Origin of the sequence: Streptomyces sp. NPDC044984, assembly GCF_040646935.1 — a bacterium.
Taxonomy (GTDB): Bacteria; Actinomycetota; Actinomycetes; order Streptomycetales; family Streptomycetaceae; genus Streptomyces.
Genome location: NZ_JBEZBE010000010.1, coordinates 1 through 57,671, shown reverse-complemented (window position 1 = coordinate 57,671; position 57,671 = coordinate 1). Strand labels below are relative to the sequence as shown.

At 73.6% G+C, this 57,671-nt stretch carries 30 protein-coding genes and 2 pseudogenes (1 of these 32 running past the window's edge); 18 read left to right on the top strand and 14 right to left on the bottom strand.

The features are described 5' to 3' along the window. From AB0A94_RS13345 to AB0A94_RS13330, 4 genes are all read right to left on the bottom strand, one after another. Window positions 1-1,225 carry the 5' portion of a membrane-associated oxidoreductase gene (locus AB0A94_RS13345; protein WP_361743332.1) on the bottom strand. The gene continues 242 nt to the left of window position 1, outside the view, so only the first 1,225 of its 1,467 coding nucleotides appear in the window; it begins with the start codon at window positions 1,223-1,225; the stop codon falls past the left edge of the window. A 796-nt stretch (window positions 1,226-2,021) separates the two neighbouring features. After that, window positions 2,022-2,270 carry an acyl-CoA dehydrogenase family protein gene (locus tag AB0A94_RS13340; protein WP_361743329.1) on the bottom strand — a complete coding sequence of 83 codons (249 nt, stop codon included), beginning with the start codon at window positions 2,268-2,270 and terminating at the stop codon, window positions 2,022-2,024. Beyond that, window positions 2,267-2,887, bottom strand: coding sequence for a helix-turn-helix domain-containing protein (locus AB0A94_RS13335; RefSeq protein ID WP_361743326.1), 621 nt, complete (start codon window positions 2,885-2,887; stop codon window positions 2,267-2,269). The genes AB0A94_RS13340 and AB0A94_RS13335 overlap by 4 nt, the downstream gene beginning before the upstream one ends. 35 nt (window positions 2,888-2,922) lie before the next feature. Beyond that, window positions 2,923-4,743, bottom strand: a complete 1,821-nt coding sequence (locus AB0A94_RS13330) for an AMP-dependent synthetase/ligase (protein ID WP_361743323.1) — start codon at window positions 4,741-4,743, stop codon at window positions 2,923-2,925. Window positions 4,744-5,370: 627 nt separating this feature from the next. Between AB0A94_RS13330 and AB0A94_RS13325 the strand changes: the two genes are divergently transcribed. The 5 genes from AB0A94_RS13325 to AB0A94_RS13305 all read left to right on the top strand — a co-directional run bounded on the left by AB0A94_RS13325 (window position 5,371) and on the right by AB0A94_RS13305 (window position 12,099). Further along, window positions 5,371-6,600, top strand: coding sequence for an oxygenase MpaB family protein (locus AB0A94_RS13325; protein ID WP_361743320.1), 1,230 nt, complete (start codon window positions 5,371-5,373; stop codon window positions 6,598-6,600). Window positions 6,601-6,740: 140 nt separating this feature from the next. Further along, complete coding sequence (locus AB0A94_RS13320; RefSeq protein WP_361743317.1) at window positions 6,741-7,970, top strand: oxygenase MpaB family protein; 1,230 nt, start codon at window positions 6,741-6,743, stop codon at window positions 7,968-7,970. A gap of 231 nt (window positions 7,971-8,201) precedes the next feature. After that, entirely contained in the window at window positions 8,202-10,541 is a 2,340-nt protein-coding gene (locus AB0A94_RS13315) for a molybdopterin cofactor-binding domain-containing protein (protein WP_361743314.1), read from the top strand. Between the two features lie 15 nt (window positions 10,542-10,556). Continuing rightward, window positions 10,557-11,033: a (2Fe-2S)-binding protein gene (locus AB0A94_RS13310; RefSeq protein WP_361743311.1), complete on the top strand. Its 477-nt coding sequence runs from the start codon at window positions 10,557-10,559 to the stop codon at window positions 11,031-11,033. Window positions 11,034-11,058: 25 nt separating this feature from the next. Beyond that, entirely contained in the window at window positions 11,059-12,099 is a 1,041-nt protein-coding gene (locus AB0A94_RS13305; protein WP_361743308.1) for a porin PorA family protein, read from the top strand. A 73-nt stretch (window positions 12,100-12,172) separates the two neighbouring features. Here the strand turns inward: AB0A94_RS13305 and AB0A94_RS13300 are convergent, their stop codons facing one another. The 4 genes from AB0A94_RS13300 to AB0A94_RS13285 form a co-directional block, all read right to left on the bottom strand. Continuing rightward, window positions 12,173-13,696 (bottom strand): aldehyde dehydrogenase family protein, encoded by a 1,524-nt coding sequence (locus AB0A94_RS13300; RefSeq protein WP_361743305.1) that lies wholly within the window; start codon window positions 13,694-13,696, stop codon window positions 12,173-12,175. Window positions 13,697-13,798: 102 nt separating this feature from the next. Continuing rightward, window positions 13,799-15,076 (bottom strand): GAF domain-containing protein, encoded by a 1,278-nt coding sequence (locus tag AB0A94_RS13295; RefSeq protein ID WP_361743701.1) that lies wholly within the window; start codon window positions 15,074-15,076, stop codon window positions 13,799-13,801. A 781-nt stretch (window positions 15,077-15,857) separates the two neighbouring features. Next, on the bottom strand, window positions 15,858-17,333 hold the full coding sequence (locus tag AB0A94_RS13290) for a HAMP domain-containing sensor histidine kinase (protein ID WP_361743302.1): 1,476 nt from the start codon (window positions 17,331-17,333) through the stop codon (window positions 15,858-15,860). Beyond that, window positions 17,320-18,000 (bottom strand): response regulator transcription factor, encoded by a 681-nt coding sequence (locus AB0A94_RS13285; protein WP_361743299.1) that lies wholly within the window; start codon window positions 17,998-18,000, stop codon window positions 17,320-17,322. Before AB0A94_RS13285 ends, AB0A94_RS13290 begins: the two co-directional genes overlap by 14 nt. A 128-nt stretch (window positions 18,001-18,128) precedes the next feature. Between AB0A94_RS13285 and AB0A94_RS13280 the strand changes: the two genes are divergently transcribed. The 5 genes and pseudogenes from AB0A94_RS13280 to AB0A94_RS13260 all read left to right on the top strand — a co-directional run. Further along, window positions 18,129-19,676, top strand: coding sequence for a glycosyltransferase family 39 protein (locus AB0A94_RS13280; protein ID WP_361743296.1), 1,548 nt, complete (start codon window positions 18,129-18,131; stop codon window positions 19,674-19,676). Window positions 19,677-19,765: 89 nt separating this feature from the next. Beyond that, a pseudogene (locus tag AB0A94_RS13275) lies at window positions 19,766-19,912 on the top strand (IS1380 family transposase); the annotation flags it as partial. Between the two features lie 122 nt (window positions 19,913-20,034). Then, window positions 20,035-20,643: a TetR/AcrR family transcriptional regulator gene (locus AB0A94_RS13270; RefSeq protein WP_361743293.1), complete on the top strand. Its 609-nt coding sequence runs from the start codon at window positions 20,035-20,037 to the stop codon at window positions 20,641-20,643. Further along, on the top strand, window positions 20,640-21,641 hold the full coding sequence (locus AB0A94_RS13265; protein WP_361743291.1) for a DMT family transporter: 1,002 nt from the start codon (window positions 20,640-20,642) through the stop codon (window positions 21,639-21,641). The genes AB0A94_RS13270 and AB0A94_RS13265 overlap by 4 nt, the downstream gene beginning before the upstream one ends. 189 nt (window positions 21,642-21,830) lie before the next feature. Continuing rightward, window positions 21,831-21,932, top strand: a pseudogene (locus tag AB0A94_RS13260) (LysE family translocator); the annotation flags it as partial. 74 nt (window positions 21,933-22,006) lie between these two features. Here the strand turns inward: AB0A94_RS13260 and AB0A94_RS13255 are convergent. After that, on the bottom strand, window positions 22,007-22,942 hold the full coding sequence (locus AB0A94_RS13255; protein WP_361743288.1) for a LysR family transcriptional regulator: 936 nt from the start codon (window positions 22,940-22,942) through the stop codon (window positions 22,007-22,009). 133 nt (window positions 22,943-23,075) lie between these two features. On the opposite strand from AB0A94_RS13255, the gene AB0A94_RS13250 reads away from it, so the two are divergent. Further along, complete coding sequence (locus tag AB0A94_RS13250; RefSeq protein ID WP_361743285.1) at window positions 23,076-24,344, top strand: MFS transporter; 1,269 nt, start codon at window positions 23,076-23,078, stop codon at window positions 24,342-24,344. A 258-nt stretch (window positions 24,345-24,602) separates the two neighbouring features. On the opposite strand, the gene AB0A94_RS13245 is transcribed toward AB0A94_RS13250, so the two are convergent. Continuing rightward, window positions 24,603-25,484, bottom strand: coding sequence for an alpha/beta fold hydrolase (locus tag AB0A94_RS13245; RefSeq protein ID WP_361743282.1), 882 nt, complete (start codon window positions 25,482-25,484; stop codon window positions 24,603-24,605). Window positions 25,485-25,640: 156 nt separating this feature from the next. Here AB0A94_RS13245 and AB0A94_RS13240 point away from each other — a divergent pair, with 156 nt between their 5' ends. Together AB0A94_RS13240 and AB0A94_RS13235 are read left to right on the top strand one after the other, a co-directional pair. Continuing rightward, window positions 25,641-27,746, top strand: coding sequence for an AfsR/SARP family transcriptional regulator (locus AB0A94_RS13240; protein ID WP_361743279.1), 2,106 nt, complete (start codon window positions 25,641-25,643; stop codon window positions 27,744-27,746). A gap of 148 nt (window positions 27,747-27,894) precedes the next feature. Then, window positions 27,895-28,200, top strand: a complete 306-nt coding sequence (locus tag AB0A94_RS13235) for a hypothetical protein (protein ID WP_361743276.1) — start codon at window positions 27,895-27,897, stop codon at window positions 28,198-28,200. A 641-nt stretch (window positions 28,201-28,841) separates the two neighbouring features. On the opposite strand, the gene AB0A94_RS13230 is transcribed toward AB0A94_RS13235, so the two are convergent. Then, the gene (locus tag AB0A94_RS13230) at window positions 28,842-29,090 is read right to left on the bottom strand and encodes a hypothetical protein (protein WP_361743273.1); all 249 of its coding nucleotides are present in this window, start codon (window positions 29,088-29,090) and stop codon (window positions 28,842-28,844) included. After that, window positions 29,087-30,421, bottom strand: coding sequence for a S8 family serine peptidase (locus AB0A94_RS13225; RefSeq protein ID WP_361743270.1), 1,335 nt, complete (start codon window positions 30,419-30,421; stop codon window positions 29,087-29,089). The genes AB0A94_RS13230 and AB0A94_RS13225 overlap by 4 nt, the downstream gene beginning before the upstream one ends. A 561-nt stretch (window positions 30,422-30,982) precedes the next feature. On the opposite strand from AB0A94_RS13225, the gene AB0A94_RS13220 reads away from it, so the two are divergent. Together AB0A94_RS13220 and AB0A94_RS13215 are read left to right on the top strand one after the other, a co-directional pair. After that, window positions 30,983-31,696, top strand: coding sequence for a VOC family protein (locus AB0A94_RS13220; protein WP_361743267.1), 714 nt, complete (start codon window positions 30,983-30,985; stop codon window positions 31,694-31,696). Window positions 31,697-32,037: 341 nt separating this feature from the next. Then, window positions 32,038-32,646, top strand: coding sequence for a dihydrofolate reductase family protein (locus AB0A94_RS13215; RefSeq protein ID WP_361743264.1), 609 nt, complete (start codon window positions 32,038-32,040; stop codon window positions 32,644-32,646). A gap of 213 nt (window positions 32,647-32,859) precedes the next feature. Here AB0A94_RS13215 and AB0A94_RS13210 read toward each other — a convergent pair whose 3' ends face one another. Then, on the bottom strand, window positions 32,860-35,031 hold the full coding sequence (locus AB0A94_RS13210) for a hypothetical protein (RefSeq protein WP_361743261.1): 2,172 nt from the start codon (window positions 35,029-35,031) through the stop codon (window positions 32,860-32,862). A 364-nt stretch (window positions 35,032-35,395) separates the two neighbouring features. Between AB0A94_RS13210 and AB0A94_RS13205 the strand changes: the two genes are divergently transcribed. Together AB0A94_RS13205 and AB0A94_RS13200 are read left to right on the top strand one after the other, a co-directional pair. Next, window positions 35,396-35,944 carry a TetR family transcriptional regulator gene (locus AB0A94_RS13205; RefSeq protein WP_361743258.1) on the top strand — a complete coding sequence of 183 codons (549 nt, stop codon included), beginning with the start codon at window positions 35,396-35,398 and terminating at the stop codon, window positions 35,942-35,944. Window positions 35,945-35,969: 25 nt separating this feature from the next. Beyond that, on the top strand, window positions 35,970-38,138 hold the full coding sequence (locus AB0A94_RS13200) for an MMPL family transporter (protein WP_361743255.1): 2,169 nt from the start codon (window positions 35,970-35,972) through the stop codon (window positions 38,136-38,138). 216 nt (window positions 38,139-38,354) lie between these two features. On the opposite strand, the gene AB0A94_RS13195 is transcribed toward AB0A94_RS13200, so the two are convergent. After that, window positions 38,355-39,908: an MFS transporter gene (locus AB0A94_RS13195; RefSeq protein WP_361743252.1), complete on the bottom strand. Its 1,554-nt coding sequence runs from the start codon at window positions 39,906-39,908 to the stop codon at window positions 38,355-38,357. Window positions 39,909-40,430: 522 nt separating this feature from the next. Here AB0A94_RS13195 and AB0A94_RS13190 point away from each other — a divergent pair. Next, window positions 40,431-57,671: amino acid adenylation domain-containing protein (locus AB0A94_RS13190; RefSeq protein ID WP_361743249.1), on the top strand; the 17,241-nt coding region annotated here is incomplete at its 3' end.

Below are 57,671 nucleotides of genomic sequence, written 5' to 3'. Positions count from 1 at the left end.
TCATGAGGGACAGCAGCCAGACGGCCGCGCGCAAGGGGCGGAAGCCGTAGCCGACGGTGACGTCCTGAACGTACCCCCACAGCCGTCCGTACCAGGTGAGCGTGGTGCGCCGGCGGCGTTGCCTGGCGAGTTGGACGAGCCGGGCCGCGTCGTCGTCACCGACGTGGCGGTAGGCCGCCGTCAACTGCTCGTAGCTGTACGGCTCGTACCGGTCGTCGTCCCGCTCCAGCATCGGAAGGCGGCGCTCGGCGGGCTCGTGCGGGGCGAGTACGGTGTACGTGAGGTTGCTGAGATGCACCCGGTCCGGCAGCATCTCCGGTTCGAGGGTCAGGATCTCTATCTGAGAGCGCCGCAGGTTCAGGGCTCCCTCGATGCGATCGCCACCGCGCAGCCAGAGCTCACCGATGACACAACTGCTCGCCCGCAGGGCGGTGTCTCCCGGGTGCGACAGGCGGGCGTGGAGCAGGTCGAGACGGCCCGGTATGCGCGAGCCCCGGAGCTCGATCCGGCCCCGCGCGCGTACGCACCGCGCCCGTACATGGGCTTCCACGCTGAGGTTCTGCGCGTCCAGCGCGGTGCCGCCGGGCTTGTCGAACTCGGCGTCCTGAACGTTGATCCGTCCGGCGACGGAGGCGCCCGTAAGCCGTACCTGTCCGTGCGCGCGCATCTCCGGCGCCCACAAGTCACCTCCGATCACGGCCTGGTTGAGCTGCAGCACCGGCTCGGAGTCGTCCGGTGCCGTGAACTGCGCCCGTTCCATGAACAGTGCCCTGGAGATCTGCGCTCCGCCGAGTCGCACCGGCCCCAGCATCCGACAGTCCGTCAACCACAGCACCCCCTCGACCCGCAAGGACGCCGAGGTCAGGCCCGGCAGAACGGAGTTGCTCAGATTGAGTTGGCGCAGCTGGGCACCGTACAGGTCGGGAACGTCGTCGAAGCGGCAGTGGCTCAACCGGATGGCGGCGTCGATCGTGGCGTACTTCAGGTCCAGTACGCCGGTGATCCGCGCCCCCGAGATCCTGAGCGCGGCGATCTCCCCTTCCTCCTGCGGAGCCTTGAGCAGCAGCGTCCGAAGCACACTCGCCCGTACGGTCCGCTCGGCGCCCCAGGCGTCGCCGAGCGCCGGATCCTCGTTCTCGGCGGCGCGGAAGTCCACGGACTCGCCTCGCGGAAAGGCGCGCCATACACGCACCTCGGTCGGCGTCAGATCGTTGATCTCGTTCACGCCGGGACTTTGACGTGCTGCATTGGCGCTGTCAACTGTCATACCGGCATGCCGAGCTGCCCGGCATCCTCCCGCCCCGCCCTTGCCCCTCTCCCGTCTCGGGTCCTCGCCGAGCACGGCTCCCTTCGAATCCGTGAAGTGGCACAAGGCGCCGGACCGAAGGCGGAGCATGGCTGTCGTGAGGCCGAGATCCGGGGCCGGACGGGGCCAAGACGACGCGGGTGCTTTCGAGTGTGCGTTCCGGAGCGCGTCGTCGACGTCCTTCCGACGTCCTTCCGATGTCCTTCCGACGTCCTCGCGGACGTCTCCGCGCCCTGCCACAACGTCCGGACCCTCCGTGACGGCCCGCCCCGCGCGGACGTCGTGCCGAGTCATGTGCCGTCCCCCGGTGCGAGGACATCGGCTAGTTCTTCCGCCGGCATGCAGGGGCATTCGACCGCGCGAAGAGTTGCCCACGGCCGGAGGGAGCCCGGTGCGCCGGACACCGCTCCGGGCAGGCGGCCACCCCTCCAGAGGGCCCAGCCGATAACGGGCCACCAAGCCGCCGTGGAGTGGGCCGGCACCACGATCCGCCCCGCCCGTTCCGGCACGCTCAGATCCTTGAGCCGCTCACGGACGTCGCCGGCCAGCAGCCTCGCGGCATGCGCGACTCCGAGACGGAAGCCGTACGGGAACAGAACCACGAGCGTCCGCGTGCGGCCGGTGTCCGGAGCGCGCAGCCGGGCCGCGGGCATGGGCGGCTCGCGGCCCCCCGGCGTCAAGCTCGCCGTCGCACTCGGGGCCGGGGCCACCGTCCTCACCGCACCACCGGCATGGCGACGGCCTCGATCCGCCCGTCCGCGACACCCTGGAGGACGACGCGCTTCCGCTCCCCGGTGCCGGACTTCTCGCAGGCGGCGGCCGCGACGACGGTGGTGCCGAAACCGCTGATCGACGCCGGCCCGTAGGAAGTCTCCTGCGGGAACAGGCAGCGGTCGGTCATCCCCTGACCGGCGCCGCCGTACGCCTCCGGGATCGCGCTGCCGAGCCGGCCCGGCGCCGTCATTCGTCCCGCAGCGCGGGGAAGACCGTGTCGACCAGGTGCAGTACGGTGCGGGTGAGCATCACGTGCAGGTCGCTGCGGCTGAGGGTGCCGCGCACCAGCCACTCGCGGGAGGCGGCCTTGAGCATGCTGCCGTGCGCGCGGATCATGGCCCGGAGCTTCTCCCGGCCCTCGCTCACGTCGGCCATCATGGCGGCCTCGAGGACGCGGTCGGTCGCGATCTCGTCGGCCTCCAGCATGATCCGGTCGATCTCCGGGTCGTTGCCCAGGGCCTCCAGACCGATCGCGGAGAGCCACATCTCCCGGTTGCGTTCCACGACTTCGAGCCAGCGGTCGACGCAGATCGACACACGCTCCTCGGCGGTGGTCGGGGGAAGCCGCTGGGAGACGGACGCCGGGACGACCATCATCTGCCGGACCACTTCCAGGTAGAGCTGCCGCTTCCCGCCGAAGTAGTGACTGACCAGGGCGCGGGCCACACCGGCCTCGGCCGCGATGTCCGCGATCGACACCGTGCTGTAGCTCTTCGCCCCGAACAGCGCGCGGGCGACACCGAGGATCTCGGCCCGCCGGGCGTCCGGCTCCATCCTGCGGCGCGGGGCCTGGCGCTGAACGCCCATGTACTGGTGTCCCTTCGTGGTCGCGATACGACGACCTATGTGTACATCGACTCGATCGTGGCGGCGTGCAGTTCGTCGATGGCGCGACGGCGCAGGCTCAGCTCCGGCGTCAGCTCGCCGGTCTCCGCGGTCCAGGGGCCCGCCAGGACACGGTGCTTCTTCACCTGCTCCGCGCGCGAGAGCACCCCGTTCGCCTCGGCGACGGCCCGGTCGAGAGCTTCGAGAACCGTCGGATGACGGGCCAGCGCGTCGAGGTCGGACGCGTCGGCGACGCCGTTGGCCCGCGCCCACAGCGGGGCCGTCTCGTCGTCCAGTACCAGCAACGCGGTGACGTAGCGCCGGCGGTCCCCGACGGCTACGGCGTGGCCGACCAGCGGGTGCGCACGCAACAGGGACTCGATCCGGGTGGGGGAGACGTTCGTTCCACTGCCGGTGACGATGAGCTCCTTCTTGCGGTCGGTGACGGTGACGAGGCCTCGCGAGTCGACGGTCCCGACATCGCCGGTGGCCAGCCAGCCCTCCGCGTCGGTCGCGGACTCGATGCGACCGTCGGACCGGAGGTAGCCGGCGAACACGACCGGTCCCCTGACGAGGAGCTCACCGTCCTCGGCCTCCTTGACCTCGATGCCGGGCCCCGGCCGCCCGACCGAGCCGAGCGCGAACGCCCCGGGGGTGCTGACGGTCGCCGCCCCGGTGGTCTCGCTCAGACCCCACACCTCGTACACCGGCAGGCCCACACTCGCCAGGAACTCCAGCACCGCGGCCGGGACCGGCGCCGCGCCGCTGAAGGCCCTGACGCACTCGTCGAGCCCGATGGCGGCCCGGACCGGCCGCATCACCTGCGTGTCGAGCTGTTCCAGCGGGTCGTTCAGGTCCTCCGGGACGTCCTTGCCGTCGGAGCGGAGGCGGTACACCTCGAGGGCGGTCTTCCGGGCCTGCTCCACGGCCGTGCCGGCGTCTCCGGGCAGCGCGTCGAGGGTCGCCCGGAGGACGGCGGCCAGCTTCTCCCACACCCGGGGCACTCCGAAGAAGCCGTGCGGGCGCACCGCGACGAGGGTGGGCAGCAGCTGCTCGGGCTCCGCGCAGATCGTGACGTGCCCGGCGTTGCAGACGGGCATGTAGATCCCGAGCACCCGCCCGGCGACGTGTGCCAACGGCAGGTGGGCGACCGACCGCGGGTGGCCGGGCACGGGAAAGAGCTCCTCCTGCATCAGCGACTCGTGGATCACGTTGCGATGGGAGAGCACCACGCCCTTGGGGTCACCGGTCGTGCCGGAGGTGTAGGCGAGGGTGAGCGGCCGGTCGCTGGTGACCGCGTCGGTGAGCATCTCGAACGCGTCGTCGTCGGGAGGTACCGCACCGCGCACGGCCGGGTAGCCGACGAAGCGCTGATCGCCGGCGGGGGCGGCCTCCCGGTCGAGGACGACGACGGCGCGCAGGCTCGGCAGGTCGTCGAGGACGGGCTGCCAGCGCCGCATCTGCTCCCGGCCCTCCAGGACGAGGACGGTGGCCGCGCTGTGCCGTGCCACGGCGCCGATCTGCTCGGTGCTCAGCGTGTCGTACGTGCTGCAGGGCAGGGCGCCGACGTGTACCGCGGCCAGTTCGGTGATCCAGTGCTCCGCCCGCCGGGACATCGCGATGAGCATGCGGTCGTCCTGCTCCAGGCCGAGGGCCGACAGGCCGCGGGTGAGGGCGGCGACCTCGGCGCGCAGCTGCGACCAGGACAGGGTTCCGGCGTCCGGACCGATGCCGGTGGTCAGCGCCGGACGCTCAGGGTACTGCTGGGCGTTGCGGCGCAGTAATGCGGTGATCGTCAGCCCTTCGACCGATTCGTGCAGCTGCTCTGCTGTGGCCACGACGGGCTCCCTCCCTCGCGAACCGTGAGTGGATTCCTGAGCGGGTCCCCACCATGAACCGCTCTTGGCTGCGAGTCAATAGAGTCGTGCCCGATGCTCCGGACCGGATCGGCGTTGCTCCGAGAAATCCCCGACAAGCACGTCCGGAAGGGGATTTGGTGTTGAGTGCATTTATTGACGGACGGCCAATAAGGTCTCTTGCCGGTCTCCGTCGCAGGCGCCGTGGGCTCCCCGTGTGTCCGGATCGGCGGGACTCGCCCACCGGTGGAGAGGGAGCGCGACAACCGCGTCGAACCGGTGTCGCCGGTGACGGGCCTGGCGGGGGAGGCGGACCGTCGTCTCGGCCGCCAGGTTGACGTCCGCGTCGTCGGCGACATGCCCCGCGAGCCGCTCCTGCCGCAGTCGCGACGCGACGAACTGCCGTACCACGGCCGGAGCGCGGCCACCGTCACCGGTCGTCGACGGCGCGACGGCGTCCGGTCCGACGATCCTGAGCTCCCCGATCCTGTCGGGCCTCTGGCGTTCACGGCGCGTATGTGCTCCCCTGATGCAACAACGACGCACTATGTGTTTCATCGTATCAACCCGAACGTCGGTCCCACAGAACTCGAGGAGGAGTTCGAAGCGATGGACGAACTCAGCAGGCGCAGGATGTTGTCCGCGAGCGGCGCTCTGGGAGCCTTCGGGGTGCTGAGCCTCGCGTCGCCGGCCCGCGCGCGGTCCCTGTGGACGTGGGCGCCGAGCGGTTCCGTGGCCGGCCGGGGAGCGGGACTGGACCCGGAGTGGGTCTGGGACGAGGAGGCCGACCGGCTGGTCGCCGCCGTGATCGACCGCGGTGACGTGCCCGGGGTCAACGAGGCGCTGCGGAAGTGGACGCGCAACGACCAGCCGTTGCCGTCCGGACTGCCGGCGGACCTGCGCGACTTCATGGAGAAGGCGCGGCGGCTGCCGTCCTGGGCGGACCGGGCCGAGCTCGAGACGGCGGCCGGGTTCAACAAGTCGAGGGGGCTCTACCTCAATCTGCTCAACGGGGTGGGCGGCGGCATGCTGAGCACCGCCATCCCGCGCGAGGCGCGCTCCGTCTACTACTCCAAGGGCGGCGCCGACATGGAGGACCGGGTCGCCAAGACGAGCCTGCTCGGGTTCGCCGTCGGCGATCTGAACGCCTACCGGCCCGACGGCGACGTCATCGTGCAGGCCGTGAAGACCCGGCTGGTGCACGCGGCGGTACGGCATCTGCTGCCGCGGTCTCCCGGCTGGTCCCGCACCAGCGGCGGCCAGACGATCCCCATCAGCCAGCAGGACATGCTGGTGACCTGGCACAGCCTTCCCACCTACGCCATGCGGAAGATGCTGGAGTGGAAGGTGCCCATCACGCCGGCGGAATCATCGGCCTACCTGCACCTCTGGCAGGTCACGGCACACCTGCTGGGCATCCGCGACGAGTACATCCCCGCCACCTGGGACGCGGCCGAGGCGCAGTCCGAGCAGGTCCTCGACCCGGTCCTCGCCTCGACCCGCGAGGGCGTCGAACTGACCGACATCCTGCTGCGGCAGCTCGCCGAGCAGACCAGCCCCGGTGGGATCGACCGCCCCCTCGTCAACGCGCTCGCCCGGTACCTCGTCGGGGACCAGGTCGCCGACTGGGACGGCATCCCCCGCGAGCCGTTCTGGGAGAAGGCGATCGCGACCGCCTGGCCGAAGCTGGTCGCCTTCCGCGAGAAGCTGATCCCGCTGCCGCTGGTACCGCCCCTGGCCTGGACGATCGACGAGGCCGCACGCCAGTACATCCTGTTCTACCTCACCAAGGGACGGGGCACTCACATCGAGATCCCCGAGACCAACCGCCCCACCTGACTCCGGATCCGGCGGAGGACCCGTGGGGCGACCCGGCGAAGACCGGTCCGCCCCGTGCGTGTGCCCCGCAGCGGGGAGACGCGCCGCGGTCCTCCCGCACCACAGTGAGCGTCAGCAGACTCGAGGAGGAGTTCGAAGCGATGGACGATCTCAGCAGGCGCAAGATGCTGATCATGGGAGGAGCGCTCGGAGCGCTCGGGGCGGTGGGAGCCGCCTCGCCGGCCCAGGCGCGGTCCTTATGGACGTGGGCGCCCAGCGGCTCGGTCGCGGGCAAGGGCGCGGGGGGCGACCCCGACTGGGTCTGGGACGAGGAGGCCGACCCCGTTCTCGCCGCCGTGATCGACCGCGGTGACGTGCCCCGGGTCAACGAGGCGCTGCGGAAGTGGACGCGCAACGACCAGCCGTTGCCGTCCGGACTGCCCGCGGACCTGCGCGACTTCATGGAGAAGGCGCGGCAGCTGCCGTCCTGGACCGACCCGCGCAAGCTCGCCGCCGCGGCGCAGTTCACGAAGAAGAAGGGGATCTACACCGGCGCCCTGTACGGGCTGGGCAGTGGGCTGATGAGCACGGCCATCCCGCGGGAGGCCCGGGCCGTCTACTACTCCAAGGGCGGTGCGGACATGAAGGACCGCATCGCGAAGACGGCCCAGCTCGGCTACGACGTAGGGGACCTGGACGCCTACCAGCCGCAGGGCGGGATGATCGTCACCGCCGTGAAGACCCGGCTGGTGCACGCGGCGGTGCGGCATCTGCTGCCGCAGTCTCCCGGCTGGTCCCGCACCAGCGGCGGCCAGACGATCCCCATCAGCCAGGCCGACATCATGGTCACCTGGCACAGCCTCTCCACGTTTGTCATGCGCAAGCTAAAGGAGTGGCGGGTGCCGGTCAGCTCCGCGGAGTCGGACGGCTTCCTGCACGTGTGGCAGGTCACCGCGCACATGCTCGGCGTCCTCGACGAGTACATCCCCTCGTCCTGGGACGAGGCCGACGCCCAGTCCCGGCAGGTGCTGGACCCGATCCTGGCCTCCACACCGGAGGGGATCGAGCTGACCGACGTGCTCCTCGACATCGTCGCCGAACTCGACGCCGGCCTCACCCGGCCCCTGATCAACGCCTTCTCCCGGTACACGCTGGGCGACCGGACCGGAGACCTGATCGGGCTGGACCGGGAGCCGTTCTGGCAGCCGCTGATCAGCGCCGCCTGGCCGCTGCTCGTGGCCTTCCGTGAGGGGCTCATCCCGCTGCCCCTGGTCCCGCAGGCGGCCTGGACCGTGGAGGAGGCGATCCGCAGGTTCGTCCTGCTCTTCCTCTCCGAGGGGCGGGGCATCCACCTCGAGATCCCCGACACCAACCGGCCTTCCCGACCGTGACCACCGGAGCGCGGGGTACGTCGTCGCGACGTACCCCGCGCTCCACCGCACAGGTTCTCCTCCGAGTCCGCCGCCACCGGTCGCGCCACCCGGTCCGGCGCGTGACTCCCCGACCACACATCCGGGGTTGATGACGATGACGACACCGCGCACCACCCGAACGAGCCGGTCGCGCCCCGCTCAAGGCGCCGGGCAGGCACCGCCGTCGACGCGACGTGCGGGAGGCCGCCGGTGACGGACGCCGACCGCTCGCCGCGACAGGAACCCGCGGCACAGCCGTTCGCCAGACGGCGCTTCCTCGGATACGTGCTGGCCGCCCCCACGCTGACGACCGCGGCCCAGCTCGTCCCCGCCCCCCGCGCCCGGGCGGCGGACGCCCCCGCGCCGGCGGCCTCCTCCCCGGGGATCCCCTCACCCGAGATCACGGAACTGATCGACCTCAACGACGTGATGACGGCGGCCGCCCTGCCGACGTCCGGCCTGATCACCGTCGAGGTGAACCCGGACAGCACCGTCTCCTTCGCGCTGCCGCGGACCGAGGTGGGGCAGGGCATCACCACGTCGACGGCCATGCTGATCGCCGAGGAACTGGGCGTACCGCTCGAGCAGGTGCGCATCACCCTGGCCGACGCGCGACCGGAACTGCTGTTCAACCAGCTCACCGGCGGATCCAACACCACGTTCTCGACCTACACCCCCATCCGGGTCGCCGCCGCCATCGCGAGGAACCGGCTGCTCCAGGCGGCGGCCACCGAATGGGGCACCTCCGCGGCCCGGTTGACCCTGAAGGCCGGGGTCGTCACCGGCCCCGGCAACCGGAGCGCCGACCTCGGGACCCTGTCCCGGAAGGCCGCCGGACCGCGGACCGAGCAGGTCGCCGTGGCCCTGAAGCCCCGCGACATGTTCACGATCATCGGAAAACCGCACAGCCGCCTCGACGCTCTCGCGGCCGTCACCGGACGCAAGTCGTTCACGCTGGACCTGGACGTCCCGGACGCCCTGCCGACCATGGTGTGCCGGCCCCCGACGATCAACGGCAGGGTCGGTTCGGTCTCCAACCTGCAAGAGGTCCGGGCCATGCCCGGCGTCACCGACGTCGTCGTGATCCCGACCGGGGTCGCGGTGCGCGCGGCCACCTTCGGCCGGTGCATCGACGCCGTACGCGCCCTGCGGGTGACCTGGAGACCCGGCACCGCCGAAGGCAAGTCCGACGCGTCGGTGCTCAAGGAGCTGGAGCGGGCCGAACTGCCGCTCGGACTTCCTCCGCCGACACCGAGCGTGGAGGAGCGGTTCACCTTCCACTTCCGCAGCAACAGCGCGCTGGAACCGAACGCCGCGATAGCCGACGTCCGGTCCGACCGGGCCGAGATCTGGTCGAGCCTGAAGGCACCGATCGTCGCGAAGCAGGCGATCGCCGCCCGGCTCGGCCTGCCGCCGGGCGCGGTGAAGGTGCACGTCACCGAGGGAGGTGGCTCCTTCGGCCGCAAGCTCTTCTTCGACGCCGCCCTGGAGGCCGCCGAGGTCTCGCAGAAGATCCGCAAGCCGGTGAAGCTCATGTGGCACCGCGCGGACGACTCCCGCCAGGGACGGACCCACCCCATGGCCACCTCCCGGGTGCGCATCGCCTACCTCGGCGACACCGTGCTCGGCTACAAGCAGCGGCACACCAGCGTCTCCACCGACCTCAGCCACGGCCTCGGGGAGATCTTCACCGCCATGGCCGCGAAACTGCCGGTGGGCGACATCGGCTTCTCCGAGACCTTCTTCCAGCTCTCGCAGTCGATGCCCTACGACTTCGGTGCCAACAGCCGGCTGCTGAGCGAGACCGACAAGGGCTTCAACACCGGCAGCATGCGCAACGTCTACTCCCCGGACGTCACCTGCGCCCGCGAACTCCTCGTCGACCGGCTCGCCGGCAGGATGGGCAAGGACCCCTACCGCTTCCGGCACGACTTCCTGCGGGACGACGCCGCCCGTGCCGTACTGGACAAGGCCGCCGAGGCCGGGAACTGGGGCCGGGGCATGCCGGCCGGAACAGCGCAGGGCATGGCCTTCCACGCCGAGTACCACTCCGCCAGCGCCGTGCTGGTGGAGATCGACTGCCGCCCCGAGACGGTCGGCCGGCCCGTCCGCGACGGTGTCACCGGCCCCCGGGTCACCAAGGCGGTCATCGCGGTGGACGTCGGTCTGGCCGTCAACCCCCGCGGCCTGGAGGCCCAGATGACGGGCTGCCTCATGGACGGGATCGCGCTGGCCCTGACCTCCAGCCTGCACCTGCGCGACGGCACCTTCCTGGAGGCCAGCTGGGACAACTACTTCTACACCCGGCAGTGGAACACGCCCCCCGAGGTGGAGGTCATCGTGATGCCGGCCACCGGCGACAGGCCGGGCGGCGCCGGCGAGCTCGGCGTGGCCGCCTCGATGGCCGCGGTCGCCTGCGCGTACGGCCGCGCCACCGGAACGATGCCGAGGGTGTTCCCCATCAACCACGGCACCCTCTCCTTCGAACCCAAACCCACCGTCCCGCCCGTCCCGGCCTCACCCACCGACGGCCTGGACCACGTCCGCTGACACCCGGGAGTTCTCTTGCCTGAACACACGTTCCGCCTCAACGGCGAGCAGGTCACCGTCGAGGCCCCGGACGACGAGCGGCTGCTGTGGGTCCTCCGGGACATCCTCGGCGTGACCGGACCGAAGTACGGCTGCGGCATCAACGTCTGCAAAGCCTGTACGAGCCATCTCAACGGCAGGGCGGCCAACCCCTGTGCCATACCCGTGAAAGACCTGCGCCCCTCCGACGAGGTCACCACCATCGAAGGGCTGCCCGCCACGGTGGGAGCGGACCTGCACCCCATGCAGGAGGCGTGGATCGACCGGGACGTGGCCCAGTGCGGCTACTGCCAGCCCGGGCAGATCATGGCCGCCGTCGCCCTGGTCCGTCGCGTCAAGGAAGAGGGCCGTTCGATCAGCGAGGCCGACCTGGACGGCATCCGCAACATCTGCCGCTGCGGCACCTATCCCCGGATCCGCGAAGCGATCAGAGCCGGCGCCCGGAACATGTGACCCGCGACAGTGAGGGGGGGACCCCGTGTCCACTCGTCGTTCAACGATCGTACTCGTCACCGTGGCCGCCGTACTGGCCGCCGTGGCCGCAGTCGTGCGCTTCGTCGTCGCCCCCGCCGCGACGAGACTGCCCGAGGACACCGACCAGAAGGTCCACTACGCGGGCCGGGCCACCCTGCTGGACGCCGAGGCCCTGAAGGCCGGGGACACCGCGCACGCGCTGAAACCGGATGTCCCCGTGACCGTCGAGCGGCGCGTGCGGGCCGTCTCCACCCACGGCGACACAGCGGTCGTCGAGGACGTGCTGACCGTCAAGGCAGGCGAGCGGTCCCTGCCCAGCTCGAAGACCTACGCCGTGGACAGGGAGAGCAGGAAGGGCACGGCACCACCGTCCTCGACGCCCGTCGAGCCCTCGCGGGGCGCGCTGAGTTCCGCCTTCCCGCCGGACGCGGCCCAGGACGACTCCTACACCTACTACGACGCGACGACCCGCTCGATCGTGCCCGTCCGTTACACGGGATCCGCGAAGCGCGAGGGCCGCACGGTGAACGTCTACGAGATCACGGTCTCGGCGCCCGTCAGGGATCCGGACGTGCTCGAACCGCTGCCGGACGCCCTGCCGAAGAAGCTCGTCACCGGCCTGGGGCCCGCGCTCGCCCCCGCCGCCCGGGCCCGGTTCACCCCCGAGGCGCTGTCCGCGCTGCCGGATCCCGTCCCCCTCACCTACCTCGGCCGGTCGAGACTGGTGGCCCACGTCGACCGGCGGACCGGCATCGCCATCGACCAGAGCGTGGACCGGACGATCCTGGCGACCACCGAAGTGGACGGCGAGACGACGCCGCTTCTGCCGGTGTCCGCCCTCACGTTCGAGGTGACTCCCGAGAGCTCCGGGGACCTCGCGGACAAGGCGCACTCGGCCGGTCTGCTCCTGACCCTGATGACCACCACGGTGCCGCTCGCCCTGCTCGTCGTCGCGGCCGTGCTCCTCGTGATCGCTCTCGTCCTCGCCCGGCGCCGGCGACGGGCAGTCCCCACGCCCGCTCCGGGGCCCGGACCGTCGTCCTGACCCCGGGACACCACCCGCCGCGAAAGGCACCTCCCGGTCCGCGGGAGCGCGTCCGGGCAACCGGCGTGCGGTTCTAGAAGAACCCGAGTTTCCTGGGGCTGTAGGAACAAAGGATGTTCTTCGTCTGCTGGTAGTGGTCCAGCATCATCTTGTGCGTCTCCCGGCCGATCCCCGACTGCTTGTAGCCGCCGAACGCAGCGTGCGCGGGGTAGGCGTGGTAGCAGTTCGTCCAGACACGGCCCGCCTGGATCGCGCGCCCGGCGCGGTAGGCCGTGTTCATGTCACGGGTCCACACGCCCGCGCCGAGGCCGTACGACGTGTCGTTGGCGATCCTGATCGCGTCGTCGAAGCCGTCGAACGAGGCCACCGAGACGACGGGACCGAAGATCTCCTCCTGGAAGACACGCATCCGGTTGTCGCCCTCGAAGATGGTCGGCCGCACGTAGTAGCCGCCCTTCAAGTCGCCGTCGTACTCGGCGCGTTCGCCGCCCGTGAGGACCCTGGCGCCCTCCTTCCGGCCGATGTCGATGTAGGACAGGATCTTGGCCAGCTGCTCGCTGGAGGCCTGCGCGCCGATCATCGTGTCGGTGTCGAGCGGGTGCCCGGGCCTGATCAGCTCGGTGCGGGCGACGGCCGCGGCCAGGAAGTCGGGGTAGTTGCCGCGCTGGATCAGCCCCCGGGAGGGGCACGTGCACACCTCGCCCTGGTTCAGCGCGAACATCGTGAACCCTTCGAGGGCCTTGTCGCGCAGCTCGTCGTCCTTCTCCCACACGTCGTCGAAGAAGATGTTCGGCGACTTGCCGCCCAGCTCCAGCGTGACCGGCTTCAGGTTCTCGGCCGCGTACTGCATGATCAGCCGCCCCGTGGACGTCTCGCCGGTGAAGGCCACCTTCGCCACCCGCGGACTCGACGCGAGCGGCTTCCCGGCCTCCGGGCCGAAGCCGTTGACGATGTTCAGCACGCCCGGCGGCAGCAGGTCGGAGACGAGGCTCAGCCAGTAGTGGATGGAGACCGGCGTCTGCTCGGCGGGTTTGAGGACGACCGCGTTGCCCGCGGCGAGGGCGGGCGCGAGCTTCCACGTCGCCATCAGGATGGGGAAGTTCCACGGGATGATCTGGGCGACGACGCCCAGCGGCTCGTGGAAGTGGTAGGCGACCGTGTCGTCGTCGAGCTCGCTGAGCGAGCCCTCCTGGGCGCGCACGGCACCGGCGAAGTAGCGGAAGTGGTCGATGGCCAGCGGGATGTCGGCCGCCAGGGTCTCCCGCACGGGCTTGCCGTTCTCCCAGCTCTCCGCCACCGCGAGTGCTTCCAGGTGGGCCTCCATGCGGTCGGCGATCTTCAGCAGGATGTCGGACCGCTCGGACGCCGGCCTGCGTCCCCAACCGGGCGCGGCCGCGTGCGCCGCGTCGAGCGCCGCCTCGACGTCCTCCGCCGTGCCACGCGCCACCTCGGTGAACGGCTGTCCGTTCACCGGGCTCGGGTTCTCGAAGTACCGCCCCGCGACCGGAGGCACGTACTCGCCGCCGATGAAGTGGTCGTAGCGGGACTGGTAGGAGACGATCGCGCCCTCGCTCCCGGGCGCCGCGTAACGGGTCATGCGGAACTGGCCTCCTTCGGCAGCGCTGCCCGCCGTCGGGCAGCTCCGCGCCGGAGCGTAGGGAGGCGGACGTTGCGACCACGTTGCGGGGGAGCGGAGGCGCTAGCGGTCCTCGCGGCGGGCCCAGCCGTCCGGGGCCCCCAACTCCGCTTCGAGCGCGGCCAGACGGACCCGGTTCACGGCCGTCGGCCGGAGCGTGGCCAGCGCCCGCCACACGTCCACGTCCTCCTCGCCCCACGGCGCGTGGACCCAGTCGGCCAGCAGGTCGGGGTCCGAGCGGGCGATCAGCGCCGCGCGCAGGCCGTCGGCGAGGCGGCGCCTGAGCCGTACGACCGCCGGGGCCCGCGAAGCCGGCAGCAGCGGGCCCGGATAGGCGGCCAGGGCGGCGGTGACCGCGCCGGCCGCCAGCCTGCGTCCGACGGCGGCGACGTCCGACTCCGGGGACGCCGTGAGCCGGTAGGGCCGCGACGCGAGCAGCCCCGGCCCGAGCACCTGGCGCAGCCGGGCGAGCTCCGCGCGCAGCGTCACCGGTGTCACCGACTCGTCCTCGTACAGGGCGCACAGCAGCTCGTCACCGGTCAGGCCGTCGGGACGCTCGGTCAGCAGGACGAGGATCTCGCTGTGCCGGCGGCTGAGCCGGATGCTGCGGCCCTCCGTCGTCAGCACCGCCCGGTCGCGGCCCAGCGCCGTCAGTTCGGGCCGGCCGGAAGTCCGGCGTCCGGGAGCGAGCAGCGCCAGCCGGTACTCCGCCGCGCGCGCCGCGGCCTGCACGAACCCCAGGCTGTGCGGATGCGCGAGGCCGTCCCCGCCGGTGATGTCCACGGCACCGAGCAGCCGCCCCGTGCGGGGGTCGTGGACCGGGGCCGCGGCGCACGTCCACGGCTGCACGCGCCGCACGAAGTGCTCGGCCGCGAACACCTGGACCGGACGGCCCACGGCGACCGCCGTGCCCGGCGCGTTCGTACCGACCGCGCTCTCCGACCACCGTGCGCCCGGCACGAAGTTCATCCGCCGCGCCTGCCGCAGCGTCGACGCGTGCCCCTCGACCCACAGCAGCCTGCCGCGCGCGTCGCACACCGCCAGCAGGTGCCGGCCGTCGGAGGCGAACGTGCCCAGCAACTCCCGGAACAGCGGCATCACATGCGCCAGCGGGTGCTCGGCCCGGCAGGCCCCGAGGTCACTGCCCGTCAGCTCGATGTCGGCGGTGCCGTCCGGACGCACCCCGGCACGTGCCGAGCGCCGCCACGACTCGGCGACCACGCCGCGCACCGGGCGCGGTACCGTACCGGCCTCGGTGAAGGTCTCGTGCGCCCGGTGCAGCACGCGTACGCGCTCGGCAGGGTCGGCTCCCGGCTCCAGGGCCACCCAGGGATCGGTCACCATGGCCTCCCGCGGGGCGATGCGCTGGGGGACATCGTCGCGCGGGGTGCGCGCGGCGACAACCGTACCGACGAGGGCGGCTCCTGCCGTCGTGGTCGGCAGGGGCCTGCGCACGTGTGATCGCGCCGGCCCGGCCCTGGTGGATCCGGCTCGCTCGACCCCGTCACGGCACTGCTCGCGGAGGACCCCGACCGCGAGTGAAGTGCTGCGCGGGGCACCGAAGGGGCATGCCGCCGGCTGCGGCTCCGGGAGCGGTACGTCACGCGCCGCCCCTGACCCCGGCGACCCGGCCGGCCGACGTGCGAGTGGCGGTGCTCCGGGCCGCGAGGAACACTGACTGAACGGGCCGTTGCCATTCGCCGGTCCGGGAACCGCCGGGTGAGACGTGGTCTCACGGCCGTATGTCACCAGGGAGACACGCATGTCCTCGAAGAGGCGCCGCAAGAAGAAGACGCGCCGCAACCACGCGGCGAACCACGGGAAGCGACCGCAGTCCTGAGCGGACCGGCGTCAGCGCGTCGACCGGGCCGACGCGGCCCGGTCCTCACCCCGTGCGTCAGCGCCACGGCCCCGTGCTCTTCTCACTGAGTTGTGTTCACCTTGAACGCGCAGGTCACGAGGGTGGCATGGGTGGGTGAGGCCATGCTCGTGCCGGTCGGTGGCGGCTGTCCGTGGTGAAGATCGCCGGTCAGCGGGCGATCTCGTGCCGGTTCTTCAGGTGTGCGAGGGCGTGGCCGTCCGGTGGTCTTCCGGTTCCGGAGGGCCGCCGCGGCGAAGCGCGTCATTTCTCGGCCGGGGCGGGGGCTCGGGGGAGGCGTAGCTGGAAGCACGCTCCGAGGGTCCGGGGGGCGAGGGTGAGGGTGCCTCCGTGGCGGTGGGCCAGGTCGCGGGCGATGGCGAGGCCCAGGCCGGTGCCGCCGTGGTCGCGGGAGCGGGCGTCGTCGAGCCGGACGAAGCGTTCGAAGACGCGCTCGGCGTCCTCGGTGGGCACGCCCGGTCCGTCGTCGTGCACCGTGAGGACGACCCAGGCATCCTGGTTCCGGATGGTGATCTGGACGCGGTGTGCGGCGTGACGGACGGCGTTGTCGATGAGGTTGCGCAGCAGCCGTTCGTATTCGTCGGGGTTTCCGTGTGCGTGTGCGGGGGCGGTGCTGTCACAGGTGAGGGTCAACGGCCTTTCGGGGAGGAGGTATTGCTCGGTCAACCGGGAGGCGAGGGCTGTCAGGTCGACGGTTTCGGGGTCGGCTGCGGGGGTGCGGGTGTCGAGGCGGGCGAGGAGCAGCAGGTCTTCGGCGAGGGCGTGGAGGCGGCGGGTCTGTCGTGCGGCGGTGGTGACCGCGGCGGGCCAGTCGGTGCGTTCCGGGTAGGCGAGCGCGACTTCCAGACTGGCCAGCAGTGTGGTGAGAGGGCTGCGCAGTTCGTGGGCGGCGTCCGCGACGAAGCGGCGCTGCTGGGCGGCGGCGTTGTCGAGGCGTTGGAGGGTGGTGTTGATGGTGGTGGCCAGGGCGGTGATCTCGTGCCCCGTGGCGGGGACGGTGACGCGTTCGCGGGGGTCGCTCGGGGTGACCGAGGCGGTGAGGACGCGGATGGCTTCGACCGGCCGCAGCGCGATGCGGACGGCGAAGTAGGCCACGGCGGCGAGCAGTACGAGGCTGACGAGCCCGGCCCGCAGCAACAGGCGGTCGGTGGTCCTGGTGATCGCCTCGGCCGTGTGCGGGAGCACCACCACGTAGACCCGCAGCTGGGCGTCGGCGGCGACGCCCAGAGCGGCGACCTTGTCGCTGCTGAGTTCATCGGCGCTGATATCGGCGTACATGACCAGGTGGGTACCGCCGGCCATATCGGATCCGTCCCCGGGGGCGTGGTCGCGGCGCACCGGTATGCGGATGGGACGGATCGTCAAGAGCGCGGAGTCGCCGGCCTCCGACGGGGCGGGCAGCACATGGCGGGTGCCGGGATCGAAGGCCTCCATGCCTCCGCCGTAGGCGACAGCGGCGCGCCGGCCGGTCGCGACGACCTCGTACGGCACGGTGCTTCTGCGAACGGGGACCACACCCTCGTTCAGCTGATCGACGAGAGTCCAGAGCTGTTCCTGTGCCTGTTCTTCGGCGATCCGCGTGCCCTCGCGGTAGACGTCGCGGTGCACCCACCAGCCGATGCCGGCCAGGACGACGGCGGCGACCGAGGCGGCGGCCAGGGCCGTGCGGGCTCGTACCGAACGCGGCCACCAGCGGCGTCGCGGCTCAGTCGTGTTCACGGTCGTCCACCAGCCGGTAGCCGATACCCCGTACGGTCTGCAGGGACTGCCGGCGGAACGCGGCGTCCACCTTCTTGCGGAGGGCGCTGACGCGCGCCTCCACCAGGTTCGGATCCCGGGCTTCGTCGGGCCACGCGTGATAGAGCAGATCCGTTTTGGAGACCGCCTGGCCCGCCCGGCGGGCCAGCAGCTCAAGGACGGCGAACTCCCGAGGGGTAAGTTCCACCCGGACCCCGGCCCGGCGGCAGACCCGGCCGGCGACATCCAACGAGAGGTCGCCCACGGCAAGGACGGGCGGGGCGACCGTGGCGGCTCGTCTGACCAGGGCCCGCAGCCGTGCGACGAGCACCATGTAGGAGAAGGGTTTGGCCAGGTAGTCGTCGGCTCCCGTGTCCAGGGCCTCTGCCTGGTCCCAGTCCCCGTCCTTGGCGGTGAGTACCAGGATGGGGGTCGCGTTGCCCTCCCGGCGCAGCTGGGCGCAGACCTTGTAGCCGTTGAGTCCGGGCAGCATCAAGTCCAGTACGACGAGGGCGTATTCGCCGGTCCGGGCCATCCACAGTCCCTGCCGGCCGTCATGGGCGAGGTCGACGCTGTAGCCCTCGGCGGTCAGGCCGGTGTGCAGGGTGTGGGCAAGGTCCACCTCGTCTTCGACCACCAGGATGCGCATGTGGTGCAGCCTTGCACAGCGCCGGCCCGCCTTCCTGATCGGCCGGTCAGGTTGGGTCAGCATCCGGTCAACGAGGTCCAGGCACGCTGGCGAAGTGTCTTCGCCACTGCTGAAAGGCCCTGTCGCCGATGTCCCTTGACGAACGTGCCCCCGCCGGGGCCAGGACGGTTTCCCCTCCCGTACCCGCCCGTCGACCGTCACCGGGCCCGGCCAGAGCCGTCGTCGCCATCGCGCCCTTGTCGCTGACCATCGCTCTGGGGTTCTGGGGCGTCCGCAGGCAGAACACCATGTGGGGGGACGAGTCCGTCACCTATCAGCTCGCGCACCGCGATCTTTCGCAGATATGGCGCACCGTCCAGCACATTGATCTGGTCCATGCCCTCTACTACGCCGTGATGCACGAGATCTTCGGTCTCTTCGGCGGAGGGCTGCTGACATTGCGGCTGCCGTCCGTACTGGCGATGTCCGTGGCGGCGAGCGGAGTCGGGCTTCTGGGGCTGCGTCTGGCGGGGCCCCGTGCCGGGCTGCTGGCCGGGCTGGTGTTTCCGCTCCTTCCCCAGGTGCAGAAGTACGCGCAGGAAGGCCGCTCGTACGCCATGGTCTGTGCCCTGGTCACCTGGGCCACCTACGCGCTCGTGGTCAGCGTCCCGCAGCGCGCCCGGTGGCGGTGGGCGGTCTACGGCTCCACCATGCTGCTGGCCTGTCTGCTCCATGAGTTCGCGGTCCTCGCCCTGGTCGCACACGGCGTCACACTGGTCGTCTCCCGTGTTCCACGACCGGTGCTGAGGGCGTGGAGTGTGACAGCCGCGGGCGTTGTGGCCGGGCTGTCACCGCTGGCGATCTGCAGTGCGGGGCAGTCGGGGCAGGTGTCCTGGATCGACGGACCGGTGCGGCTTCCTGGCTTCCTGACCGTGGCGGTCGTGGGCGTGGTGTGTGCCCTGGCGCCCGTGAGGGTGAGGGGGGCCGTACGGCTTTCCGCGCTGGCTGTGCCGATTGTGGTGCTTCCGTGCCTTCTGCTGCTGATCGCCTCGCTGGTCAAGCCCCTTTTCGTCGACCGGTATGTGCTCTACAGCAACATCGGGATCGCCTTGCTGCTGGGCGCCTGCATGGACTACGTCCACCGGCTGCGGCGGTCTTCCCGCAACGCGTGGATCACGGTGGTCGCCGTACTGGCCGCGGTCGCCGTGCTGGCCGTGCTCGTCCCGACGAGCCTTTCGCTGAGGACGCCCCGGAGCCGGACCAACGACGTCACCGCCGTCGGCGCCGCCGTACGCAAGGAAGGCCGTCCCGGCGACGGGCTGCTCTATCTCTCGGGCCAGCACCGGATCTGGACCGCGGCCAACCCCGAGGACACCCGTTTCCTGACGGATCTGGCCCTGGCACAGGACCCGGTTTCGTCGAACACACTTTCGGGTGTCGAGCTCCCCGCCCAGGAGATCGCGGCACGCATGCTGGAGTTCGACCGCATCGTCGTGGTCCGTGCGACAGGTGCGCACTCGCTGGCGAACCCGCAGGAGCAAGCGAAGACAAGCACCCTGCGGCGCCACTTCCGCGAGTACGGAACAACCCAGGTCAACGGGGCGCGAGTCACCGTCTACGTCCGAGACCACGACCCGTCTCCGAAGGTCGGTCCTGGATTCGACGGCCCCGGAGCGAGCGGTGGGGTGATGAGGTGACCGCGACCGGTGCCGGTCCGGCCGACACCACCGCCGTCACGCTGTCTCGACCCGGAAACCGCGGACCTTGACGTGCCGGTCGCCGCTGCCGTGGGAGGCTGCGGCTGTTCTTCGCCGCTGCCCGACTCGTCGCGACCGCACGCCGACGGCGCCCGCGATGAGCCCGCCACCGGCCATGGACGGAAGGGATCACCGGCGCGATCGGTCGGCTCGGCGCCTTCCCGGACCCGGGCTGACCGACAACGGCCGGGGGTGGCGGTGACGTCGTGGAAATCGAGTACGAGGGTGTGCCGGTGCCTCACCGGAAGGGCTCTCCACTTCTTGGGTAGACTGACCTACCTAACAAGGGAGGGTTGCGATGAGCGGGACCGGAACGACGGCAGGGCGCCCCGGCACACGACGGGGGACCGCGCGTGAGCGGCTGCTCGCCGCCGCGGCACGCCGCTTCTACGCGGACGGTGTGACGGCGACGGGCATCGACACGATCACCGCCGAGGCGGGCGTGGCGAAGATGAGCCTGTACAACAACTTCTCCTCCAAGGCCGACCTGGTGCGGGCCTACCTCGACGCACGGCATGAGGAGTGGCTGGGGCTGTACCGGCGCCGGCTGGAGCCGGCCCGGGACGGTCGCGACGGCGTGCTGGCCGTCTTCGACGCGTACGCCGATCACGCCGCCCACGCCTACGAGCGCGGTTTCCGGGGCTGCGGTCTGCTGAACGCGGCCGCCGAACTGCCCGCCGGGGACGAGGGCCGGGCCGTGGTGCGCCGGCACAAGGAGGAGGTCGAGTCCCTGCTCGCCGGCCATCTTGAGGAACTGCTGCCGGGCCGGCCCGAGGAAGCGCGCGCGGTGGCGGAACACCTGGCGTTCCTGCTGGAGGGTGCGATGGCCCGCGCGGGCCTGGAAGGCGCGGGCACCCGGCTGGAGCACGCCCGCGCGATGGCGGCCGACCTGCTGGACCGGCTGTGACGCGGCGCCGGACACACGGCGGCGCGACGGGTACGGGGGCGGTGTGCGTACTGGTGGCGTCGGTGCTGTGGGGCACCACGGGCACCGCCGCGACCTTCGCCCCCGCGGTGGGCCCGCTCGCCATCGGGGCCGTGGCCATGGGACTGGGCGGACTGCTCCAGGCCCTCGTCGCCGCCCCGCGCATCCGTCGGGAAGCTCCTCGGCTGCGTGCGCACAAGGGCGTGGTGCTGATCGGCCTGCTGTCGGTCGGGTCCTACCCCCTGGCCTTCTACTCCTCCATGCACCTGGCCGGGGTCGCCGCCGGCACCGTGGTGTCGATCGGCTCGGCCCCGCTCGCCTCGGCCCTGATCGAGCGCGTCGTCGACGGGCGCCGCCTCACGCGCCGCTGGACGGCCGGCGCGGTGCTGGGCCTGTCCGGGACGGTGCTGCTGTGCGCGGCCGAAGCGGCCGGCGCCCACTCCGGCTCCGGGGCCCGGTCCGCGGGGGAGACCGTGCTCGGCGTGGGGCTCGGCCTGGTGGCCGGGCTCACCTACGCCCTGTACTCCTGGGCGGCCCACCGTCTGATCAGCCGTGGTGTCACCTCCGGCGCGGCCATGGGGACGGTCTTCGGGCTGGGCGGACTGCTGCTGATGCCCGTGCTGCTGGCCACCGGGAGCCCGCTCCTCGCCTCCTGGACCAACGCGGCCGTCGGCGTCTACATGGCCCTGGTGCCCATGTTCGCCGGGTACGTCCTGTTCGGCTGGGGCCTCGCCCACGTCCCGGCGAGCACCGCGACCACCCTCTCGCTGCTGGAACCCGCCGTGGCCGCCGTCCTGGCCGTGCTCGTCGTCGGCGAACGCCTGCCCCCGCCGGGCTGGGCCGGCATCGCCCTGGTCGTCGGCTGCCTCGCCGTGCTCACCCTGCCGACCCGCACCACGGCGAAGCCCCGGGCGACCACCCCGGGGGCGGACGGCGCCACCCGGACGGACACCGACGCACTGGCCGGGACCAGCCCGTAGACGCCGCTGAACAGCGCCGTCTCCGACGGCCGCTGAGATGTCGCCCCTCGCGGGGTGCCCGACCGGTGGAAGCGGTGAGCGAGGTGAGGCACCGCCACCGCCTTCGCCGGGGACACGGGACGCGGCTTGACCGTTCCACGAGGCCGCCCGTCGGGAACCGCGGGTGATCCCGGGGGCGACACTGAACTCATGTTCGTTCAGCTCCTCACGGCCATGGGTGTGCTCGCCGTCCTGACCGTGGTTCCCGGCCCGGACATGGCGGTGGTGACGAAGCGGGCCGTCGCGTCCGGCCGGCAGTCACCCGCACCGTGAGCAGGGACGCCCGACTGGTCGCTGAGCGGCCCCGCGGTGCTCCGGGGCGGAGTTCAGCGAGGTGTCACCCAGCCCGGTGTCCAGGTCCCGGCGGTGTCGTGGCCCGCCGAGGTGGCGGCGAGGTGGGCGCGGAGCACGGCCAGTGCCGGATGCGGGTTGTCACGGTGCCACAGGAGCGAGTGCGGGTAGACGGGGGTCGGGTCGGTGACCGGGATGCGGCGCAGGTCGTGGCCGGCCGGCCAGACGAGGCGGGTCCGCTCGCTAATGAAGGTGGCGAGGGCCGGGGTGTCGGCGACGGTGTCGAGGAGCGCGTCGGAGCCGAAGTTGGGGCCGGTGGCTTCGATGGTGAGGCCGAACTCGGCGACGAGGTCGTCGTAGTAGGCGGCCCACTCGCTCCCGGGGACGATGCCGGGCATCCAGATCCGGTGCCCGGCGAGCTGCGCGACGGTCACCGACCGGGCGCCCGCCAGCGCGTGGGCGGGACCGGTGAGGAGCTGGAGCGGCTCGTCGAGCACCCGGACCGACTCGATGTCCTCGGGAAGGGGCCGGCCGGGCATGGCGACGGCGCGGAAGGACGCGTCGATCGTTCCGGACCGGAGGGCGGCGACGGCCGTCTCGATGTCGAGCAGCCACACCACGTCGAGGTCGATCTCGGGGTGGGCACGGTGGAAGGCGCGCATCAGGCCCGACGCCGCGCCGCGCGAGGCGAGCACGTCGACACGCAGCGGACGGTGGCCGGGGCGCACGGACGCCCGCGCGCGCTCGGCGACGCGCAGCAGTTCGCGCGCGTGGGGCAGGAACGCCTGCCCGTCGATGCTGAGCCGGGCGCCGCGGGCGGTGCGGGTGAACAACCGCACGCCGAGGTCGCGTTCCAGCGCGGCGATGCGCTTGGACACGGCCTGCTGGGTGACCGCCAGCTCGGCGGCGGCCTCCTGGAACTGCCCCGCGTCCGCCGCGGTGACGAAGGTCCGTACGGCGTCGAGGTCCACGCCGACACCCTAATGCCACAACCGGTGGTTGTGGCCCGTGGTCCTCCGGTTGTTTGATCCCCGGCCAGGGCCCTCGCTTGGATGCTTCCGATCGCGCATCGGTTGTACGGGTGAAGGGCGAGAGGGCTCGGGCATGAGGAGCGGACACCGGCTGGGACATCCACCCGGACCTCGGCCGGGGCGGCAGTTCGGATGGTTCTGGGCGGCGTACGGGACCAGCGCGCTCGGCACATGGCTCGCCTTCGGCGCGTTCCCGCTGATCGCCGTCCAGGTACTGCACGCCGGACCGGCCGAGGTCGCCGCGCTGTCCTCCGTGGGGGCCGCGGTGGGTGCGGCCGTGGCCGTGCCGCTCGGCCCGTGGGTGGAGTTCCGCCGCAAGCGGCAGGTGCTGGTCGCGACGGACCTGACGCGGTTCGCGGCGCTGCTGACGGTCCCCGCCGCGTTCGCGCTCGGCGTGCTCACCTTCCTCCAGCTCCTGCTGGTCTCGGTTGTCGTCGCGGCGGCCGAGATCACCTTCCGCGCCGCCTCCGGCGCCTACCTGAAGAACCTGCTGCCGGCCGATGACCTGCTCGTCGCCAACGCCCGGTTGGAGTCCACGGCCTGGACGGTCACGATCGTCGGACCGCCGCTGGGCGGCGCGGCGATCGGGCTGCTCGGCCCGGTGGCGACGGTGGTGGCCGAAGCGGTCGGCCACCTGCTCTCGGCCCTGGGCATCCGTGCGGCGGGCGGGCACGAGCCACGGCCCGAGCGCCGCAAGGCCGCACGCGTGCGGGCCGGGGACCTGCTCGACGGCTGGCGGTACGTCCTCTCCGACACGGCCCTGCGCCCGCTGCTCTTCAACACCGCCCTGTTCAACGGCCTGGTGATGGCCGCCCAACCGCTGCTGGCCGTCCAGATGCTCGGACAGCTGGGGTTCGCACCGTGGCAGTACGGCCTCGCCTTCGCCGCGCCCTCGATCGGCGGGCTGCTCGGATCGTGGCTGGCCCGGCCGCTCGTCACCCGGTTCGGGCAGCACCGGGTCCTGGTCGCGGCCGGGTCGCTGCGCGCCGTCTGGCCCATCGGCCTGGCCTTCCTGGGGCCGGGCACCGGCGGGCTGCTGCTGGTGATCGGCGTCGAGTTCGGGCTCGTCCTCTGCTGCGGGGTCTTCAACCCCGTCCACGCCACCTACCGCCTCCAGCGCATCGCGACCGACCGGGTCACCCGCACACTGACCGCCTGGGCGGTGACGACCAGGGCCACGACCGCACTTCTGACGGCCCTGTGGGGCGTGCTGGGCAGCCTGCTCGGCCCGCGCACGGCCATCGGACTGGCCGGCGTGTTCCTGCTGGCGACCCCGCTCCTGCTCCGCCGCCGCGAGGAAGCCCTTCCCGCCGAGCCGAAGCCGGCACGGAACCGAGCCTGACGGGGCGGCACGGCCCTTGCCCGATCGGGTCGTGCCGCCCCTCCGGGAAGCGGCCTGTCCCGGCGCGACCGCGACGGCCTCCGCCACGGCCGGCGATGGTCCCGACGCGACGCGACCGGTGTCGGCGGGCTGCCGGTCACCCTCCTCGGCATGGTCTCCGGCTGCGCGCGCTGCCGTCGAGCACGTTGTCGGACAGGTCACAGCACGAAGACGTACGTCGGGTACGTCGCCCGGGGAAGAGCGCGGGTCCGGTGGTCGTCAGCGGTCGTGGAGGGCCCGGATCTCGTCGGCGACCAACGCGGGGTCCTCCTCGGCCATGAAGTGGCCGCAGGAGACCGTGCGGTGCCGCAGGTCCCCGGCCCAGGCGCTCCACAGCCCCTGGGCGTGGTAGCCGAGTGCCGCGCCCCAGTCCTGCTGGAGGACGGTGACCGGCATGGCCAGCCGGTTGGCCGCCTCCCGGTCGGCGGTGTCGTGGTCCACGTCCACGCCGGCCGAGGCGCGGTAGTCGGCGACGATGGAGGGCACGGCCGCCACGGACGCCGCGAGGTAGTGGGCGCGGACGTCGGCGGGGATCGCGTCCGAGGCGGTGGTCCAGGCGTCGAGGAAGTGGCCGAAGAAGGCGTCGGCGGACGCCTCGATCATCTGTTCCGGCAGGCCCGGGGCCTGGGCCATCAGGTACAGGTGGAAGCCGACCGCGCCGGACACGCCGTGCAGCGCGTGCCACATGTCGAGGGTCGGCAGGACGTCGAGGAAGAGCGCCCGGGACACGGTGCCCGGATGGTCCATCGCGGCGCGGAAGGCGACGAGGGCGCCGCGGTCGTGGCCGGCCAGAGCGAAGCGGTCGTGTCCCAGCCCGGCGGCGAGGCGGACCACGTCCCGGGCCATGGTGCGCTTGGAGTAGACGTCCGGGCCGCTTTCGGCGGGCTTGTCGCTGGCGCCGTAACCGCGCAGGTCCGGGCAGATGACGGTGTGGTCGGCGGCGAGATCGGCGGCGACGTGCCGCCACATCAGGTGGGTCTGCGGAAAACCGTGCAGCAGCACGACCGGGGCACCGCTGCCGCCGACGGCGGCGTTCAGCGCGAGGCCGTCGCCGACCGGTACGCGGTGCTCGGTGAATCCGGGGATGCTCGGGTGTGTCACGGCGACTCCTGTGGCTCGTGGCAGAGTGGACGTTCCGGGCCCGGCGGCCCGGGTCGTCCGGGGACGTCACCCAGGCTGCGGGCTCCGGATCAGCGATCGATGAGTGGACAGGCGGCCCCCCCCCGGGGACGGCGCCGCCCTCGAAGGGACCGTGCCGTGGGTGTGGAGTTCGGACTGCTGGGACCGGTCGCCGCCTGGGACCCCGACGGCGCCTCCCTGCCGCTCGGCGCGCCCCGCCACCGGGAGGTGCTCGGGCGGTTGCTGATCGCCCGCAACCGGGTGGTCCCGGTCGGCCGGCTCGTGGCCGACCTGTGGGAGGACGAACCCCCGGCCGGCGCGATCGGCGCACTCCGCACCTTCGTCGCGGCGCTGCGCCGCGCCCTGGAACCCGGGCGCCCTCCCCGGCAGCCGTCGCGGCTGCTGGTCACCGACGGCCCCGGATACGTTCTGCGCGCCGGACGCGAGGCGGTGGACGCCTGGAGGTTCGAGGACGCGGCCGCGCGGGCCGCCGGGGCGCCGCCGCACGCGGCGGTCGCCCTGTGGGACCAGGCGCTCGCCCAGTGGCGCGGGCCGGTCCTGGCCGACTTCCCCGCCGCGGCGTGGGCCGCCGCCGAACAGGCCCGGCTGGAGGCGCTCCGCCTCGACGCGGTCGAGCGCCGCGCCGACGCCCTCCTGGCCACCGGCGCCGCCCGGAACGCCGTCGTCGATCTGCGGGCCCACGTCACCGCGCACCCGGGGCGGGAGGACGGATGGGCGCTGCTGGCGACCGCCCTGGACCGGTCCGGCCGCCGCGGCGAGGCCCTGGAGACCCTGCGGCACGCCCGTCAGGCCCTCGTCAGCGCGTACGGACCGGACACCGGAACCGCTCTGGCACGCGCCGAAGCCCGCGTACTCAGCGGCACCACCGGCTCCGCGACGGAGCCGGCCGGGGCGGCGGACGGCGTCTGGGACCGCACGGCCGCCGCGTGGGACCGCTCGGTGCCCGCCCGGTCCAGGGCCCGGCTGCACGCCACCGCCGGCCTGCTGCGAGACCTCGCGGTGACCGGCGCCGACGGCCTGCGCGAGGCGCGCGAGCACCGGCGCGAGCTGGTCGCCGCGGCCGGGACGACCGGGGACACGGAACTGGCCGCGAGGATCATCGGCTCCTACGACGTCCCGGCGGTCTGGACCCGGGCCGACGACCCCGCCGACGCCGGCGAACACGCCCGGACCGCCGCCCGCGCCGCCGCCCGGCTCGGCCCCGCCGGACCGCCCGCGCTGCGGGCCCGGCTGCTGTCGGTCGTCGCCGTCGAGTCACGCGGCGACGCCGCCGCGGACGCACCGCTTCCCCGGGCGGCCGCCGCGTCCGCCGCCGAACCGTGGCGGCTGCGCGCCGAACGCGCCGCAGAGGAGGCCGTCCGCCTCGCCCGCCACCTCGGTGATCCCGCGGTGCTCGCGTTCGCCCTCAACGGCGCCTTCATGCAGTCCTTCGCCACCTGCGGATCGGCCGCCCGCCGGGACGCCCTCGGCGCCGAACTGACCCGGCTGGCCGTCGACCACCAACTGCCCGGCCACGAGGTTCTGGGCCGCCTCGTCCGCGTCCAGGCCCTCGCCGGTCTCGGCGACCTCGCGGCGGCGGACGCGGAGGCCGAGGAGATCGACCGGCTGGCGCACCGCGACGAACGGCCGCTCGCCGCGGTGTTCACCTCCTGGTACCGGGCCCTGCGCACCTGCGAGACCGACGGATGGCCGGCGGCCCGCCCCCGGTACGCGAAGCTCCTCGCGGAGACCGCGGACTACGGCATGCCCGGACTCACCGAGGGAGCGGCCGTCCTCGTCGCGCTCGTCCCGTCGATGCGGGACGGCACCCTGCCCGACCCCGACGACTTCGCCGGCCTCGACGCCGGCCCCTACCGGCCGTGGCTCGCCCCCCTGCTGCTGGCCGCCTCCGGCGCCACCGAGCGGGCCCGGCAGGCACTCGCGACGGTTCCCCGGCCGCCCCACGACCTCCTCCAGGAGGCGCTCTGGTGCGTACTTGCCCGTACCGCCGCGGCCGTGGGACACCAGGAGGTCCTGCGCCGCGCCCGTGACGAACTCGCCGCGGCCGACGGCGAGTCGGCCGGCGGCGGCAGCGGCCTGGTCTCCTTCGGCCCGGTCGCTCACCATCTGCGGGCCGCCGACGCGGCCCTCGGCGTGCGGGACCCGTTCTTCTCCGCGTCCGACGGGTCCGACGCGTCCGACGCGGACGGGATGACGGCGGAGTGGACGCGGGGCGTCCGTTGAGCGTCCGTTCAGCGGGATTCGCGGGAGTCACGAGCCGTGCCGTGGCGGTTGGCCCGGCATGTGTCGAGATGCGGTGAAATGACGTTCGGGGAGGGCGAGTTCAGCGGGGGCAGGATGGGGCAAGGGGAGCGGGGAGGGCACCGGGCGGATGCTCGGGGCGGCGGCCGTCGTGGTGGCGTGGCGGCCGTGGGCGACGGTGAGAGGGGCGCGCGGGGCGATGCTGTTCGGATGCGCGGTCGTCTTCGCGGTGTGGGCGGCGCCGGCGGTGGACCGGCGGCCTTCGCTGGAGTCGGTGCGCTGGTCCCACGGTCTGCCGCGGCACCGGACGACCGTGCCGGCGGGCGGTGTGGTGGTGATCGCGGCGTTCGGGGACCCGGCGTGGTGGGAGGCGGCCGGTGTGGTGGGGCTGTCGGTCGCGTACCTGGTGACGAGTGAGACATGGCCGTGGAGATGAGGGCGCGGGACCGCGCGGGTATGGGGAGAAGCCGTGGGAGCGTGTGCGGGGGCCGGGGTCGTGCTGGCCGCCGCGACGGTTCCGGTGTCCGGGCCGGAGTCCGGGGCGGGGCGGGTGGTCGCGGCTGGTGTGGTGGTGGGGACGGTGGTGGTCGGCGGGGGAGTGATGGGTGCCCGGTGGTGGGGCGGGAGGAGGTAGGCGGACGAGGCCGGAGGGGGCGTGACGGGCGGTGGCGGTCTCGTCTGCCGGGTTCGCCCTGTGGGCGGGCGGGGGTGCCGTGGTCAGGTGAAGTGCCCCTTCAGGCCCCGGCACTTCCGTGGAACGGCCCGACGCCGCAGTGCACGGCCGCGACCGGAGGCCGGCGGCGAGAGCCTGCGCGGAGCGGTCGGGGCCAAGGGCGGGACACGCTCTGCGCGCTGCCTGCGGGAACGTCCGGGGCCCGGTCCCGGCCCGGTTCGACATGGGTGAGAAGACGGGAACCGGAGGAAGCTCCGCCACGTGGTCACCAGAGCATGAGCGCGGCCTTCCCGGGGGCCGGGCCGAGCAGAGCCGGGTGCGGAGCGCAGAGCGACGTCCTTCGAGGATCCTGGTCTCCGGGCGGGCGTTGCCGTCCGCGCCGCTGTCGTCCTCTCCGCGCGCCCTCACTGGATCGGGGAGTCGGGAGGGGGGAGGCGGATGGCGCGGTCCCGGTCCACGGCCTCGACTCCGGAGACCTGCTTCAGAGCCGGGATCCGGTCCTCGGCGATGGTTCCGGACAGCGTGCCGAGGATCGGCTGCTCACCCGTGACGGTCAGCCCGGCCCGCCGCGCGGCCTCGACCACTTCCGCGAACCGGTCGGGGTCGACCGCGAGGACGACTCCGACCGGTCCCGACTGCGAGGACCCGCTCACGGGGCCTGGAGCAGACCCGAGCCGACGTCCTCGACGGGTTGCGCCAGCGGGAAGGCACCGGACAGGAGGCCGGCCTCGAGATCGGCCGAAGAGGCTTCGGGGTTGGCCTCGGCGAGCAGCGCGACGACACCCGCGACGTGCGGCGTGGCCATGCTGGTACCCGACATCGACTGGTACCCGCCGCCGGGGGCGGCCGAGCGCACGTTCCTGCCGGGCGCGGCGATGTTGATCTCGCCGCCCGCGCCGTTGACGGCGCCGCAGGAGAAGGACGACGTCGTGAGTGACGGGTCGAGCGAGGCCACCGCGAGGACGGAGGGGCAGTTGGCGGGCCGGCCGACGGGCCTGACGGACTGAGGACGCCGGCTTTCGTTGCCCGCGGCGGCGACGATCGGCGTCCCCCGCTGGAGCGTGCGCTGGGCCAACTGCTCGTACGTCTGGGGAAAGAGCTCACCCGGCCGGACGGGAGCGCCGAGCGACATGGAGATCACCCGTGCGCCGCGGGCGACGGCCCAGGCCATGCCCGCCAGTATCTGGCCGTCGGAGCCGCTGCCCGCGTTGCTGAGCACCTTCCCGGCGAGTATCAGGGCCTCGGTCGCCACGCCGTAGCGGGGCCCCTGCCGAGGGTCGGCTGGGCCGGCGGCGGTGCCGATGCAGTGGGTGCCGTGGCCGTGGCCGTCCTCGACGGTCTCACCGGGCACGAAGGAGGCCGTGTCCTCGATCCGTCCGGCGAGGTCCGGGTGGCCGGTGTCCACGCCGGTGTCGAGGACGGCGATCTTCACGCCGCGTCCGGTCAGGCCGGTCACGCTGGCCCGGGTCGCCTGGAGGCCCCATGTCCACTTCTGTTCGTCGAGGGCGGGGCCCTGTGCGACGGCCATCTCGGCCTTGGTGTGCCGCTCGACCGTTTCCTCGTCGCTGCGGTAGGCCGGGAAGAACTCGGTCGGTGCCTGCTGCGGGGCGGTGATCACCGAGGTGTAGACCATGCGTTCCGGTTCGGCCGCGATGACCGACGGATGGGCCTCGGCCGCGGTCACCAGCGCGTGGCGCTGGTCGGCCCGCACTTCGACGACGGCGGCGCCGAGTTCTTCGAAGTACACCGACACGTCGGGATTCTCGAGGAGTTCGGCGATGTCGGTGCTCTCGGCCCCACTGACCCGCTCCACGAGCGCGATGTCGGCCGCGGAACGCAGGGCGTTCAGCCCGCTCTCCTGGCTGCCGGGGTCGAGCAGGACCACGTACCGGCCGGTGTACTCCGTGCCCCGGCCCGACGGAACTCCGTTGGAGAGGGGCGGCTGCTCGCCGGAGGCATGCCTGCCCAAGGGTCCGTTCACCATGGGATTTCCCGCTTTCTGTGTGCTTCCCCGACCAGTGGACGCGCGCCCACACACAGTGCCGGCCCTCGGAACGGTGGGTCGCCGTTCGGCCACGCGGCGACACGCGAGCTGTCGCCTGCAGGACTGTCCCCGCCGGGCCGCCGTCCGGGCAGCGCCCTCCTGTCCACCGTCGCACCGGGTGCGGGGGCACGCAACACGACGCTGCGCCAGCCGTTCCGGAGGTGCTGAGTACCGGTTGCGGTACGGGAGTTGACGGCAGACCGGCCCTGCCTCACCACAGCCCGTGCCGGTCGAGGACGTTCATCGGCTTGCGCCGGCGTCTCGGTTCCGCCCGCCGGCCGCCCCGCCTCCGAGCAACGGGCACACACGTGGTCGACCGGGCGGCCGTCGATGTACGCCTCGGCGGCACAGTCCCGAACACATCGCAGCGGAGTCCGCACGCTGGGCCGCGGAATACTCGGCTGCGACCGGGATCGGCCGGACCATAGGATCCTTGGCCGAGGTGCTGACATGGCGCCCTGCCGACAGTGGACGCTCAACGGACCGAGGACGCGTGGCGCAATGAGCAGCAGACTTTTCGCAATCTCCTTCGACGCGCACCGGCCCGAGCGCCTGGCGCATTTCTGGTCCGGCCTCCTGGGGCTGGAGAGGGCCGACGAGTGTGACGACGGCATCGCCCTGCTGTCCGGGAACGACGCCGGCTACCGCCTCGGCTTTCGTCCCTCCCGGGCGCAGAAGACCGCCCAGAACCGGCTGCACTTCGACCTGACCAGCTCCTGCCCGGAGGACCAGCGGGAGACCGTGGCCAGGGCGCTCGACCTCGGCGCGCGGCACGCCGATGTCGGCCAGGAACCGGACGCCTCCCACGTGGTGCTCGCCGACCCCGAGGGCAACGAGTTCTGCGTCCTGGAGCCGGGCAATGGGTTCCTCGCCGGCTGCGGCTTCATCGGAGCGCTCGCCTGCGACGGTTCACAGGCCGTGGGCTACTTCTGGAGCCAGGCGCTGGGCTGGCCGCTGGTCTGGGACCAGGACGAGGAGACCGCCGTCCAGTCGCCGAACGGCGGTACGAAGATCACCTGGGGCGGTCCGCCGCTCATGCCGGACTCCGGCAAGGACCTGCACTTCGACCTCGTGCCGGACGACGAGCAGCAGGCGGAGGTCGAGCGTCTGCTCTCCCTCGGGGCGAAGCGTCTCGACCCCGCCCACGGCGGGGACGGCGCGGTGCTGCTGGCCGACCCCGACGGCAACGAGTTCCGCGTGCTCCCGCGCCGGTGAAGCCGGCCCCGACGGGAACCGCGGCAGGCGGTCGCCGCCGAGCAGAGCACAGCAAGCCGGGCAGGCTCCCGTCACCGAACGAGTGGTCCGACGCGCCCGCCGGGAAAGCCGCACCCACCCCCCTGGGCACACATTTCCGCGCCGTTCGCGCCCGCACCCTGCTGACCGGGGCACCGGGGCCCCGGTGACGAAGTGCCGTTCCGGGCGCCGGCCTAGGGCCCACCGGCCGCGTTCCAGTACGGGGTCCCTCTCGACGCGGTCCGGGGGATCCCACGAGCCACGACGAGTCCTGCGGTATCCGGCGGGCGTACTGTCGAACTCGTCACCGAGGAGGACTTCTGATGCGCAGCGTGACCTATTCGATGAGCGTCTCGCTTGACGGCTACATCGTCGGGCCGGACGGCGGCTTCGACTGGACAGAGCCCGACGAGGACGTCTTCCGCTTCTGGATCGAGGAGATCCGGGAAGTCGGCGTTCACCTGTTGGGACGACGGCTGTACGAGACGATGCTGTACTGGGAGACCGCCGACCGGGATCCGTCACTCGACGACTCGACGCTCGAGTGGACCGCGCTCTGGAAGCCGCTCCCCAAGGTGGTGTTCTCCACCACGCTGTCGGCGGTGCAGGGCAACGCCCGCCTGGCCTCGAGCGGCCTGACGGAGGAGATCGAGCGGTTGCGGGCCGAGCCGGGGGAGGGCGACATCGCGATCGGCGGCGCGACTCTCGCCGCCGAGGCGGCCGCGGCGGGTCTGATCGACGAGTACCGGACCATGGTCTACCCGGTGCTGGTCGGCGGTGGCATTCCGTTCTTCCCCCGGCACGAGCGCCGGGTGGATCTCGAACTCGTCGAGACCCGCACCTTCAACTCAAAGGTCGTCTACCTCCGCCACCGCGTGACGCGCCAGCCGGCTCGCCCGCCGGGCCCTGAGGGGAACGGGCACAGCCGGTGAGGTTCTCCCCACCGCCGAGCCCTGAGGCGGCGGAGGGCTCGGCGTCCGCTGCGCGGAACTTCTCCGGAAGCCGTTCTCCCCGCCGGCGCCCGCGCGGTGAGCACGGGCGCCGCCCGGAGCGACGTCGAGGGCGAGGGAAGCGAAAGGACTTGTTTCAGGAAAGGAGTTGAGAAGGAAGCCCCTTCATGGCCTCGCCGTGGACAACGCTAGCACTCAGCCTGGGATCAGGTCGCGCAGATTTTCGAGGGTGACGACCCGGGATTCCGGGTGCAGTCCTTCGGGACGTTCGAGACCGATGTACATCACGGGCTCGTCCGGGACCGGCCCGCCGTCCCACAGTTCCACGGCCGTGGTGCCGCCGGACATCAGGTCGGCCAGGTAACGCACCGTCAGGTACTCGCGCTCCACGACGGCGCGCACCACCTTGGACACCGACACCTGGTTCTCCTCGACCCGGTTGGCGGACGAGACGCCCTTCAGGTACAGGTGCAGCCACTTCGCGCGCCACCGGCCGTCGTCCTCGCGCCGGAACACCAGGGGCAGCGCCACGCGGCCCACCCCGCGAAGCTCCGACTTCATGCGCACCGTGCGCGGCTCGAACGGCCGGCCCTTCTGCTCACCGTCGCGCAGCATGAAACCGAAGAACGACTCCTCGGCCTCCTCGAAGCCCTCGCCGGCGTAGATGTTGACCTGCGGAACGATGAAGGTGCCGCGTACCCGGTCCAGGGACAGGTTGATGAATTCCGAGGCCCCGTCGGGAGCCTCGGTGACATCGCCCGAGTGCTCGCCCCCGACCGCTCTGAGGGAGGTGTAGGAGAGCCAGGAGTCGGTGCTGTAGTCGGTGTGGAGAAGCAGCGCGGAGAGGTCGTAGTCGGTCCGGTGCGCGGTCTCCTTCCAGTACACGAAGAAGCGCAGCTGTTCGCCGTCGACCGCCGAGAGCGAACCGCGCGGCAGTACGCCGAGCCCGGACGTGGTCGCCCTGCCGCTGAGCGGGAGCGCCACGTCGAGGACGTCGGGGCCGAGCAGCAGCCGGCCCGGCGCCGGGAGCCTGCGGCGCATCTCGGCGTCGAGGGCGGCGATCAGACGGTCGCGGTCGGCGGCGGGGACCGGCGGCCGGACGTCGGGGGCGACCCGGCCGCGGCCCCGGCGGTTGACGAAGACCCGGGGTTCGTCGGTCTCCCGTTCCCGGTTCTGGAAGTGCTCGCGGACCGAGAGCACGACCCGGCCGGAGACCTCGGGGGCGACCCGCACCGCGGCGGCCACCACCGCGTCCCGCTGCTCCTGGTCGGCGGCGATGCGCAGCAGGAGGTCCAGGGCGCGGAACAGCTTGCCGGGAGCGGACTCCAGCAGCCGTACCGCGCCGAGGACGTCGAACTCGTCGAGCAGTTCCTCGACACGGCTGCCGAAGGACCGCGCCTCCTTCTCGCCCCGCGCCACGGCGAACACGTCGGCGGCGTGCGGCCAGCGCGGGTACTCGTGCGGATGGAGGCGCTCACCGAGCCGCTTGAAGGGCTCACGGTGCGCGTGCACATCGGCCAGTTTGGCGGGGTTCGCCGCGACCACGGCGTCGAGGCCCGCGAGCAGCGCACGGCGGGCCGGCCGCGAGAGAGCCCGGAACCGGGTCGGCTCCCGCAGCGTCACGTCACCGCCCGACAGCGCGCAGGCCAGCCGCAGCACATCGGTGACGGTGTCCAGCAGGAGGTCCGCGCCGACGGCGAGACGGGCCTCGTTGACGACCGCCCGGTTCTCCCGGACCGGGATCGACTCCGGCTGGGGGCCGGGCGCGCACCGCTCGGCGAGGACCTTGAGGTCGCGCAGGTGGTCCTCGCCCAGCGGAGTCGTGCTGCCCGCCAGGGCCAGGTACAGGTCCGTGAGTTCGTCGTCCAGGTCCCGCCCGAGGTGCAGGACGGTCACCCGGTCGCCGGCCGAGGCGATCAGCTCGTCCTGCGCCGCGAGCATCTCCTCGTAGGTGTGCTGGTAGCGGCCGTACGCGGGGAGGCTGAGCAGGTCCAGTACCCCGTGTGCCAGCTGCGTCAGCACGTTCTCCCGCGCCGTGTCGTCGCCGAGCGCCTTCGTCACACACCGCATCCAGAACTCTTCGGTGTCCGGCACGTTCGCCGGGAAGTCGATGAAGTACGCGTTGTGCCGGACGTGGTCGCCCACCATCTCGTCCACGGTGCGCAGCGTCCGCTGGGCGGTGTGCACGACCGCGGCCTCGGACAGCCCGGACAGCCGCTCCAGCAGCTCCGCCGAGAGCTTGAAGCCCACGGACGTCAACGCCGCGTCGAACTGCCGTGCGGCGGTGGCTCCTTCGCCCGCGGAGCCCCGGGGGGAGGGAAGGCGGTGGGTGTGCCGGATGACCAGCGATTCGAGACTGTGCGCCATTCGGGGATGATCGCAGAGGCGTGCGAGGCGGTGCACAGGAGTTTCCCGTACGCGCTCCGCCGCCGGCCGGCGGAGCCCCGGCGAAGCCGCTCCGCTGCTCGTCCGGCTCCACCCGCTCACCAAGGTTCCTGCCCGCAGCCTCAGCTGACCCGCGGTGAGCACCGTCCGGCCCGGCAAGGCGCCGGAGAGGCGGGGAGCTGCCCCGCGGTGCCGTGCTCTTCGAGGGCCGGCGCCTTTTCGCGCGGGTCGGTGAGGTCGGCCGTGTGTGCCCTGCGCGAGTCCCGGGCGGGAGGAGTGACGCAGGCCACAGCGCCACACTGTCCGATCGGTCAGAACTGACCGATCGGACAGTTATGGTTGAGGAATGGCACGCTCCGCCTCCGCCATGCGCGGTCAGATCCTGGAGTCGGCACTGCGACTGTTCGCCGTGCACGGCTTCCGCGGCACCTCGCTGCAGGACATCGCCTCCGACGCGGGCTGCTCGAAGGCGTCCCTCCTCTACCACTTCGCCGGCAAGGAAAAGATCCTCACCGAGCTGCTGACCCCCACCCGGGACGCCCTCGCCACGCTGCTCGACCGCGTGGCCGGGCTGACCGGCGGCCGGCTGGTGGAGGAGACCGTCGTCGGGTACGTCGAGCTGACACTGCGGTTCCGCCGCGAGATCCGGCTTCTCTTCGAGGACATCGCCGAGATGTCCTGCCACCAGGACCTCAACGTCATGGAGCTGGCGGACGGGCTGCTGGACGCGCTGGCCGGCCGCTCGCAACGGGCACCGGCCCGGGTGGCGGCGTGGATGGTGCTGGGCGCCGTCTTCATCACCGGTGCCGCCGATGACGAGGTGGCGCCGGACGAGGTACTGCGCGCCGAAATGATCCGCAGCGCGCTGCGGACGCTTGACCACACCCCCAGTTGACCCCTAACGGAAAGACCCCTCCTCCATGGCGACCCTGCTGTACCGGCTCGGGCGGTTCTCCTTCCGCAGAAGAGGCCGAATAGCCGCCCTCTGGCTGCTCCTGCTGACCCTGCTGGGTGTCGGCGCCGCCACCCTGATGGGCCCGACCAGCGACAAGTTCTCCATGCCGGGCACCGAGTCCCAGCGGGCGCTGGACGACCTCGACCGGCAGTTCCCGCAGGCCGGCGGAGCCACCGGAACCATCGTCCTCGCCGCGCCCGAGGGCGGGAAGCTGGACCCCGCAGCGGTGGCGCCCCTGGTGAAGGAAGCCTCCGGGATCGACGGCGTCACCGCCGCCATGGACCCGTTCCAGGCCGGCTCGGTCTCCCAGGACGGCCGCTACGCCCTGATCCAGGTGCAGTTCGACAAGGCCGCCGACGAGGTCACCGACGAGCAGAAGTCGGCCTACGAGGCGGTCGGCGCCGACGCCGAGGGCCTGCGGGTCGAGCACGGCGGCGAGGTCATGGGCGGTGAGGTGGAGATCGGCTCCACCGAGGCGCTCGGCGTCCTGGTCGCCGCGGTGGTCCTGGTCGTCACCTTCGGCTCGCTGGTCGCCGCCGGCATGACCCTGCTGAACGCGCTGATCGGCGTCGCGGTCGGCATGGCCGGCCTCTTCTCCCTGACCAGCGTGATCGAACTGACCTCCACCGCCCCCGTCCTGGCGCTGATGCTGGGCCTGGCCGTCGGCATCGACTACTCGCTCTTCATCACCTCCCGCTACCGCCAGTACCTCGCCGAGGGCCTGAAGCCCGAGGAGGCCGCCGGCCGCGCGACCGGAACCGCCGGCTCCGCCGTCGTCTTCGCCGGTGCCACCGTCGTCATCGCCCTGGCCGGCCTCTCCGTCGTCGGCATCCCCTTCCTGAGCGTGATGGGACTGGCCGCGGCGGGCACCGTCGCCGTCGCCGTGCTGGTCGCCCTCACCCTGCTGCCGGCCTTCCTCTCCTTCGCCGGCAAGAAGATCCTGCCGCGCAAGCAGCGCCAGGCGGACGGGAACACCGCCGAGGACGGCACCGCCGCCGAGGGCTTCGGCTTCGCCTGGGGCCGGCTCGTCGCCAAGCTGCGCGTGCCGTTCCTGGTCGTCGGCATCCTCGGGCTGGGCGCGCTCACCCTCCCGGCCCAGGACATGCGCATAGCCCTGCCGGACGCGGGCACCGCCGCCGAGGGCTCCCCGGCACGCGAGGCGTACGACCTGACGTCCGAGGGCTTCGGCGAGGGCTTCAACGGCCGTCTCATCGCCGTCGTCAACGGTGACGACGCGCAGTCCACCGGGGCGGCCGCCGAGAAGGCCACCGCCCTCATCAAGGACACCGACGGCATCCTGGCCGTGGCCCCGCCGCAGCTGAACGAGCAGGGCACCACCGCCCTGCTGGCCGTCATCCCCGAGGCCGGCCCGACCGCCGTCGCCACCGAGGACGCCGTCCACGACATCCGCGACCGGGTCGCGGACGTCGAAGGCGCCGACATCGCCCTCACCGGCGCGACAGCGCTGGGCATCGACGTCTCGGAGAAGCTCGCCGACGCCCTGCCGGTGTACCTGCTCCTGGTGGTGGGCCTGTCGGTCCTGCTGCTCATGCTGGTCTTCCGGTCGGTCCTGGTACCGCTGAAGGCGGCCCTGGGCTTCCTGCTCACCGTGGGCGCGACCTTCGGCATCACCGTCGCCATCTTCCAGGAGGGCCACCTCGCCGGCCTGGTGGGCGTCGACACCCCCGGCCCGCTGGTGAGCTTCCTGCCGATCCTGCTCATCGGCATCCTGTTCGGCCTCGCCATGGACTACGAGGTCTTCCTCGTCTCCCGCATGCGCGAGGACTTCGTCCACGGCGCCGACCCGCAGGCGGCCATGGTCAGCGGCATGGGTCACAACGCCCGCGTCGTCACGGCCGCCGCGCTCATCATGACGTCCGTGTTCGGGGGCTTCGTCCTGATGGACGACCCGATCATCAAGTCCATCGGGTTCGCCCTCGCCGTCGGCGTGGTCGTCGACGCCTTCGTCGTCCGCATGGCGCTGGTTCCGGCGGTGATGTCGCTGCTCGGCCGTGCCGCCTGGTGGCTGCCGGGGCCCGTCGACAAGGCCCTGCCCGACCTCGACATCGAGGGCGAGAAACTGAACCGGCAGCTGGCCGCGGAGACGCGCGACGAGACCCCCGTCCCGGTCTGACCCCCGTCCCGGTCTGACCCCCGTCCCGGTCTGACCCGCGCACCGGCCGGCCCGGACCGCACCCCGGAGGGCGGGACCCGCACAGCGGTCCCGCCCTCTTCCGTTCACCCCGTCCCACCTTGCCGAGGCCGGATCGCGGGCGTATGAACCGAACGCCGCGCACGAGCGGTTCGTCCACCGCTTCAGCGGGCCGGAGCCGAGAGCCTCGGCACTGGCCTATGTCCGGACGGGTCCCGGTTCCTGTTCCGGGCCGGGTTCCCCGTGCGCGGTGCGCAGGGGCGTCTCCCGCATCAGCAGGACGGCGGCCAGTGCGAGCAGGGCGAAGGGCACGGCGGCGGCGAACACGTCACCGAAGGCCTGCCCGTACACCGCCCGGACGTTCTCCACGGCCGAGGGCGGCAGCGTGCCCAGGTCCGGCAGTCCGCCGTCGAGCCCGGTCCCGGCCGCGGCGTGTGCGGAGGACAGGGCGTCCACGCGGGCGGTCAGCAGGGAGCCGAGTGCGGCGAGTCCGAGCACACCGCCGAGGCTGCGGGAAAGGACCACCAAGGTGGTGGTGGCGCCCAGGTCGTCCGGTGGCGCCGCGTTCTGGGCGATCGGCACGAGGTTCTGCGAGACGATGCCGACGCCCGCGCCTCCCGTGAACAGGGCGGCGCCCACCAGCGGCAGCGGGGTGTCCGCCGTCACGGTGCCCATGAGCGAGAAGCCGAGGACGAGCAGCAGTCCTCCGACGGCCAGGAGGCGTTTCCAGCGGCCCCGCGCGGCGATCAGACGGCCGGCGACGCCGGAGGTCACCAGCAGACCCGCGATCATCGGCAGGGTCAGCAGGCCCGACACGGCCGGCGACTGCGCCCGGGCGGTCTGGAAGTACTGACCCAGCAGGGCGGGGGCGGCGAACAGCGCCGGTCCGACCGCGAAACCGGCGAGCGCCGACAGGGCGACGGTGCGGTCGCGCAACAGGCGCAGCGGCACCAGCGGATCGGCGGCCCGTGACTCACGGCGGACGAACAGCACGGCCAGGACGAGCACGGCGCAGGCCGCTCCCGCGGTCGGCCAGGACACCCACGGGGCGCTGGTACCGGCCCGGGTGACGGCGAGGAGGAGCGTACCGACCACCGCGGTGAGCAGGGCCGCGCCCCAGAGGTCGGGACGGGTTCCGTGCGCAGCACGCCCGGAACCGGGCCCGGGCAGCCGCAGTGTCCGGTGGAGGGTGAGTCCGGCGCCGGCCGCGAGGAGCACGCCCAGATGGAAGCAGCCGCGCCAGCCCACCCCGGGGGTGTCGGCGAGGAGGCCGCCGAGCGGGGGGCCGGCGACCGTTCCGGCCGTGACGACCAGCGTGATGCGGCCGTTGTACCGGCCACGCTCCCGTGGCGGGACCAGCGCGGCCATGACGACCTGGGCCAGCGCGTTCACCCCGCCGGCTCCCAGCCCCTGCACGGCCCGGCCCGCGACGAGCTGCCCGACGTCACCGGCCAGCGCGCACCACGCCGACCCGAGGGCGAACAGGCCGAGCGAGCACTCGATCAGCGTCTTGCGGTCCGTGCGGTCGGCGAGCTTCCCCCAGAGCGGCAGGCTCAGCGTGGAGGAGACCGTCGTGGCCGCGACGACCCAGGTGAAGGCGGCCTGGCCGCCCTCCAGGTCGGTGACGACGCGGGGCAGCGCGGTGACGACCACGGTGCCGGCCAGCAGGCCGGCGAAGAGGCCGAGCAGCAGGGCGCGGAACGCGCGGCGGGTTTCGGCGGGGCTCATCAAGGGGGTGCCGAGCTGAGCCATGAGGGTCCTCGGGGGTTGCCGCCGCACGACGCGGCGGGGAGGGGCCGGGAGAGCATCGGGGAGGGATCGGGAGGGCAGGGCGAGGTGAGCGCCGGGGGGACACGGAACCGAAGAGGCGCCGCGACGGCTCGATGATGGCATCCGGCCGCGGGCGGCGGACGCCGTCCAGGAGCACACATATCGCCGCAGTTGGGGGAAAGTTCAGCCGGGTGAACAAGAGGTCTCCGCAAGTGATGCCGGGGTGAATGCCGGGCGTGCGCCGCAGGAGGAATGCGCAGTTCCTGGCCCGGCGCCGATCGCCGCGGAGGGACGCGCGACGCGGGACAGTTCACCTGAAGATCATTTCCCGCCCGTGGGCACCCCGGCAGGTCAACTCGCCGTGCTAGACACCGATGTGACAGACGATCACCCCGGACCGGGGTCGGCCGGCACGGTGAACGCCGTGGTCACCGGGGTTTTCCCGGTCCGGCACCGAGGCCGGGCCACGCTCGCCGCTCATCCGTACGCCTGGGAGTTACGCACGTGCTAGACGACCACCCTCGTGGCCTGCCGCTGACCCCGGGACAGTCGGGCATCTGGTTCGGCCAGCAACTGGCACCGGAGAGCCGCGCCTACAACCTCGGCGTCTACGTCGACATCACCGGCCCGCTCGACCTCGCGCTGCTGGCCGAGGCGACGCGCCGCTTCCTCGACGAGGCCGACGGATTCCGCGTCCGGATCGGGGAGCACGAGGGCGAACTGCGCCAGTGGGTCGAGCCGACCGGCGCGTGGGAACAGCTCTTCGTCGACATGTCGGCCGAGGCCGACCCCGAGGCCGCGGCCCACGCCTGGATGAAGGCCGACATGGCGCGCCCGCGCCTCCTGGGCCGCCCGCCGAACCTCACGAGCGCGGTGATCCGCGTCGCCGGGCAGCGCCACTGGTGGTACTCGGGCATCCACCACCTGATCAGCGACGGGTTCGGCGCCGGGATCGCCGTACGGCGCGCGGCGGCCCTCTACACCGCGCTCGCCGAGGGGCGCGACCCCGCGGAGGGCGCCCTGCGGCCGCTCCGGGAACTGCTGGACGAGCAGGCGGCCTACCGGGCCTCGGACGACTTCCGCGCCGACCGGGCGTACTGGCTGGAACGGATGGCCGGCCGGCCCGAGCCGACGGGACTGGCGGAGCGTGCCGCGTCGCCCTCCGCCCCGGTGCACCGGCGGACCTCGTGGCTGAACCCCGGGACCGAGTCGGGGATGCGGAAGGTCGCGCGGAGCGGCCGGTCGAGCTGGCCGGCCGCCTTCGTCGCGGGCGTCACCGCCTATCTGCACCGGATGACCGGGGCGGACGAGCTGGTGCTGGGCCTCCCGGTCACCGCGCGCGTCGGTTCCGTCGCGGAGGCCGCCCCCGGCATGGTGTCCAACGTCGTCCCGCTGCGGCTGGGGGTGGACCCCGGACTGACGTACGGCGAGCTGACCGCCCGGGTCGCGGCCGAGATGAAGAACGCGGTGCGGCACCAGCGTTATCCGGAGGCGGACCTCGCCCGCGACCTCGGTCTCTCCGCGGGGGGCCGGCTCTACGGGCCGGTCGTCAACGTCATGCCGTTCGGCCAGGACTTCGCCTTCGGCGGCCTCCGCGGCTCCCTGCGCAGTCTGGCCGTGGGACCGGTGGCCGACCTGTCGGTCGCCTGCTACGGCGGGCGCCCGGGACAGCGCGGCGCGATCGAGGTCGTCGTCGACGGGAACCCCGAACTGTACGCGGCCGGTGAACTGGCCGGGCACCACGAGCGGTTCCTGCGGCTGCTGGAGAGGCTCACCGCGGGGGACGACGCCGCCGCGCGGCCGATCGGCCACGGTGACCTGCTCGACGAGGACGAACGCCGGCGCGTGCTGGGCGGCTGGTCCGGCGGTGCCGGAGCCGTCGGCGAGGTCGCTCCCGCCGGGGAGGGCGGCGCGGGGAGCACCCCGGAGAGCGACCCGTGGCGGCTGGTCGCGGCGCAGGCGGCCCGGACCCCGGACGCCGTCGCGGTGACCGCCCGGGGGACGTCCCTGACGTACGGCGAACTGGTCGGTCGGGCGGCCCGGCTGGCCGGTGTCCTGGCCGGTCACGGAGTGGGGCCGGAGGACCGCGTGGCGCTGGCGCTGCCACGCTCGGTGGACCTGGTGACCGGCGTACTGGCCTGCCTGCGTGCCGGCGCCGCCTACCTGCCGCTGGACCTGTCGCACCCGGCGGAGCGGCTGGAGCTCATGGTGGCCGAGGCACGGCCGGCCGTGGTCCTGACGACGGCCGAACTGGCCGGACGGGTGCCGCGGGGACCGCGACGCGTGCTGATCGACGGGCCGTGGGACGCCGCCCCCGCCGACGCCCGAACCGGTGCTGATGCCCCGGCGGCGGGCGGCGTCGCGGCACCGCCCGTCACGGTGCACGGTTCGGCCGCGGCGTACGTCGTCTTCACCTCCGGGTCGACAGGACGGCCCAAGGGCGTGGTCGTCCCCCGGGCGGGCCTCGCCAACCTGCTGCTGGACATGGCCGGGCGGACCGGCCTCGGCGGCGGCGACCGCCTGCTCGCCGTGACCACGCTGGGCTTCGACATCGCCAACCTGGAGCTGCTCGCGCCCCTGGTGGCCGGTGCCGCGGTGGTGGTGGCCGGGCCCGACGAGACACGCGACCCGGCACGGCTGCGGCGGCTGCTGTCGGCCGAGGGCGTCTCGGTGATGCAGGCGACGCCGAGCCTGTGGCAGGCGGTGTCCGCGGAGGTCGCCCCCGTCCTCGGCGGCGTCCGGGTCCTCGTCGGCGGTGAGGCGCTGCCGGCCGCGCTGGCGCGTGAACTCGTCGCGTCCGCCGCGTCGGTGACCAACGTCTACGGACCCACGGAGACGACGGTCTGGTCGACCGCGGCGGACCTGTCGGCCGAGGACGCCGAAGCGGCGACGGTCACCGTCGGACGGCCGATCGCCGGTACCGCGGTGTACGTGCTGGACGGGGCGGCGCGACCCGCGCCGCCCGGCGTGGTGGGCGAGCTGTACATCGCCGGCGCCGGACTGGCGCGCGGGTACGCGGGGCGGCCCGGCCTGACGGCCGAACGCTTCGTGGCCGACCCCTTCGGCGCCCCCGGCACCCGCATGTACCGGACCGGCGACCTCGTACGGTGGACGCGGGACGGCCGGCTCGCCTACGTGGGCCGGGCTGACCAGCAGGTCAAGGTGCGCGGCCACCGTGTCGAGCCGGGCGAGATCGAGGCCGTGCTCGCGCGGCAGCCGGGCGTGGACCGTGCCGCGGTCGTGCTCCGCGAGGACACGCCGGGCCGGCGGCAGCTGACGGCGTACCTCGTCCCGGGCACGGAGCCGGTGGCAGACGGACCCGAGCTGGCCGAGGCACTGGCACGGCACCTTCCCCCGTACATGGTGCCCGCCGCCTTCATCACCCTCCCGGAACTGCCCCTGACGGCGAACGGCAAGCTCGACCGGGCCGCGCTGCCCGCGCCGGCGGCGGCCGTCCCCGGCGGTGGCCGGACACCACGGACCCCGGTCGAGGAGACCCTCTGCCGGCTCTGCGCCGGCCTGCTCGGCACACCGGGCGTGAGCGTCGACGACGACTTCTTCGCCCTCGGCGGCGACAGCGTCTCGGCGATGCGCCTGGTCGCCGCCGCACGCCGCGAGGGACTGACCCTCACCCTGCGCGACGTGTTCGAGCACCCGGCCGTGGCGGACCTCGCCGCCCGCGCGCTCCCGCGGGAGGACGCCACGGACGACGCCTCCCCGGCACCGGAGCCCCCGGACGCCCCCCTGTTCACCGAGGCGGAACTCCGGCTCCTGCGCGCCCGTCACCCGCGGCTCTCGGACGCCCTGCCCCTGACCCCCGTCCAGCAGGGCCTGCTGTTCCAGTCCCTGCACGACGCGCAGGCCGCCGGGGACGACGACTACACCGTGCAGCTCGGCTTCACGGTGGAGGGCCCGCTGGACGGACACCGGCTGCGTGCGGCCTGGCACGCCCTGCTGCGCCGGCACCCCGTCCTGCGCTCCGCGTTCGTCGCCGACGCCGCCGACGTACCGGCGCAGGTGGTGCTCGACGACGTCGAGCTTCCCTGGCGCGACGTGGACCTCGCACAGCCGCCCACGGACACCGACGACCGGGAGCGGGACCGGCGGCTGCGGCAGATCGCCGCCGAGGAACGGGCCGGACGCTTCGACCTGGCGCGCCCCCCGCTGCTGCGGATCGCCCTGGTGCGGCTCGCCCCCGAGCGGCACGCCGTGCTCTTCACCCACCACCACATGCTGCTCGACGGCTGGTCGCTGCCCCTGCTGGGCCGTGAGCTGTTCGCGCTGTACCACGACGAGCCCCTGCCGCCGGTGACCCCGGCACGCGCCTACCTGTCCTGGCTCGGACGGCAGGACCGCGACGCGGCCCGTGCCGAGTGGAGCGCCGCGCTCGACGGGCTCGACGCGCCGACGCTCCTCGTGCCGGACGCCGCCGGAGCGGCGGAGCCGGCGCAGGGCCGGTACACCGTCGACCTGCCGGCCCGTACCACCGACGCCCTGCGGGACCTGGCCGCCGCGCACGGCCTCACCCTCAACACCGTCCTCCAGGGCGCCTGGGCCCTCCTCCTCGCCGGGCTGACCGGGCGCGACGACGTCGTGTTCGGCACCACCGCCGCCAGCCGTCCCGCCGATATCGACGGGGCCGAGTCCATGGTCGGACTGTTCGTCGACACCGTCCCCGTACGCGTACGGCTGCGTCCGGCGGACGACCTGCTCGGTGTCCTGCGCGGGATGCAGCGCCGGCAGTCGCGCCTCGCGGCCGCCGCGCACCTGGGCCTGCCGGACATCACCCGCCCGACCGGGCTCGACCGGCTCTTCGACACCGTCCTGACCTTCGAGAACTTCCCCGTCGACCCGGCCGCCTTCCGGCCGGGCCCCGGCCTCGGCATCACCGGTCCGCACGTCCACGCGGGCACCCACTACGCGCTGACCCTGCTGGTGGTGCCGGAGGACGCCGGGCTCAGCCTGCGGTTCGGCTACCGGACCGGAGCCTTCTCGCCGGAGGACATCGCCCTCGTCGGCGAACGGCTGGTGCGGCTGCTGGAAGGGCCGCTCGCCGACCCCGCCCGGACCGTCGGCTCCGTCGACGTGCTCCTCCCCGAGGAACGGCGGCAGGTGCTGACGGAGTGGAACGACACCGCCGTGCCGGTGCCGCCCGTCACCGTGCCCCAACTGGTCGCGGCACAGGCGGCGGCCACGCCCGACGCGACCGCAGTGGTGCACGGGGACGGCGGGGACGGCACCGAGGAGCTGACGTACGCCGGGTTCGACGCCCGGGTGGCGGCGCTCGCGGCGCTGCTGCGCGAGCGCGGGGCCGCGCCCGAGACCCGCGTGGCCGTCGCCGTGCCGCGCTCGGCGGACCTGCTCGTCGCCGTCCACGCCGTGCTGCGCGCGGGCGCGGTGTACGTGCCGGTGGACCCGGACCTGCCGGCGGAGCGGATCGGACTGCTGCTGGACGAGGCGGCCCCGGCCTGCGTCCTCACCACGCGCGCCCTCGCCGGGCGGTCCCCCCGCCTGGGCGGCCCGGACACGATCCTCCTCGGGGACGGCGCGCCCGCCGGCGACCGGGGAGCCCTGACCTCGCCGGTCCCCGTGGCGCCCGCCTCGGCCGCGTACATGATCTTCACCTCGGGCTCGACCGGCCGTCCGAAGGGCGTCGTCGTCTCCCACGAGGCCATCGCCAACCGGGTGCTGGGCATGCAGCGGGAGTTCGCCCTGACCGCAGACGACCGGGTGCTGCACAAGACGCCCGTCGGGTTCGACGTGTCCGTGTGGGAGCTGCTGTGGCCGCTGACCACGGGCGCCGCGGTGGTCGTGGCACGCCCCGGCGGGCACCGTGACCCGGAGTACCTGGCGGCCGCCGTCGAGACCCACCGGGTGACGACGGTGCACTTCGTCCCGTCCATGCTCCGGGTGTTCCTCGACGAACCCGCCGCGGCCGCGGCGGGGGCCGGGCTGCGGCGCGTGATCTGCAGCGGCGAGGCGCTTGCGGCCGAACTCGCCGACACCTGCCTCGGCCTCCTCGGCGTTCCGCTGTTCAACCTCTACGGGCCGACCGAGGCGGCCATCGACGTCACCCGGTGGAGCTGCGTCCCCGCCGAGGCGGGCACCACGGCGCCCGCCGGTACGGGCACGGTCCCCATCGGCGGTCCGGTGGACAACACCCGGGTGTACGTGCTCGACGCGGCGCTCCGGCCGGCCGCCCCGGGCGTCGCGGGTGAGCTGTACCTGGCGGGACGCCAGCTCGCCCGCGGCTACCCGGCCCTGCCCGGGACGACCGCGCTCCGCTTCGTGGCCGACCCCTTCGGCCCCGCGGGCGGCCGCATGTACCGCACCGGCGACCTGGCGCGGTGGCGCGGCGACGGCACGCTGGAGTACCTGGGCCGGACCGACCACCAGGTCAAGATCCGGGGGGTGCGCGCGGAACCCGCCGAGATCGAGGCCGCGCTCGCCGGGCACCCGGCGGTGCGCCGGACCGCGGTGATCGTGCGGGAGGACGAGCCGGGCCGGCCGCAGCTCACCGCCTACGTGGTGCCGGCCCTCCACGGGCGTGACACGGACGTGTCCGGGTCCGAGCGGGTACGGGCACAGGTACAGGAGTGGAACGCCGTCTGGGAGTCGGTCTACGCGCCCGCCGCCCAGGCACCGTCCGCACCGGGTACCACCGGCGGACCCCCCGCCTTCGGCGACGACTTCTCCAGCTGGGACAGCAGCTACGACGGCCGGCCCCTCCCGCACCGGGAGATGAGCCGCTGGCGCGACGCGACCGTGGAGCGGATCCGCACCCTGCGTCCCGTCCGCCTGCTGGAGATCGGCGTCGGCGCGGGCCTGCTGCTGTCACGGCTCGCCGGGGACACCGAGACCTACTGGGCGACCGACTTCTCCGCCGCGGTGATCGGCACGCTGCGCGACCGGCTGCCCGGCCACCTCGCCGGCCGCGTCACCCTGCGGCACCGGGCGGCGGACGACACCGGGGGCCTGCCCACCGGATTCTTCGACACCGTCGTGCTGAACTCGGTGATCCAGTACTTCCCGGACGCCGGCTACCTGGACCGGGTGATCCACGCCGTCACGCCGCTGCTGGCCCCCGGCGGGCGGATCTTCGTCGGTGACGTACGGGACCTGCGGGCCGCCCGCGTCTTCGAGACGGAGAAGCACCTCGTCCGCCTCCCCCCGGGCCGGCACACCGGCACCGCGGAACTGCGCCGGTCCATCGGCCGGGCCCTGCTGAACGAGAACGAACTCCTCGTCGACCCCGCCTGGTTCACCGCGCGGACCGGCGCCGGCACTCCCTTCACCGCCGCGGACGTCCAGGTCAAGCGGGGCCGTTACCGCAACGAACTCAGCCGCTACCGCTACGACGTCGTCCTGCACACGGCCCCGGCGGCCGCGGCGCCGCCGGCCGACAGCCACGACGCCGGCGACGGAACAGACCTGGACGGGCTGCGGCACATCCTGTCCACGACCCGCCCGGCCCGGCTGCGCGTGTCGGGACTCCCCGACGAGCGCACCGCCCGGCAGGTCCTGGCGGCCCGGCGGCTGGACGAGGGGACCGAACCCGCCCGTGCCGCGCGCCTCCTCGCGGACGACGTCCCGGTGCCCGGCGCGGTGGACCCCGAGGACCTGTACGCCCTCGCCGGGGAACTGGGCTACCGGGTGGCCGTGGCGCCGTCGGCGACCGGCCCCGGCGCGGTGGACGCCGTCTTCCGGCGCACGGACGCCCCGGACTCCCCGACCGGTGCGGCCACCCCGGACGCCGTGACCGGTGAAGTGCTGTGCGCCTACCGGGCCACGACGGAATCCGTCCCGGCCCGGGCGCGGCACACCAACGACCCGGGCCTCGCCCGCAGGCTCGCCGTGCTCCCGGCCGAACTGCGGACCCTCGCCGAACGCACCCTGCCCGACGCCCTCGTGCCCGCCGCCTTCGTGGTGCTGGCGGAGCTGCCGCTCACCACGAACGGCAAGCTGGACCGTGCCGCCCTTCCGGCGCCGGACTTCGCGGCCGCACCGGACAGCCGGGCGCCGCGCGACGCGACCGAGCAGGCCCTGTGCACCGCCTTCGCCCGGCTGCTGGGCGTCCCGCACGTGGGGATCGACGACAGTTTCTTCGCACTGGGCGGCGACAGCGTGCTGGCCATGCGGCTGGTGGGCGCCGCGCGCCGGGCGGGGATCGGCCTGGCCGTCCGCGACGTCTTCGCGCACCCCACCGTCGCGGCCCTCGCCTCCGTGGCGCGGGAAGCCGAGGGCACCGACGCCGCCGAAGCGCCGGAGGCGGCACGCGAGGAGCCCCTGCTGCCGCTGCCGGCGCCGGTGCGCGAGCGGCTGACCGCCCCGTACCCGGGCCCGGCGGACATGCCCGTCCTCCCGCTGACGCCGTTGCAGGAAGGACTGCTCTTCGAGTCCCTGACCGCCGCACGGGCCGGGGAGGACGGTCCGGCCCGGGCGGACGACTACACCGTCCAGCTGTCGCTCACGCTGGACGGTCCCCTCGACCCGGTCCGGCTGCGCACCGCCTGGGCCCGGCTGCTGGCCCGGCACGGCAGCCTGCGGGCCGCCTTCGTGCACGACGCGGACGCGGGCCCGGTGCAGATCGTCTCCGGCGAGGTGGAACCGCCCTGGCGGGAGACGGACCTGTCCACGGCCGACGGGCCGGAGCGGGAGTCGCGGCTCGCCGAGCTGCGGGCCGCGGAGCGACGGACCCCGTTCGACCCGGCGCGGCCGCCGCTGTTGCGCGTGGCGCTGGCCCGGCTGGCCCCGCACCGGCACACGATGATCGTGACCTACCACCACATCCTGCTCGACGGCTGGTCACAGCCGCTGCTGCTGAACGAACTGCTGACCGCCTACGCCGAGCCGGACTCCCTCCCCCCGGCGCCGCAGTTCGAGCGGTACCTGTCCTGGCTCGCCCGGCAGGACAAGGACGCGGCACGGCGGGCGTGGCGGCAGGCGCTCGACGGCGCCGAACCGACCCTCGTGGTGCCGGTGACCGGCAGCCGGACCGACCACGACGACACCGGCAGCACGGCGTACGCACCCGGGCACGAGGTCGTGGAGCGCCTGCTGCCCCCGGACCTGACGTCCCGCCTGACCGCGCACTGCCGCCGCCACGATCTGACACCGGCCACCCTGGTGCAGGGCGCGTGGGCCACCCTGATCGGCGCGCTGACGGGCCGTGACGACGTCGTCCTCGACGCTCCGAACGCGGGCCGCCCGGCCGACGTCGAGGACGTGGAGTCCGTCATCGGTCTGTTCATCAGCACCGTTCCGGTGCGGGTGCGCCTCGACCCGGTGCGGCCGATGGCCGCCGTCCTGCGCCGGCTGCAGGACGAGCAGTCCCGTCTCGCCGCCCACCAGCACCTCGGACTGCCGGAGATCCAGCGGCAGACCGGTGCCGGAGCGCTCGCCGACACGATGGTGGTGTTCCTCAACTTCCCGCTGGACCCGGCCGTGTTCCGGCCGGCGGACGGCATCCGCGTCTCCGCCGTCGACGGTGGGGTGGCCACGAGCTACCCGCTGCGGCTGCTCGCCACCCCCGGCGAGCGGCTGCACCTCACCCTCGGCTACCACACCTCCGCCTACGACCGGACCGCCGCCGAAGCGCTCATGGACCGGCTGGTGCGCCTCTTCGAGGAGTTCGGCGACGGCCTGGACCGGCCCGCAGGACGCGCCGGCGTCCTCACCCCGCGCGAACGCGGCCACCTGCTGACCGCCTGGCAGGGAGCACAGGACGGGACCACGGCGGACGGCACCGTCACCGGCGTCCTCGAGGACCGGACGGCCACCGCCCCCGACGCCCCGGCGGTCCTCTTCGGGGACGAGTGGCTCACCCACCGCGCACTGCACGCCCGCGCCAACCGCCTCGCCCGCCTGCTCGTCTCCCGGGGCGCCGGGCCCGAACGGACCGTCGCCGTCGCGGTGCCCCGCTCCCCGGACCTGGTGGTGGCCCTGCTGGCGGTCCTCAAGGCCGGCGCGGCGTACCTCCCGGTGGACCCCGGTTACCCGGCGGACCGCATCGCGTACATGCTCGGCGACGCCGGGCCGGTGACGGTGCTGACCACCACCGGGGCGGCCGCGTCACTCCCCGAGGACGCCCGCTCCGGCGCCGTACGGCTCGACGCCCCCGACACCGGACGCGCGCTGCGCGCCCTGCCGGACGGCGACCTCACCGACGACGAGCGCACCGCGCCGCTGAGGCCCGGCCACCCGGCCTGCGTCATCCACACCTCGGGCTCCACCGGGCGGCCCAAGGCGGTCGTGGTGCCGCACGAGGGAGTCGCCGCCTACTTCTCGTACCTGACGTCCGGGACCGCCCGGCTCGGCCCCGACGACGTCGTGCTCAACCTGGCGTCCGTCTCCTTCGACCCCTCGGTGCGCGACATCCTGGGCACCCTGGCCGCCGGCGGGCGCGTCGTCATGGTGCCGCCGGACGAGGCCAACGACGCACGCGCCCTCGTCCGCGCCATGCACCGCCACCGGGTCACCGTGCTGCTCTCCGTCGTACCGTCCCTGCTGGCCGCCCTGAACGAGGAGGCGGCACAGCTGCCCGCCGGTGAACGCCCCTCCCCGCGGCTGGTGATGACCTGCGGCGAAGCGCTCACCGAAAGCCACCTCCGGCAGACGGCCGCCCTCGGGAACCCGCTGGTCGTCAACCAGTACGGGCCCACCGAGGCGACCATGAGCAGCACCTTCCAGGCGGTGGACGAGCCCGGGGCACGGCGGTCCGGCGGGCGCTTCCTGATCGGCCGTCCCCGCCCGGGCGTCCGCGCCTACGTCCTGGACCACCGGCTGCGCATGGTCCCCGCCGGAACGCCCGGCGAGCTCTACCTGGCCGGACCCGGCGTCACCCGGGGGTACGCGGGCCGCCCCGGCGCGTCCGCCGAGCGCTTCCTCGCCGACCCGTACGGCGGGCCCGGCACCCGCATGTACCGCACCGGCGACCTGGCCCGCTGGACCGCGGACGGTCGCCTGGACCACCTCGGCCGCGTCGACCACCAGGTCAAGGTGCGCGGCCACCGCGTCGAACTCGGCGAGATCGAGGCGGTCCTGGAGCGCCACGGGGCGGTCTCCCGCGCCGTCGCGGACGCACGCCGGGACACCCCCGGGGGCGACCTCCGACTGGTCGCCTACGTCGTCCCGGAGACCGGGGCCGGAACCGCAACCGGGCCCGAGAGCGCCCCGGCCCCGGCCGAGCTGCGCCGCCACGCCGCGGCCGGCCTGCCCGGCTACATGGTGCCCTCCGCGTTCGTCGTCCTGGACCGGCTGCCGCTCACCCCCAACGGCAAGGTCGACCGCCGCGCCCTGCCCGGTCCCGGCGCCGCGGACGGCTCCGCGGCGGACGGCGGCCGCGAGGCGCGCACGCCGCTCGAGGAAGTGCTGTGCGGCCTGTACGCGCGGCTCCTCGGCGTCGGCCGGATCGGCATCGACGACAGCTTCTTCGACCTGGGCGGACACTCGCTGCTCGCCACCCGCCTCGTCGCCCACATACGCAGCGCGCTCGGCGCCGACCTGCCGGTCCGCACCGTCTTCGAGGCCCCCACGGTCGCGGAACTCGCCGAACGCGTCGCCGCCGCCGCGGGCGCCCCGCCCCGTCCCCGTCCCGCCGCCGGCCCCAGGCCCGACGACATCCCGCTGTCCTCCGCCCAGCGCCGCCTGTGGTTCCTGCACCGGTTCGCCGAGGGCGCCGCGGACGGCTACCACATGCGGGTGGTGCTGCGACTGCGCGGTCCCCTCGACCTCCCCGCGCTGCGCGCCGCGCTCGCCGACCTGACCGCCCGTCACGAGGCGCTGCGCACCGTCTTCCCCGACGTCGACGGCCGCCCCCGCCAGGAGATCCTGGACGCCGGTGACGAGCGGGCCCGCCCGGAACCGGAGGCGGTCCGCGTCGCGGAGGCGGACCTGACCGCCGAGCTGGAGCGGACCGTCCGCCGGCCCTTCGACCTGGCCGCCGAGATCCCGCTGCGGGCGGCCCTGCTCGAGCTGGGGGAGGACGACCACGTCCTGGCACTGGTGCTGCACCACATCGCCGCCGACGGCTGGTCGTTCGGACCGCTGGCGGCCGACCTGTCCACCGCCTACCGCAGCCGTGTGCGAGGGCGGGCGCCCGACTGGGCCCCGCTGCCCGTCCAGTACGCCGACTACAGCCTGTGGCAACACGACCTGCTCGCCGACGACGACGCGGAGGGGATGACGGGACGTCAGCTCGCGTACTGGCGGCAGCGGCTCGCGGACCTGCCGGACCGCATCGACCTGCCCGTGGACTTCACTGCCGCCGCGTCCGGTGACCCCACCACCGCCGCACCGGACGACTCCACCGGCACCGCACCCGGCGGCTCGTACCTCTTCCGCATCCCGGCACCGCTCCACGCCCGCCTGGCGGAGCTGGCCCGCGAGCACTCCGCCACCGTCTTCATGACGCTCCAGGCCGCCCTCGCCGCGCTGCTGACCCGCCTCGGCTCCGGTACGGACATCCCGCTCGGCACGGCCGTGGCCGGGCGCGGCGACGAGGCGCTGGAGGACCTCGTCGGCTGTTTCGTCAACACGCTCGTCCTGCGCACCGACACCAGCGGCGACCCGGACTTCCGCGAGCTGCTGCGGCGGGTGCGGGAGACCGACCTCACCGCCTACGCCCACCAGGACGTGCCCTTCGAGCGGCTCGTCGACCACCTGGGCGTGACCCGCTCCCTGGACCGCAACCCGCTGTTCCAGGTGATGCTGGCCGCCCAGCCCGAGCCGACCCGCGACGCCGTCGAACTCCCCGGCCTCACCACCGAGCCGATCCGCGTCGGCGCCGCCACCGCCCGCTTCGACCTCTCCTTCAACATGGCCGAACACCGCACCCCCGAGGGCGCTCCGGACGGGATCGACGGCCGTGTCGAATACCGCGCGGACCGCTTCACCCCCGCGACGGTACGGCTCCTCACCCGGCGCTGGACCCGGCTCCTGGAGTCCTTCGCCGACGACCCGGACCTCACCGTGTCCCGGGCCGCCACCACCGCCGGCGACGAACGCCGACGCGTACTCACCGACTGGAACGACACCGCCATGCGCGTCCCGCCCGCCACCGTGCCCGAACTCCTCGCCGACCGCGTCGCGCGCACCCCGCACGCCGAGGCCGTCGTCTGCGGTGCCGACCGGCTCACCTACGCGCAGCTGGACACCCGCGTCGACGCCCTCGCCCGCCGCCTGCGCGCGCTCGGGGCCCGGCCGGAGCGCCGCGTCGCGGTGCTTGTCCCGCGCTCGGCCGGCCTGCCCGTGGCCCTGCACGCGGTCCTGCGCACCGGTGCCGCGTACGTGCCCGTGGACCCCGACCTTCCGGCGGGACGCGTCGCCCTGCTGCTCGCCGACACCGACCCGGTGTGCGTGGTGACCACCCAGGAGACGCGCGGCCTGCTGCCCCCCGCCGTGCGGGCCCCGGTCCTGCCGCTCGACGGGCCGCCCGGACCACCGGACGACGCCGGGCCCGCCGCCGGGTTCGCGGCACCGCACCGCGACAGCACCGCCTACGTCATCCACACCTCCGGCTCGACGGGACGCCCCAAGGGCGTCGCCGTCCCGCACCGGGCCGTCGTCAACCGGCTGTGGGGCATGCAGGAGCAGTACGGTCTCCGGTCCGACGACCGGGTGCTGCACAAGGCCTCCGCCGGCTTCGACGTCTCCGTGTGGGAGCTGTTCTGGCCGGTGCTCGCCGGCGCCGCCGTGGTCGTCGCCGAGCCCGAGGCGCACCGCAACCCCGCCCGGCTCGCCGAGCTGATACGGGACCGGTCCGTCACCACCGCGCACTTCGTGCCGACCGTCCTGCGCGCCTTCCTGGACCAGCCGGCCGCCGCCGGCTGCACCGGACTGCGCCGGGTGTTCTCGGGCGGCGAGGCCCTGCCCGCCGGCCTCGTACGGCGCTTCCACGACGTGCTCGGCGCCTCGGGCGTGGCTCTCTTCAACCAGTACGGTCCCACCGAGGCCACCGTCGACGTCACCTGGTGGCGCTGCCCCGCCGACCCAGAGGGCCCGCCGCCGCTCGGCCGGCCGGTCGCCAACACCCGCCTGTACGTCCTCGACGCGGCCCTGGAGCCGGTGCCGCCGGGCGCCTCCGGCGAGCTGTGGATCGCCGGTGCCCAGCTGGCCCGCGGCTACCTGGGCCGCCCCGGCGCCACGGCGGAGAGCTTCGTCGCGGACCCCTTCGGGCCGCCCGGCGCCCGGATGTACCGCAGCGGCGACCTCGCCCGCTGGACGGACAACGGCGAACTGGAGTACCTGGGCCGCGTCGACGACCAGGTCAAGATCGGCGGCGTACGCGTCGAACCGGGCGAGGCCGCGGCCGCGCTCGGCGAGCAGGAGGACGTGGGCGCCGCCGTGGTCGTGGCCCACGAGGCTCCCTCCGGCGGCCGGCGCCTGGTCGGCTACGTCGTGCCCGAACGGGGCCGCGCCCTGGACGGCGGACAGGTGCGCCGCCGGGCCGCCGACACCCTGCCCGAGCACCTGGTCCCCGCCGAGATCATGGTGCTCGACGCCCTCCCCGTCACCCCCAACGGCAAGCTGGACCGCGCGGCCCTGCCCGTGCCCGACCCCACCGGCACCGCGGACGGAGGACGCGCGCCGCGCACCCCGGCCGAGGAGACCCTCCGCGGCATCTTCGCCGAACTGCTCGGCGTCGATGCCGGGAGCGTGGGCGCAGACGACGGGTTCTTCGCGCTGGGCGGGGACAGCATCATGTCGATCCAGCTGGTCAGCCGGGCGCGGCGGGCCGGTCTCGTCCTCACTCCGCGCGACGTCTTCACCCACCAGACGGTGGCCGGACTCGCGCGGGTCAGCGGGCGCGCGGACGACCGGCCGGCCGTCCGCGCCGAGGACGACGGGACGGGCCCCGTCGAACTCACCCCGATCGTCCACCGGTTGCGCGAGCGTCACGGACCCGTCGACGCCTTCCACCAGTCGGTGCTGCTCCGGGTTCCGGCCGGGCTGGGGGAGGAGCGGCTGACGGCGGCGGTACGGGCGCTCCTCGACCACCACGACGCCCTGCGGCTGCGGCTGACCCGGACGGCGGGCGGACTGGTCTGGGCGCTGGAGGTGGGTGAGCGGGGCTCGGTGGACGCCGCCTGGTGCGTGCGCCGGGTGCCTCTCGCCGGTACCGATGTGACGGCCGAGACGCGGGCCGCGGTGGCGCGGCTGGCGCCGGAGTCGGGCGTGATGGTGCAGGCGGTGTGGTTCGACGCGGGTCCGGAGGCGTCGGGCCGGCTGCTGGTCGTGGTGCACCACCTGGCGGTGGACGGGGTGTCGTGGCGCGTCCTGCTGCCGGACCTGCGGCAGGCGTGGGAGGCGCTGGCGGCGGGCGAGCAGGTGCGGCTGGACCCGGTGGGCACGTCGTTCCGGCGCTGGGCGGGGCTGCTCGGCGAGCGGGCGCAGGACCCGGCGCTGCTGGCGGAACTCCCTTACTGGACCGAGACGTTCGCGGCCCCGGAGCCGCCGCTCGGTTCCCGCCCGCTGAACCCCGTGCAGGACACGGTGGGCACGGCGCGGCAGCTGACGGTGACGCTGCCGGAGGCGCACACGGGTCCGCTGCTGTCGTCCGTCCCGGCCGCCTTCCACGGCGGGGTCGACGACGTGCTGCTGGGCGCGCTGGCCCTCGCGGTGCGTCAGTGGCGCGAGGCGCGGGGGGTGGACACCGGCGGCGGTGTGCTGGTCGACCTGGAGGGCCACGGCCGCGACACCGACCGGCCGGACGTGGACCTCTCCCGCACGGTGGGCTGGTTCACCCGTGTCCACCCCGTACGGCTCGACGTCACGGGCGACGACCCCGTGGACGCGGCCAAGCAGGCCAAGGAGCAGCTCGGCCGGGTTCCGGGCCGGGGCTCCGGCCACGGCCTGCTGCGCCACCTCAACCCGCAGACGGCCCCGCTCCTCATGCACTGCGCCCGGCCGCAGATCGGCTTCAACTACCTCGGCCGTACGACCGCGTCGCTGTCCACGTCGGAGAACGGCGACTGGACGGTGGCCGACGACGCGCACGCCCTGGGCGCCGGCACCGATCCGGCCACTCCGCTGCTGCACGCGCTCGACGTCAACGCGGTCGCGGTCGACGGTGCGGACGGCCCGGTGCTGTCGGCGACGTTCGCGTGGGCGGGCGGTCTGCTCGACGAGGCGGAGGTGCGGGAGCTGGCCGAGCGGTGGCTGCGGGCGCTGGAGACCCTCGCGGGCACGGATGCCGGGGCCGGCGGTCACACGCCGTCCGACTTCCCCCTCGTACCGGCCCTCACCCAGGAACAGGTGGAGGCCCTCGAGGCCGCGTACCCCGGCCTGGAGGACGTCCTCCCGCTCTCCCCGCTCCAGGAGGGCCTGCTCTTCCACGCCGTCTACGACGGCGGCGAGAGCGACGTCTACACCCCGCAGCTCTGCCTGGACCTCGAAGGCCCGCTCGACGCGGACGCGCTCAGGGCCGCCTGTACGGCGCTGCTGGCCCGGCACGCCAACCTGCGGGCCGCGTTCGTCCACGACGTCACGGACACCCCCGTCCAGGTGATCGCCCGCGATCCCGGACTCCCGTGGCGCACGGCCGACCTGAGCGGCCTGCCCGACACCGAACAGGCCGCTCAGAGCGACCGGATCGCGGACGCGGAACTCGCCGAGCGCTTCGACCCGGCGCGCCCGCCCCTGCTGCGGGCCGCGCTGCTCCGCCTCGGCGACAAGCGCCACCGGCTGGTACTGACGCACCATCACCTCCTGCTGGACGGCTGGTCGGTGCCCGTCCTGGCCCGGGACCTGTTCGCCCTGTACGCGGCCGGGGGACCGGCGGCCACACTGCCCCGGGTCGCCCCCTACGGCGACTACCTGCGCTGGCTGGCCGCGCAGGACCGTGACCAGGCGCACGCCGCCTGGGCCCGGGCCCTGGACGGAGTGGACGAGCCCACGCTCGTCGCCCCCGCCGCCACCGACCGGACGGCGCCGGCCGCGCGCCCCGGACGGGTGCACCCCGAGCTGCCCGAGGGCCTCGCCACCCGCCTCGTCACCTGGGCCCGGTCCCGCGGGCTCACCGTCAACACCGTCCTCCAGGGCGCCTGGGCGCTGCTGCTGTCCCGGCTGACCGGCCGCGACGACGTGGTCTTCGGCACGACGGTGTCCGGCCGGCCGCCGGAGGTGCCCGGCGTCGAGACCATGGCGGGCCTGTTCATCAACACCCTGCCCGTCAGGGCGCGGCTGGACCAGGACCGGACCCTCGAGGAACTGCTGCGCGCACTCCAGGGCGAGCAGGCGGAACTGACGGCCCACCAGTACCTGGGCCTGAACGACATCCACCGCCTGGCCGGAGTGCCGCGCCTCTTCGACTCGGCCATGGTCTACGAGAACTACCCGGTCGACGAGAAGGCCACGGCCCTCACCGGCACCTCCCTCACCCTCACCCGCGCGCAGACCCGTGAGGCGGCCCACTACCGGCTCATGCTGATGGCCGCACCGCACGAGCGGGGACTGTCCCTGCGCATCGAGTACGCGCCCGCCGCGTTCGGGGACGAAGAGGCCCGCGTGATCGCCGACCGGTTCGTCCGGGTGCTGCGGACGTTCGTGGACGAGCCCCACCGGACCGCCGGTACGGTCGAGGTCCTCACCGCCGGGGAGCGGCACCGCATCCTCGCCGACTGGAACGACGCCGACGCGGATTCGGTGAGGTCCGCGACGAGTGTCGTCGAGGCGTTCGCGGCGCAGGTGGCGCGTACGCCGGAGGCCGTGGCCGTCCGCTGGGACGGCGGCGTGCGGACGTACCGC

What these genes read in the sequence shown, in the direction of transcription:
- AB0A94_RS13250 (WP_361743285.1), top strand. Translation starts at nt 23,076, where the DNA reads ATGAGGAGCGGACACCGGCTGGGACATCCACCCGGACCTCGGCCGGGG.
- AB0A94_RS13300 (WP_361743305.1), bottom strand. Translation starts at nt 13,696, where the DNA reads ATGACCCGTTACGCGGCGCCCGGGAGCGAGGGCGCGATCGTCTCCTAC.
- AB0A94_RS13215 (WP_361743264.1), top strand. Translation starts at nt 32,038, where the DNA reads ATGCGCAGCGTGACCTATTCGATGAGCGTCTCGCTTGACGGCTACATC.
- AB0A94_RS13200 (WP_361743255.1), top strand. Translation starts at nt 35,970, where the DNA reads ATGGCGACCCTGCTGTACCGGCTCGGGCGGTTCTCCTTCCGCAGAAGA.
- AB0A94_RS13210 (WP_361743261.1), bottom strand. Translation starts at nt 35,031, where the DNA reads ATGGCGCACAGTCTCGAATCGCTGGTCATCCGGCACACCCACCGCCTT.
- AB0A94_RS13270 (WP_361743293.1), top strand. Translation starts at nt 20,035, where the DNA reads ATGAGCGGGACCGGAACGACGGCAGGGCGCCCCGGCACACGACGGGGG.
- AB0A94_RS13195 (WP_361743252.1), bottom strand. Translation starts at nt 39,908, where the DNA reads ATGGCTCAGCTCGGCACCCCCTTGATGAGCCCCGCCGAAACCCGCCGC.
- AB0A94_RS13340 (WP_361743329.1), bottom strand. Translation starts at nt 2,270, where the DNA reads ATGACGGCGCCGGGCCGGCTCGGCAGCGCGATCCCGGAGGCGTACGGC.
- AB0A94_RS13220 (WP_361743267.1), top strand. Translation starts at nt 30,983, where the DNA reads ATGAGCAGCAGACTTTTCGCAATCTCCTTCGACGCGCACCGGCCCGAG.
- AB0A94_RS13280 (WP_361743296.1), top strand. Translation starts at nt 18,129, where the DNA reads ATGTCCCTTGACGAACGTGCCCCCGCCGGGGCCAGGACGGTTTCCCCT.
- AB0A94_RS13335 (WP_361743326.1), bottom strand. Translation starts at nt 2,887, where the DNA reads ATGGGCGTTCAGCGCCAGGCCCCGCGCCGCAGGATGGAGCCGGACGCC.
- AB0A94_RS13325 (WP_361743320.1), top strand. Translation starts at nt 5,371, where the DNA reads ATGGACGAACTCAGCAGGCGCAGGATGTTGTCCGCGAGCGGCGCTCTG.
- AB0A94_RS13235 (WP_361743276.1), top strand. Translation starts at nt 27,895, where the DNA reads ATGCTCGGGGCGGCGGCCGTCGTGGTGGCGTGGCGGCCGTGGGCGACG.
- AB0A94_RS13225 (WP_361743270.1), bottom strand. Translation starts at nt 30,421, where the DNA reads ATGGTGAACGGACCCTTGGGCAGGCATGCCTCCGGCGAGCAGCCGCCC.
- AB0A94_RS13205 (WP_361743258.1), top strand. Translation starts at nt 35,396, where the DNA reads ATGGCACGCTCCGCCTCCGCCATGCGCGGTCAGATCCTGGAGTCGGCA.
- AB0A94_RS13320 (WP_361743317.1), top strand. Translation starts at nt 6,741, where the DNA reads ATGGACGATCTCAGCAGGCGCAAGATGCTGATCATGGGAGGAGCGCTC.
- AB0A94_RS13285 (WP_361743299.1), bottom strand. Translation starts at nt 18,000, where the DNA reads ATGCGCATCCTGGTGGTCGAAGACGAGGTGGACCTTGCCCACACCCTG.